Raw genomic sequence first — 55,883 nt, 5'->3', positions numbered from 1 at the left:
CGCGCAAGTTACGCACGCCCAAATGGATCGCCAAAGTGGCCCCCGTTTTGGCAAAATTTTCCAAGGTTTCGCCTGCGGGCATTGATGTGGATTTCATAGAAACACGGGTCAAAACGATGGACTGTGCGATCTCAGGAATGGTGAGTTCTTGTCCCAAAGCAGCCGCAGCCGCAGCATAAGCTGGCACGCCAGGGATGATTTCATAATCAATGCCATCTGCACGCAAACGGCGGATCTGCTCAGCGATAGCACCATACAAAGACGGATCACCGCTGTGTACGCGTGCAACATTTTGGCCCTTGTCATGCGCCAGCTTTATTTGGGCATGGGTGTCGTCCAATGTCATCGGCGCTGTGTCCATTACCAACGCGCCCGTCGGCGCGCCTGCGACCACTTCGGCGGGCACAAGTGAGCCGGCGTATAGACACACAGGGCACTCACCGATCAAACGCTCAGCCTTTTTGGTCAACAATTCAGGATCACCTGGCCCCGCGCCAATAAAGTAAACGGTCATGAGAGGTCTCCATCAATTTTACGGGCATAGCCGCGCGGCGTGTACATACGCGGCCCTTCGCCCAGTTGAGCAAGACGTGAATTGCTTGATCCAACCAAAACAACAGTCAGCATATCGACCTCATCCACCTCCAGCTCATCAAGGCGACGGTAGCGCACCTTTTCGGTTGGACGACCAAGGTTCGAGGCCAACATCACAGGCGTATCCGCAGGGCGATGCTTCAACAAAATGTCACGGGCTTCAGCCAGCAATGTCCGGCGCTTGATCGACACAGGATTGTAGAAGGCGATGACAAAATCGCCCTCAGCGGCAGCATTCAAACGACGCACAATATCAGCGCGCGGTGTCAACAAATCAGACAATGAGATGGCGCAGAAATCATGCCCCAAAGGCGCACCAGCACGCGCAGCAGCGCCTTGCAGCGCGGACACACCGGGGGAACACACAACCTCGACACGGTGCGCTGCGTCTGACACGCCATGCTCATTCGGACCGCGATCAAGCAGTTCAAACACCAAAGCCGCCATGGCATAGATGCCCGCATCGCCAGAGCACACCAGTGCTACGTTTTTGCCCAACGCGGCTTGTTCAAGCGCGTAACGGCATCGGTCTTCTTCACCGCCAAGCGGAAAATCAGACCGTATCTTGCCCGCAGCCAAAGGCCCAAGCAAATCGATGTACAAGCCATAGCCCACAAGTTCTTCGGCTTGTGACACCAATTTCGACACCTCAGGCGTGCGCCATGCGGCTTGCCCTGGCCCAATGCCAACCACAGACAATCGCCCACGGGCACGGCCTGCAAACTCGACAATCGGCGCATCGGCGCGCGTCAAAGCGCAAGTGGTATTGGCCGTCTTTTGCTTTTCAACGCTGAGCGTGCCGCCAGCGGCCAAAGCCGCGCCCTCGGACACGCCGTGACAGCCCACTTCAGCAAAAACCACTTCGGATGGGTTTGCCAAATCTGCGGCTTGTTCTTCCAACTCTGCGGCTGTGAACAAACGCAACGGCACATTCAAACGTGCCGCCAATCGGTTCATCGCGGGTTCGTCCGCTTTCAAATCAATGGTGTTCACAGATGCAATTGCACCGGCAGCAATCCCATTGTCATACAACGTTTTTTGCACCAGATCCCACAACTCTTCAGGGTCTGCATTGCGTGCACATCCAACCCCCAAAGCATAGCGCTGCGGATGATAGACCAGCTTGTCGGCATGCCCCTGAACAGGCGCATCAGTGACACATAGTTCGACTGCGCCATCTACATCTTCGATGCCAAAGATGTTGTCGCCCACCAAACTGACACCTTCGCCTGACAAAAGCGTCGCCATGGCGTTCTTTGCATCCTCAGGGTTTGCCAAACGATAGCCCAAAGGCGGCTCGTCCAAGGCAATACCAAGTCCGATATCACCAGCGGTGGTCACGGCCGCTTGCGCACCGATGCCAATAGCAATCTCGCGCGCCATGCGGTTTGCACCGCGATGACCACCCAAAAGGGGGATCACAACAGCACCATCGTCTGACACAGACAACACCGGTGGCTCGCTACGTTTATCCGACAACAAAGGCGCCACAGCACGGATCAAAATGCCAGAGGCACAGACCCCCACAATCGGCACGCCAGCAGCGAATAAATCGCGCGCGTGGTCCAGTGCGTTGGCAAAGGTCACTTCGCAAGATGTACGGTTTTCACGGCCATGAAGTTCAGCGCCAAGCAATGTGGCGACCTTGCGGGCCACCTCTTCGCCAGAGCGGTTCAGACATAGGACGACGGGTTTTACAGCCACGGATCGGCCCCTTTCACAATCAAAATCATAGAGAAATACGGTGCCACATCAGGCGCGTCTTTCAGTGGTTTCACAACTTCGTCCACGCCAGTGGCGCGTTCGATATAAACGGAATTTGCAGTCAGCCCAGCGGCTTCGATCAGCGCACGCACGCGGGGGAAATGGCGCCCCAGCTTCATCAACACCAAAGTGTCACTGGTCGCCAGTTTCTCAATCAAAGCTGCGTCATCAAGGGGCGCGGGCAAAACCGTCATCACCTCGTTGCGCGCCACCAGCGGCAAGCCAGCCACGGCAGCGCAGGCGGTGACAGAGGTCACACCGGGCACAACCTCGACCTCAAAGGATGATTTGAGCCGTGCGAAAAGATACATGAACGAGCCATAGAAAAACGGATCGCCTTCGCACAAAATAACAACGTTCTGGCCTGCGTTTAGAGCCTCAGAAATCTCAACCGCGCCTTGATCATAGGCAGATTGCGCAGGTCCGCGCGCGACGGTCATCGGCACGTCCATGACGATTTCGCGTGTGCCAGACGTGATGAAATCGGCAGCGATGGCACGTGCAAAAGACGCACCGCCAGCAAGGGTTGGATAGGCAATCACGCGCGCCTCGCGAATAAGCCGCGCCGCTTTCAGCGTCATCAATTCGGGATCACCAGGTCCAAGGCCAATGCCGTAGACTTTGCCCTTTTTTTCGGGGCCACGTTTTACCTTGGTCATAGTTTTACGATGCTCCATTGCGTCAGCGGCATCGCCGCGCGCCAGCCCGTTAGACGCCCAACAGGTTCGGCGCGACTGATGGCGATACGTGTCAGATCACCGCCATGTTTTTGAAACAGATCAAACAGCACAGCTTCGCCTTCAAGCGTCACCGCATTGGCGACCAATCGCCCGTGGGGGTTGAGCGCGGACCACGCCGCCTCAAAACTGTCTTGCGACAATCCTCCACCAATAAAGACCGCATCGGGAGCGTCCAAACCGTGCAAAGCGTCAGGCACTTCGCCGTCCATAATACGCAGATTGGGTGCGCCCAACGTGACGGCATTCTCCAATGCCATCGCACGACGATCTGCGCGACGCTCGATGCCGATAGCACGCGCGTTTTTGGCGGCGCGCATCCATTCGATTGCCACAGAACCTGAACCACAGCCGATGTCCCAAAGCAACGCGCCACGCATTGGCATAAGCTTGGCCAGTGTCACAGCGCGAATGTCGCGTTTGGTCATGGTTCCGTCCGAGACAAAGACCTCATCAGGTAAACCAACGCGGGGCAACGGGGCCACGCCAGCATCCAAAATACAATCAATCGCGAGACTGTGAAAATCAGGCACCTCATGCGTCCAAGTTGCCGCAGTGCCGTCAAAGCGCGCTTCACTTGTGCCACCCATATGGGCCAACACGGTCATCCGCGTGCCGCCGTAACCACGAGCGGTCAAAAGCGCTGCAATCATTGCAGGTGTCTCGGACCCGTTGGTGAGCAAAATGAGTTTTTGGTCAGGGGCGAGAAACGGCAGCATAGTTTCTGCGGGACGCCCATGAACTGTAAGCGTTTCCACGCCAGACAGGCTCCATCCCATGCGCGCAGAGGCGAGTTGAAAGGCTGAAACCTGCGGATGAAAGAGCATGTCAGACGGTGCGAAATGTTTGGCAATCATAGGACCGACGGAATACCAAAGCGGATCGCCCGTGGCCAAGACCGCCACCTGTTTGCCGTGCAAGGTTTTAAGTGTCTCAGTGAGCGCGCTAAACGGTGACGGCCAGCTGATGCGTTCACCACTCAGCGAAACCGTCAGGGCATGATGACGTTCGGCCCCGACAATCACGTCAGCCGCTTGCAACACTGCACGGGTCGCGGGCGTCAGGCTCTCCAGCCCGTTATCACCCATGCCAATGATGTGCAGCCAAGCGCTCATTCGCCGATTTCCGGCAAGCCGACAGCCAATGCATTCACTGCAGCGGAAGCGATGGCAGAGCCCCCCCGACGCCCCCGCAAGGCCACGAAATCGCAACCTCTTGGGTTGCCTGCCAGTTCAGCTTTGGATTCCGCCGCCCCGACAAAACCAACTGGAAAGCCAAGGATCACAGCAGGTTTTGGCGCGCCTTGGTCGATGAGCTCTAGCAGGTGAAACAGCGCCGTTGGCGCATTGCCGATGGCCACAACGGCCCCGTCCAAATGGTCGGCCCAAAAATCCACAGCCGCCGCAGAGCGCGTGTTGCCGATGGCCTTGGCGTGATCGGGCGTGCGGGTGTCGTTCAACGTGACGATGACCTGATTGCCTGCTGGCAGATACCGACGGATGATACCCGCGCCAACCATTTCGCAATCGCACAGGATCGGCGCGCCGTTTGCCAGCGCTTCATGTCCTGCAAGATAGGCGTTCTGTGAATAGGCCAGCCGATCTGCCACTTCGATCATGCCGCAGGCGTGGATCAGGCGAATAGCGAGGCGTTCCATGCCTGCATCGAATCGATCCAGCTTGGCCTCGGCACGTACCGTTGCAAAGGATTGTGCATAGATTGATTGCGGATCTTTAGTGTAAGGGCGCATGAAGGAGTTCGGCTTTTTGATTGGTGTCACGGGGGGATCAGCGGCCTTTTGCAATAACGTCTTGTGACCCAACCCAAGAATGCTTGCCTCGTGATTCACGATATCGGCGCTGTTTTGAGGGGAACTCATAACGGCAGATAGATTTCCATCCAAATCAAGCTTGCGCAAAGCCCGAGCCAGCGTTTCGACCTGAGTTTTATCATGGGCTTGATCGCCGCATTTAGGGATATCAATCAATGACGGAAAAACCTCGGCGGCCACATGGCCACGCCCCTCGCCAAAAGTTTGAAACGGCCAAATGGTCAGATCGTTGCGGGACTGACGCAAATGTTCAAGCTGCGCGATACCTGTCAAAGCCTGCCCGCCGACGGAACCCGCGCCCGACAGTTTCCACACTTCTTGCGCGTTTGTGGCGCAAGTCTCTGCACGGCGTTTGTTTGCAGGCAAAGTATCGCTCCAGCCCGTCGGTTTTTTACGCGGCAAGCCGGCAATGTCGCGGCTCAAACCATTGCCCCAAAACGGGCCATCTGTTTCGAACATCGCGTTGAGCTTGGCAGCCGTATCAAAGCGGTTGTTGGAGTTGTCATCGCCATCGACGACTTCATCCGCAATCAACGCCCAAACATCGCGCCAATCGGCCTGTGGGCCCAGCGCTTTTGAAAACCCTTGAGGGTAACCAAAGGCAAAGTCGAACCCCATAAACACGCGCTGATCTTTCAACGTGGCCGCATCCAGTATCGCGCTCAAAGCTTCTATCGCTGTTGCCCGCGTGGCAGGGTTGATCACCTGCGGCGCAGTATCACTGTAAGCGGCGATCCAAATGCTGTCTTTGCCCGTCTTGGGTTTACCAGCTGAGGACCAATCTACGACCACATGGACGTCAAAAAGGGCGCGCGTCATGATTTGCGCGCACTTTCTGGACCGTGAGGATGCTTGGCATGAGGATATTCAGGATGACTGTGGTCGTGATCATGGTGATGATGATCATGGTCGTGGCCATGCGCATGATCATGTGAATGCGCGTGATCCTCATGATCGTGGTGATGATGGTGCGCGTGATCTTGATCTGTTTGCTGCAAGCGACACAGCCCCGTACAAAAATGATCACAAAGCTTACAATCGGACACGTTTGACCCTGGCGCAGAGGCCCCTTGGCCCTCGACATGGTGGTGGTGGCTTTCTTGCACAGAGCCGACTTCGGTTTCAAAGCCCAAAATTTGCGTGCGGTATTTACACATCACACACGTCGGCGGCGGCACATCACCGAACGCAGGATGACCTTTGCCGCTGACTTTGAGCTCTGCACGTTCTTCGGCGGTGATCGTCTTGGTCTCTTGACCCTCAACAGCCAAAACTTGGGTGCGATAGGCGCAAATGCCGCAATTGGGCACAGGCACGTCGCCTTGCTGTTCCAAAATACGCTCAGCAAAGGTCGCTAGGACTTTCGGATGATCGTTCAGGTAACCCGCTTTGACGAATTGGATGTCTGGGTGCTGAGCAGCCACTTGGTCGGTAAAACCATAAATTCTGTCGATCAAAATGCCTGTGAACAAAAAATACGGAAACACGATGACGCGTTTATATCCAAGTTTCGCCACATGGTTGAGACAAGGTTCCACCAGTGGAAACGTCACGCCAGAATAGCCAACTTCGCACCAGCCAAAACCGATACCTTCCCACAGCATCCGCGCGATTTTTGACACGTTGCCATTGGCGTCAGGGTCAGACGCGCCGCGCCCGATCACGACCAAAGCCGTCTCATGCAAGGGCAATTCGCCGTGTTCAGCATTGGCGGCAGCCACGGCATCTTTGATCCGCGCACCGGCGGCTGCGATCATCTTGGGATCGACCCCAAGTTCGCGACCATATTTTACATCGATGCCGTGCTTTGCGGCATAGGTATTTAACACTGTCGGGATGTCATTTTTAGAATGCATCGCAGCAAACAACATGCCTGGAACAGCCAAAATACGGTCGCACCCTGCTTCACGCAGACGGTCTAGACCATCGCGAATCACAGGGTTTGCGAACTCAAGATAGCCGTAATCGACCATCCAATCGCTTGGCAACAACGCTGGCAATTTTTCGGCCAAGACCGCGAATTCGTCCACGGCAGATTGGCTGCGGGACCCGTGGCCGCAGATCATCACTCCAGTTTTCATGATGCTCAAGCTTCCTGCGGCTCTGCGTCGGGCTCTGATTCTGCCTCGGCTTCACTGCTTGCGTCATCTTCTTTTTTGCCTTTGATCGCGCCCCAAATGGCGATACCAGCGGCTGCGCCCAGCGCGATGGCTGCGCCCACGTGATTATGGCCAGCCATTTCGCCGATATGGCCAACATGCGCCAAAGCCGGCGTTGCGATTAAGCTAAAAAGAACAGTTATTAAGTGCCGCATAGTATTTCCTTGTCTCAAGCGCAGAGCATGCCCTGCGCAGTCACCCCGTTGGGCTGTTTCAATTCAAGGAGGCTGGGAAGATCCCGACGATGCTATTTTGGATCCCCTATTTGGGTCAATCCAGCCTAGCCAACCTCTCTGGCCCTCTTGATAGAAGGCGTCGTCATGGTCTTTCTATAAGTTCGCAAGCCTCGCGGTGCAATTGGTTTAGCGCAACCACACTGTCGCAGGTTACCTATATTGTGCGCCCGCGCACCATAGCTGCGCCCCTAGTCCCATTTCCGCACAGAGCGGCTTGGGCTAACTGTTGTCGAGAAAAGGAGACAGTCATGGGCTTTTTGCAAGACGGAAAATGGAACACTGATTGGTATGACACCAAAACCAGCGGCGGCAGATTTCAACGCTCAACCGCAGGGTTTCGCAATTGGATTACGCCTGATGGCTCTGCAGGCCCTACCGGCAAAGGCGGCTTTAAAGCTGAAGCAGGGCGCTATCATTTGTATGTATCTTATGCTTGCCCTTGGGCGCATCGCACTTTGATTTTTCGCACTCTCAAAGGTCTTGAGGACATAATCACCGTATCTGCGGTACATCCGGACATGTTAGATGACGGTTGGACCTTTGCGACGGATTTCGAGGGTTGCTCTGGCGATGATTTGTTTGGCTCACAGTTTCTGCGCGAAATTTACACCAGCGCCGTACCGGATGTGTCGGGCCGTGTGACTGTGCCAGTTTTGTGGGACAAAAAACTAAATACCATCGTGTCCAACGAATCCTCTGAAATCATTCGCATGTTCAACTCTGCTTTTGACGATTTGAGAGGCAACAGATTGGACTTTTGGCCCGAGACACAACGCAATGACATCGACGTCATAAATGCGCGGATTTATGACACGCTTAACAACGGCGTTTACAAAGCGGGTTTCGCGACCACGCAATCGGCCTATGACGCCGCCGTTGTGCCGCTATTCGACACTTTGGATTGGCTCGAAGATCGTTTGGGGTCCGCACGCTACCTAGTGGGCGATCATATCACCGAAGCCGATTGGCGGTTGTTCACCACTTTGGTGCGGTTTGATTTGGTCTATCATGGGCATTTCAAGTGCAACAAACACATGCTGAAAGACTACCCCAACCTATGGGCTTATACACGAGAGCTTTATCAATGGGATGGCATTGCTGAGACCACGAAGTTCGACCATTTCGTGCGTCATTACCATTACAGCCATGAAACCATAAATCCGAACCGAATTGTGCCAATCACGCCAGAGCTAGATTGGGATGCACCGCACGGACGCGGCTGATCGGGACACAGCCTGAACCGTTACTGCGCAGCGCCCGCTGGGCGTCCATAATGTTCGACCATCGCCGTTAAATCGGCGGGGTCGACTTCGGATGTTATAAATGCCCGCGCATTCGCCATGTGCTGGAAAATGGACCCATCAGAGAAAAACGTCGAATTGGTCACAAAAATTACAGGCGTGTCGGGGTAACGGTAGTTCGCATAATCTGCGACAGCAAAAGCCGACCCATCGTCCAGAACCAAATCAAGCACAATCAAGTCAACGGAGTTAAGTTGCAAATGTTCAATTGCGCTGGTTTGGCCAAGAGTGCACTGAACGCTCACACCGTGACGCTCAAGGTGACGCTGCCAAACGGCACCTAAATCTGGATTACTTTCTACGATTAGAACTTCCATACTCACCCCCGGACCCCATGTCCTACATCTCGCCTCAAAGATATTTCTTTGCAGGATTCGATATTCTAAAGTAACGAATGCTTAAGACTGTGGTCAATGCACCTGAACCTGTCTTAAAGAACAGATTAAGGTAGCATTTTAACTTGCACTCATTCCCACAGGCGGCAAAAGAGACCCATGAAGACATGGATCACAATATGCGAAGGCTGCAAGCGCAGCGACTGGAACGACCGCCAAGCGGACGTCACAGATGGAGATGTGCTGGCACAGGCGATTGAAACATGCGCGCAAACAGCGCAAGTGGAAACCCGCCGCGTGTCATGCACGATGGGCTGCGAGCGCGCCTGCAATGTCATTATTCAGGGCTTGGATGACGCTGGTCAGACCAAAATCGGTTACTCGCTGGGCAGTTTTGATGGCACAGTCGATGACGCGCAGGCGATCACCGACTTTGCTGAACTCCATGCGCAATCGGCCACAGGCCAAGTCCCATTCCGTACATGGCCCGTCGGTGTAAAGGGCCATTTCGTGTCCCGCCACTTGCCGCTGCCTGTTGAGTCAATGCCCCCTAAGGCCGAAAAGACATGAGCAGGCACCGCGATCACGGAGGGGGCATTGACGCCGCCGCTGCGCGGTTCGGCGGCGAACGCGGCGATTGGTTGGACTTATCAACAGGCATCAATCCCGTGCCCTATTCAATCGGTGCTTTCCCCAAAGACGCATGGTCGGCCTTACCCGATGCTGCAGCCTCTGATGCGCTTGTTCAAGCGGCCCGCACATTTTGGAATGTGCCCAAAGAAGCTGCTATCCTGCCTGCGCCCGGCGCATCGAGCCTGATTGCGCGCATGCCGTCTTTGTGGCCAAAGGGACAGGTGTCCATTCAAAAACCTACCTACAATGAACATGCCGGTGCCTTCGATGCGCAAGGATGGCAGGTGACGCGCGATAAGGGCTCTGTTCACGTCGTTGTTCATCCAAACAATCCCACGGGACGGGTTTGGTCTGCGCATGAGCTGACAGCCCCTATTACGGTGATTGACGAAAGCTTTTGCGATATAGCACCTGAGCAAAGTCATATCGCGCGCGCAGCACGGGACGACACCATCGTGCTTAAAAGTTTTGGTAAATTTTGGGGTCTGGCTGGCCTGCGTCTTGGCTTTGCCATCGCGCACCCCGACACCATTCACACTCTTTCAACTATTATGGGCCCTTGGGCCGTGTCAGGACCAGCACTACACATCGGCGCCGCGGCTTTGAACGATCAAGCTTGGGCCAAAATCACACGGCTTCGTTTGACGCAGGACGCCGATCGGCTGGATGCCTTGATGAACTCACAAGGCGCCCAGACTATTGGCGGCACATCGCTGTTTCGTCTTTATGAGGTCGATGATGCACGCGCTTTGCAAGAGAGTTTGGCGCAGAACAAAATCTGGACGCGGATCTTCCCCTATTCCGACAAATGGATTCGCCTTGGTCTGCCCGCTCCTGATGCATGGGGCCAACTTGAGGCTGCGCTTTGAGCACAGCCCTCACACTGTTTTTTGCGCTGACACTAGACGCTATTTTTGGCGAACCCAAATGGCTGTGGTCGCGCCTACCCCACCCTGCCGTGCTGATGGGCCGCTTGATTGGCTGGGCCGATACGCGCTTCAACACAGATGCGCGGCTTAGGGCCAAAGGGGTTATTTTGCTTTGTGTGCTTGTCATCTTAAGCGGCGCAATCGGCGCGCTGATCGCAGCCATACCCTATCTGGACATCATCACAGCGGCGATCCTGATTGCCCATAAATCCCTGATCCAACACGTCAAAGCGGTCGCAACGGGCTTGGAATCGTCCTTGCAAGACGGACGTAACGCGGTGGCCATGATCGTTGGGCGAGACACGGAAGATATGGATGCCTCCGCCGTTGCGCGCGCCGCGATTGAATCCGCCGCTGAAAACTTTTCCGACGGCGTAGTCGCTCCTGTATTTTGGTTCTTGGTCGGCGGGCTGCCCGGAATTATGATCTACAAAATGGTTAATACAGCCGACAGTATGATCGGCTACCTAACACCCAAACATGCGGATTTCGGTTGGGCCTCTGCTCGCTTTGATGACCTGCTCAACTTCATTCCTGCACGTCTTACAATGCTGTTGCTGTTGCCTTTGGGCGGGCATTCTTTTGTCAACCTGCGCAGTATTGCGGCAGATGCATCCAAGCACAGATCACCTAATGCAGGCTGGCCAGAAGCGGCTTTATCACGCGCTCTTGGCATTGCCTTATCTGGTCCACGTACCTACCACGGCGAGATGCAACATTACGATTGGGTCAATGATACTGGACGCAAGCAGGCCCAAACTTATGAAATCCATGCCGCATGTCAGCGTCTGTGGCTTGCTTGGAGCGTGCTGCTTTTGACCAGTTTGATTTTATCGTTTTGGAGCGCTTTCTTGCTTGCTTAACCCATCACATTTGCACCTGTTACATTCCGCAGCTAGGGTGTCCGAATTGGTTAACAACCCAAATTGATAACAGGTGGTTTTATGCGGTTTCTCCCTTTCGTTCTTGCGCTTACATGTGCCTCGCCCGCTTTTGCGAACGTGCCTTGTGGCGGATCATTTTCCAGCTTTGTAAACAATACCAAAGCAGAAGCGATGCGTTTGGGTCACGATAAAAGCACCGTCAACACATTCTTCGCGAACGCCGCCCACAGCCCCGCCGTGATCAAGGCTGACCGTTCACAAGGCGTGTTCAAAAAAGACTTCATCGACTTTTCTCGCGCAGTGATCAGCCAAAACCGGATGAGCAATGGCGCATCTTATGGAGAAAAGTACAAATCCGTCTTCAAAAAGATCGAACAAAACTACGGCGTTTCTCGGGGTGTTTTGTTGGCATTTTGGGCGTTGGAAACGGACTATGGCCAAGTTCAAGGCAATTTCAACACGCTCAATTCATTGCTGACACTGGGTCATGACTGCCGCCGCCCAGAGCTGTTTCAACCGCAAATTTTTGCAGCACTGGAGCTGTACGAACACGGCGATTTCGACCCAGTGCGCACCCAAGGCGCTTGGGCTGGCGAAATTGGCATGGTGCAAATGTTGCCCGAAGACATCTTGCGCAATGGTGTGGATGGCGATGGCGACGGTCATGTGAACCTAAAAACTTCAGCCCCAGACGCGTTAATGTCCGGCGGCAAAATGCTGAAAGGTTTGGGCTGGCGTGCAGGCGAACCATGGCTGCAAGAGATCACAGTGCCAAGCAACCTCGACTGGTCCAAGACCGGCTTGACCCATAAAATCTCTGTCGGTGATTGGGCCAAAATGGGCATCACCGCGCGCTCAGGCAACCTTGGAAAGTCCAATCTCAAGGCCTCCGTCTTGCTGCCCATGGGCCGCAAGGGACCTGCCTTCTTGGCCTATCCGAATTTCGATGTCTATTTTGAGTGGAACAAAAGCTTTGTCTACGTGACCACCGCAGCCTATTTTGCCACCCGTCTGGAAGGGGCCCCTGCCTATCAGGCGGGCAATCCTGACGCGGGACTGTCTGACGCGCAGATGAAAAGCCTACAGACCAAGTTGCAAAAGCGTGGGCATGATGTCGGCAAAGTCGATGGAATTTTGGGCGCGAAAACCCGTGCCGCCGTGCAAGCAGAGCAGCAACGTTTGGGTCTTCCCGCGGATGCCTGGCCAACCACAGCCTTGCTGGGAGCACTGTAATGATCACAATGGATGACCTAGACGCCGCATTGCCACATATTTTGTCCGCCCCCAAAGACGACGTGGCCATCGATATTTTATGCACACGCCCAAGTTTTGGAAAACGCGCCTACCCCGACCACATCGAAGTGTCGCCCGAGGGCGGCATCATGGGTGAACGTTGGCTCAAACATCCTTGGTCACGCCTAGAAGACGGCAGCCCCGATCCGCGCATTCAAGTCTCGATCCTGCCCAAGCGCGTCTTTGATTTGGTGGTCCAAGACAGGCTGCATCCCGGCGATACGATCATCGCGGATATCGACACGTCAACCGACAATCTTGCCGTTGGACAGCAGCTTAAGATTGGCACCGCTGTGGTCGAAGTGACGGATTTGTTTAATGATGGATGCGTCAAATGGAAGGTGCGTTATGGCGCGGACGCCAAAAACTGGATCATAAAGCCAGAGAACATCGATCTGCGCCTGCGCGGCGTTTTGTGCAAGATCACGCAAGCGGGCATCATCACAAAAACGGACCGTATCCAAAAGCTGTAGGGCCGATTAAGTAACCAGCGCTTCAGCCTTTTTCAGATCGACAGACACCAGCTGCGACACGCCCTGTTCTTGCATCGTCACGCCAAACAAACGGTCCATACGCGCCATGGTCACCGCGTGGTGCGTGATGATCAAAAAACGCGTATCAGTTTGACGCGTCATTTCATCGAGCATGTCGCAAAAGCGCGTGACGTTGGCGTCATCAAGCGGCGCATCGACCTCGTCGAGCACACAGATTGGCGCAGGGTTCGCCAAGAACACTGCAAAGATTAACGCCATAGCAGTCAGCGTTTGTTCCCCGCCAGACAGCAAAGACAGAGTAGACAATTTTTTGCCGGGCGGTTGGCACATAATCTCAAGACCTGCATCCAGCGGATCATCGCTTTCCACCAGCATTAGCTTGGCTTCACCGCCGCCAAACAGGTGGCGAAATAGGCTTGAAAAACTGGTATTCACTTCCTCAAATGCGGTCAAAAGACGCTCGCGCCCTTCTTTGTTCAACGACGCAATTCCGCTACGCAAGGTCTTGATCGCCTCTTCCAAATCCAGCTTTTCGGCCTGCAAGCTGTCATGCTCTTCACGCACTTCTTTGGAATCTTCTTCCGCCCGCAGGTTCACCGCGCCCAAGCTGTCGCGCAGACGTTTGAGACGGTTTACATCGACTTCAATCGCCTCGCCCGTGGGCAAGGTGTCGGGATCAATCGCCAGTTCTTCGAGTAGATTTTCAGGTGTGCTTTCAAGCTCCTCGCGGATGCGTTCAACGGCAGCCATTGTGGTTTCACGTGCTGCATCACGCCGCGCCTCAGATGCCGCACGGGCCTCGCGGGCCTCTGACGCCAAGCGCTCTGCTTCGCGCTCTGCCGTCACGGCTGCGCGCAAAGCCTCTTCGCCCTCAGCCAACATATCGGCAGATTTGGCACGGCGCAGCGCGGCCTCGTCCATGTCATCCATCAAGGTCGCGCGTTTTTCGGCGATCTCATCGGGCTTGCCGATGGCATCTTCCAGTTCATGCTCGGATGCATCTTTGCGGCGGTTCAGTTCTGAGACGCGTTTTTCAGCCGTTTCCAAACGGTGACGCCAACCGGACAACTCCTTAGTGACCTCTTGCGACCTGCGGGTGCGTGCCTCGCCTTCACGGCGAATTTCGTCATAGGACGACCGCTTGGACATCATCGTAATACGCGCGGCTTCCACGGCCATTTTCACACTTTCAATCGCATCACGAGCTGCTTGCAAATCCGGCAATTCACGCTGCGACGCCTCAGCCTCACGCAAACGCGTATCGGCACTGAGCGCTTCTTCATCGTGACGCGTCACAGCCAGACCAAGATTTTCAACCTTGCCCTCGGCCAACGTGCGATCATTCTCAGCCCGCGACAAGGCGCGTGCAGCATCTGACAAAGCCCGATCGGCATTGCGGCGCGCTTCGCGGGCGATGCGGTCAACCTCGGACAGTCGTTGCAATTCAGCTTTCAAGTGCTCGTGCGCCTGCAAGGCCCCCGCGGCTTTGGCTTCGCCCGCTGCGGTTTCTTGTTTCAAGTTTTCCAAACGGTTCAGCTGTTGCAATCGCAGGGCTGCGGTTGATGGCGCATCCTCTGCACCTGAGCGAAATCCGTCCCAGCGCCACAGGTCGCCTTCGATGGACACAAGGCGCTGGCCAGATTCTAGATCAGCCTGCAACCGCGCGCCATCCTCGGCTTTCACCAAACCGATCTGGCCGATACGGCGTTCCAAAACCGCCGGCACAGTGACGTATTCTGACAAAAGTTCAGCGCCCATGGGCAAGTCTTGTTCATCAGGATAATCAGGCAAAGTGACCCAACCAGAGGCCTGATAGGCCTCAATCGCAGGTTGGCGCAAATCGTCTGCGAGCGCCGCCCCCAAGGCTTTCTCATACCCTGCCTGAACCTTGACCAAATCCAACACTTGCTTGCCCGCAATCTGATCGCGGTCGAGCATTTTAGACAAGGCTGCAAGCTCAGCTTTCAGCGCGCCAAGTTCGCCTTCGGCTTCTGATCGCGCAGCACGCGCAGACGCCTCACGGGTTTGCGCATCGGCGCGGGCCTCGTCGGTTTCGATCAGCGCCGCGTCGGCCTCTTCGGCCAAGTAGGTCGCCTCTTCTTGCGCTGTGGTCGCGGTCATCAGTGCCTCGGCAGATCCCGCCAAAGTTGCTTCTGCCTCTTTAACCGACACGCGGGCGCGATCCGATTCAGCACGCGCGCGATCAAGCGTTTTGCGGTTGTCATCCACAAGGCGCGTGGCGGATTGATGCCGCGCCGCCAAGCGCGCCACGTCTTCAGTCATCTCGGACAGTTGTGCTTCGCGATCTTGCAGAACTTCGTTGGCCTCAGCCGCACTGAGTGACGCTTCATCCAGTTTTGGCTCATGGCCTTCGGCAGCTTTTGACAGCTCGCGTCTTTCCCACTCCAAGCGCTCGATGGTCTCGCCTGCATCGCGATTGAGTTGCTCTTCGCGGGTCATGTCGGCGACGAGTTGATCAATGCGGCGGGTCAATGTGTCGATAGAGGCGCGCGCGCGTTTTTCCTCGTCAGACAGTTGATCACGTGCCACGGTGAGGCGCTGCAAGACGGCGGCTGCGATAGCTTCTTCTTCGCGCAACGACGGCAGAATTTCTTCCTTTTCAGCGCGTTGCTTGGCGGCTCCTAGTGTAAGCTTTTCAGCCTCGGCAGCTTGCTTCAAACGGCTGCGCAAGATTTCTTCTGCCTCAGCTCGTGCGAGGTCGGCGTCCCGCCAGCGGCGATAAAACAACGTGCCCTCGGCTTGGCGCAGCTCTGTGCCGATTTCGCGATACCGCGCTGCTTGGCGGGCTTGACGCGCGAGCGACGCGATTTGAGATGCAAGCTGTTCCAGCACATCATCAACACGGGCCAAATTGGTCTCAGCCCCTTTGAGTTTCAACTCGGCCTCATGGCGACGTTGATACAGGCCCGAAATGCCAGCCGCCTCTTCCAAAATACGGCGACGCGCTTTGGGTTTGGCGTTGATCAACTCAGAGATTTGCCCCTGCCGCACAAGTGCTGGCGAATGCGCACCGGTGGAGGCATCGGCGAACAACATCGACACATCGCGGGCGCGCACATCCTTAGAGTTCACCTTGTAAGCAGAGCCAGCGTCGCGGGTTATGCGACGTGTGATTTCGACTGTATCGGCCTCGTTAAAGCCGGCGGGCGCAAGGCGTTCAGAGTTATCTATGGTCAGTGCGACTTCGGCAAAGTTGCGCGCAGGTCGCGATGAGGCACCAGCAAAAATCACATCTTCCATGCCGCCGCCACGCATGGCCTTAGGACGGTTTTCGCCCATGACCCAACGCAGCGCTTCCAAAAGGTTCGACTTGCCACAGCCATTCGGTCCGACAACGCCTGTCAAACCCTCAGCGATGATTAAATCGGTGGGGTCCACAAAGCTTTTAAAGCCATTGAGGCGAAGTCGGTTAAAGCGCACTTGGGGCCTTTTTTGAGTCTGTGTTTGATTCTGTTGACAAAAACTGTCCTAGGGCCACCTTAGCCTGTCAACAGGCAGGTGGCAAAATATAGAGTTTAAACGCAACTTATCCACAAGATATTGCGATGCGCGAGGGACACAGCGCGACGTCATCCAAAAGTATCAGGGGAATCGCCTTGACCCAGAGGGCGCGCTTGCGCCAAATAGGGTCGCTATGGTTCCCCTATCGTCACGCCAAGCGTGCAGGGGAGAAATGGGAATGTGGTTAGAGTGACCCAAGTCGGGGCTCGAATCCACAGCCGCCCCCGCGACTGTATGCGGTGAGTGCACGCCAATACTGCCACTGGACCTTAAGGTTTGGGAAGGCGGCGAGCGCACATTGACCCGCAAGCCAGGAGACCAGCCGTGGCCTTATATCAACCAGCCGTCGGGGATGACGGCTTAGGCAAGGACTAAAATATGCATATCGAGCCAGGTCTCGTCACAGGCGCAAAACTCGCGCTTTCTGTTGTAACTGCTGTTGGTGCTGCGGGCTTTACTGCCAAGCACGCCATGGACACGATCCGCGAAACAGGCGTCATGTCATTTGCCGCGCGCACATTGGTCGCCAGCATCGCTGTTTTCATCTTTTTTCAAGTGCTGCCCCATCACGCGATTGGCGTGTCTGAAGTGCACTTTATCTTTGGTTCCACGATTTTCTTGATCTTAGGCGCAGCCCCTGCGGCAATCGGCCTTGCTGTTGGTCTTTTGCTTCAAGGCATTTTCTTTGCCCAATTCGATTTGCCACAATACGGCATGAACGTCACCACCATCATCGTGCCTTTGCTGGCGATCAAAGCGGTTGCAGATCGCATCATCGCGCCGGGCACCGCCTATGCGGATGTGAGCTACAAACAGGCGCTTTTGCTGTCCACAACTTACCAAGCTGGCGTTGTCGCTTGGGTTGGCTTTTGGGTTGTTTACGGTCAGGGCTTTGGCTCTGACGTTTTGGCCTCTATCGGCACATTTGGCGCGGCCTACATGCTTGTTGTCGCCATCGAGCCTTTTGTTGACTTGGCCATTTTGGCCGGCGCAAAATTGATCAAAAAGCAGTTAAGCGCGACAGGTCTTGCCGCCCCACGCCTCTTCAACGCTGCTTAATCTCACATCTTAATCATGCATGCGCCGGGGCTTCATCGCCTCGGCGTTTTCATGAATGGAGGCACATATGCCCGCTAAAATTCCTGCCACTGTTGTCACTGGCTTTCTTGGCGCTGGGAAAACCACGCTGATCCGCCACATGCTTGCCAATGCGAACGGCAAACGCATCGCTTTGATCATCAACGAGTTCGGTGATTTGGGTGTGGACGGCGATATTTTGAAAGGCTGCGGGGACGAGACCTGCACCGAAGACGATATCATGGAGCTGTCGAACGGCTGCATTTGTTGCACCGTGGCTGATGATTTCATCCCGACAATGGAAAAACTTCTGGCCCGTGAAAACGCACCTGATCACATCGTGATTGAGACCTCAGGCTTGGCTTTGCCGCAACCGCTGGTGCGTGCGTTCAACTGGCCCGAAATTTCCACACGCGTCACCGTCGATGGCGTTGTCACCGTTGTGGATGGCAAGGCTGTAAACGAGGGCCTGTTTGCCCATAATGTTGCCGCCGTCGATGCGCAACGCAAGCTTGATGAGAACCTTGATCACGAGACCCCCTTGTCTGAGTTGTTCGAAGATCAGATTGCCTGTGCCGATATGATTGTCGTGAACAAAGCCGATCTTTTGGGGGACGATCAAGCCGATGCTCTGGTGGCGAAACTCAAATCCGAAGCGCGCGCTGGCGTGCAGGTTGTTCGTGCCACCCATGGGGCTTTGCCGATTGATGTCTTGCTCGGTCAGGGCATAGGCGCTGAGACAGATATGTCCAGCCGCCACGAGGTGCATCACCACCACCATGACCACGACGACGATCACCACGACCATGAAGATGATCACGCGGAAGATCATGAGCATGAGCACCACCACGATCACGACCATGACGCTTTTGAAAGTTTCATCGTCTCTCGCAATGAGGTGGCCGATCCGAAAGCTTTTGCAGCGCAAGTGTCGTCCGTGATCGCGGCACATGGCATTTTGCGTCTCAAAGGCTTCGCTGCCGTTTCAGGCAAACCAATGCGCTTGACCATTCAGGCGGTTGGCCCACGCGTGGATCACTACTTTGACCAGCCCTTTGGTGATGCGCAGCGGGACACGCGTCTTGTTGTAATTGGTCACGCTGGCCTTGATCGTGCGGCGATTGAAGCCGCCCTGTGCGCGTAAAGGTGTTCTTATGATCATTGTCGAACTTGGCAATCCGCTTGATCCTCAGCCCTCAGCCCTTTTGGCTGAGGCGCAAGCATTGCAGGCGGAAATCTATGATGAGGAACACAATCACGCACTGCCGACAGATGCCCTGGCAGCCGAAGATGTGCGCTTTTTCACAGCGCGCGAAGAGGGTGTTGTTTTGGGTGTGGGTGCGTTCAAAATTTGTCGCGATGATGCAAGCGGCTACGGCGAAGTGAAGTCTATGTTCACCTCACCCGCTGGCCGCGGCAAAGGTATTGCAGCCGCCATCGTGCGCGCGATCGAGGACATGGCGACAAAAGAAGGCCTCGTATCACTCAAGCTTGAAACCGGTGATGAACTTGAGGCCGCCGTGCGCCTGTACGAACGCTTTGGGTTCGAGCGCTCAGGCGCGTTTGGCGACTACGCGGACAACGGCGTGAGCGTCTTCATGCAAAAAACGCTCACCTAACTCATTGCGCTTTTTTAGCTTCAGCGGCCGCTTTCATTCTGGCCAAAAGTTCAGCCTTTGTTTCTTTAACACTGAAGGGATTTTTAGACGTCCCTTTGGCGTTATGTTCGTTATGTCGCGGTGAATTCTTGCGCACTTTGGCTGCTCCAGTTTTACCGTAATCCATGAAAATACCTCTTTGATTTGACCCGCTGATGCCGCAAAGCGGCGCATGAAACAAGAGAATACGACAAAGGACGCCCAAGATGCACCTTCTTGCTGCCACTGCTGGTTCCGTTGATGACGGCACCGACGCTGTCGATCTCAGCCAAACTCCTGCCGATTTGGTGGTCATTTCGGCTGCCGATACTGAGCTGGCGATGTTGTCTTTGGCGCATAGCAATCTGCCAGACGGGCCCAGTCTGCGACTGGCGTCGATGATGCATTTGCGCCACCCGATGTCGGTCGATTTGCATCTTGATGACTGTGCTACGAGATCCCGCATGGTCATTGCGCGGGTTTTGGGCGGGACTGGCTATTGGAAATACGGTGTCGAACAATACGCCGCGCGATTGCATGAGGCGGGCGTGACCTTTGTTGCCCTACCCGGAGATGACAAACCCGATGCAGAACTCGCGGCCCTGTCGACCATCCCATCCGAGCACTACCACGCGCTATGGTCCTATTTGACCGAAGGCGGTGCGGACAATGCCCGTAACTTTTTGCTCTATGCACACGCGCTTCTGGAGGATGGCGAACGGCCCGAACCCGCCAAACCGTTGCTGCGTTCTGGGCTCTATTGGCCTGCGCATGGCTTGACTGACTTGGATAAAATCAAAAACGATTGGACGCCTGATGCGCCGGTTGTTCCTATTGTGTTTTACCGCGCACTTGTCCAAGGGGCCGGCCTTGCGCCCATCGACGGCTTGGTCAAAAGCTTAACATCGCGCGGGCTCAACCCGCTGCCTGTTTTTGTGGCGTCACTCAAAGACCCGATTTCTGTGGCCACACTCGAATCTCTGTTCACTGACGCCGCCCCCAGCGCTATCCTAAACTGTACCTCTTTTGCTGTTGGCACGCCTGAGGGCACAGGTGCCGCCAATCCGCTGGCCGCAGATTTCGCCAATGGCGCGCCAGTGTTTCAGGTGGTTCTGTCTTCATCTTCGGAACAAGCATGGAGCGAAGGCACAACCGGCCTATCTGCGCGCGACATCGCGATGAATGTGGCCTTGCCCGAAGTCGATGGACGTGTGCTCACCCGCGCGGTGTCGTTCAAAGGCGAAGCATATTTTGACGAGGCCACGCAATGTCCGATTGCGACCTACAAAGCCAACGAGAACCGTATTGATTTTGTTGCAGACTTAACGGCAAATTGGTGTGCTTTGCGTCATACGCCAGCGATCAACCGTAAAGTCGCGCTGATCCTTGCCAACTATCCCAACAAAGATGGACGTCTTGCCAATGGCGTGGGTCTCGATACGCCAGCGGCCACAGTCGGCACTTTGACTGCGCTCAAACAGGCTGGCTATGCGATCAACGACATCCCCGATGATAGCGATGCCTTGATGCAAAGCATTCTTGCGGGACCTACCAATTGGCTGACCGATCGCGCCGAGCGGACCGGCGGCGTGAAACTCGCACTAGCGGATTATTTGAGCGCCTATCATGCTCTACCGCAAACTGTGCGCGACCAAATCGAAACGCGCTGGGGTGCGCCTGAAACCGATCCGTTTTTCGCGGATGGCGCTTTCGCACTGTCCGTCTTGAGCTATGGCAACGCGGTTGTCGGCATCCAGCCTGCGCGGGGCTATAACATCGATCCGACCGAGACCTATCACGCGCCAGACTTGGTGCCGCCGCACAACTACCTCGCGTTCTATTTCTACCTGCGTCACGCCTTTGGCGCACACGCTTTGGTGCATATGGGCAAACACGGCAATCTTGAATGGCTACCCGGCAAGGCCACGTCTTTGTCCGAAGACTGTATGCCTGAAGCCGTGATGGGACCGATGCCGCATCTTTATCCGTTTATCGTCAATGACCCCGGCGAAGGCACTCAGGCCAAACGACGGGCGCAAGCTGTTATCATTGACCACCTAACCCCGCCGTTAACCCGCGCTGAAACCTACGGACCACTGCGTGATCTGGAAGCTTTGGTCGATGAATATTTTGAAGCTGCAGGCGTTGATCCGCGCCGTATCGGCGAGCTGCGTAAAGAGATTTTGTCGATGTCTTCTGTTACAGGGCTGGATCGTGATGTCGGTATGACAGGCGATGAGGACGGTGATTTGGCCAAGCTTGACGCCTATCTATGTGAACTGAAAGAAGCACAAATTCGCGACGGCTTGCACATCTTTGGTCAAGCACCAGAGGGACGCCTTGCGCGTGATTTGGCATTGGCTTTGGTGCGCGTGCCGCGTGGCGATGGTAAAGGCCACGATGCCTCTTTTGTGCGTGCTATTGCTGCGGACTTTGGCTTTGGCTTTGGCTTTGATCCCTTGGATTGCGACATGGCGGCGGCTTGGACTGGGGCCAAACCTGATGTTTTGGCCGGATTAGACCCTGATTTATGGCGCAGCACTGGCGATACGGTTGAGCGGCTTGAGCTTTATGCGGCCCATCTTTTGGACGAAGACTTGGATGCCTTTGGCTCAGCTTCACAGTTGGTTTTAGATCATCTGCGCGGCAGTGTTTTGCCCATGGTGACGGCCTGTGGCCCTGCTGAAATCAACGGACTTTTGACAGGGCTTGAGGGACGATTTGTACAGCCCGGATCAAGTGGTGCGCCGACACGTGGTCGGCTAGATGTACTGCCAACGGGGCGCAATTTCTTTTCTGTCGACGCGCGCGCTGTGCCAACCCAAACCGCATGGAAGCTTGGATGGAAATCCGCGAACATGTTGATTGAACGCCACCTACAAGATCATGGCGATTGGCCGAGCGCGATGTTGGTGACGGCTTGGGGCACAGCCAATATGCGCACCGGTGGCGATGATATTGCGCAGGCATTGGCCTTGATGGGCGTGAAGCCGAAATGGGATATGATGTCTCGACGTGTGACTGGGTTTGAAATCCTGCCTGCGGGTGTTTTGGGTCGACCTCGAGTCGATGTCACCCTACGTGTGTCCGGGTTCTTCCGTGACGCTTTTCCCCAGTTGATTGCGTTGGTCGATAGTGCTGCACGCGCAATACAAGCGCTTGACGAAGGTGCAGATCAAAACCCAGCGGCTGCGCGTGCACGCGATGGCGAGAGCACAGCTCGGGTGTTTGGATCGAAACCAGGGGCTTACGGCGCGGGGCTTCAAGCCATGATCGACGAGCGCCTTTGGGAAGATCGTGATGATCTAGGCGATGCCTATTTGGAATGGGGTGGATATGCCTATGGCGCGGGGCGCGAAGGCGTCAAAGATCGGACAGGGTTTGAGGCACGTTTGAGCCAAGTCGAAGCCATTGTGCACAACCAAGACAACCGTGAACATGATCTTCTGGACAGTGATGATTACTACCAATTCGAAGGTGGTGCAGCGGCAGCTGTGGCGCGTTTGCAGGGGCAAGATCGTCCGATCTATCACAACGACCATTCTCGTCCTGAACGCCCCGTTATTCGAACTTTAGACGAGGAAATCGGACGTGTTGTTCGATCACGTGTGGTGAACCCAAAATGGATCGATGGCGTCAAACGTCACGGCTACAAAGGCGCGTTTGAAATTGCTGCGACTGTGGATTATTTGTTTGCCTTCTCGGCGACGACCCATGCCGTGAAAGACCATCATTTCGATTTGGTTCATGCCGCGTTTATTGAGGACGACGACACGCGAGATTTTATCGAGGAGCACAATGCACCAGCGCTGAAAGAAATTGCAGAACGCATGATTGAAGCAATGGATCGCGGGCTGTGGCGCCCAAGATCGAATTCCGCTCGTGCGCTGTTGGAGACACTTATCTAGGCGGATGGGCAGACCAAAACACCTTTGACCATCGCTTGATCGCCAACAAGCGATCCCTTTTTAACATCGCAAGAGGTCACTTGGACAATGGCTTCATGGGCTTGCTGTAAAATCAACAAGCGCGATGGCGGTGGGAAGACTGCGTTGACACGATGAGCCTCGACACGATCACCATTGATTTCGGTGTAAACTTTGAAGATGTTGCCACCAATCTCAACCATTTGCGCGCTAGCGCGGGCGTAGCCCAAGGCGGGACTGTCCAACGCACAGCCACTCAAGACTGCGAGAACGAAGAGTAAACTTAATGTGCGATGAACAAATCCCATGGGGATACTGTCGCGCGATTTCCTTAAGGCTTAGTTAACATCGACGATCTATATCAAATTTGAGGGCCCACGCTCCAAGATTTCAACCTCATCGCCAAGCTTCATCGTGCCTTCCACTTCAACGATCACGTTTTGCCCAAAAATGATCTTACCATTAGAGGCACGATGCAGTCGGCGCAGCGTGGCTAAAGGTTCATAGGCATCAGTTTGGATGCCCGTGGCCGGATCTTGGGTAACCATAACACAACGTTCACAAGGCTTTACCACACGCAGCACTGTCGATCCTATGCGAATCAAGCGCCATTCATCCTCAGCCCAAGGTTCAAAATCACCGTCGATCACGACATTGGGTCGAAAACGGCGCATTTCGACTGGCGATGCCAGTTCGGCGTTCAACGCCTGTAAAGATGGTTTTGTGGTGATCAATATTGGAAATCCATCCGAGAACCCTGTAAAATTCGGGGTTTTCGCATAAGCCCCAGAAACTGCGCGCGCGCTTTCTTCAGGCATGTACACCAAGCGGACTGCGCACTCGAGTGCAGAGGACAAGAAATGGGAAGCATAGTTCCCTGCATCCTGTACGTTCTTGATCTCTGTCGAAAAAACGAATGCATTTGTTGGCGCGTCTGTTGGCCATGGCACGTCAATACGCTCGCCGTCAAAAGACAGGCTGATACCGACGTCAGTGCACACGGCATGAAGATTGGCCAACGCCGGCAATTCACGGCGCGTTGCACATATCCCTGAACTGTAGATAACGGCCCAGCGACGATCTTCGCTTATTCCAAGCGGCCCCGCTGTCGCCATGGCAAGGTCGTAACCGGTCATGCTTTTGACCGGATATTTCGTAAGGCGCGCGAGTTTCATATTTTTCTCAAATCTTCATATTCTGCATAATTGAGATTCTTATGCGATTCGCTGTGGCATTGGCAGTTGTCGCATTAGACAGGTCGCGAGTTGCAGTGCGCTTAGTTTTTCAGGTTTTTTGCACCCGCAACGTTTGTCGCTCCTGCACAATGGCCGGATCGCGAGATGTTAAAAGGCGCAGCTTGCAAGCCGCGCCTTTTATGATTTCGCCTTATGATATGATTTGGCGTTACAGATTGAGAAATAAGGATAAATCGTTCATATGCGCCAAATGCTCAGCGCCAATAGTTTTCAAATGCGCACCTTCGCCATGTGGATCAAACCCAAGTGTTCGCATACCGGCGCGCAAGCCAGCTGTCGCTCCTGCAACGCTGTCATCGACCACGACACAATCCTTCGGCTCAACCCCCATGACTGCCGCTGCTTTTAGAAACAGTTCAGGATCTGGCTTTCCGGCTTTGCAATCATGCGCAGAAAAAATACGCCCCTTGAGACGCTCAAACAGCGCAGGATGTGCGCCGAGCGTGATATCCATTTTTTCCATTGGCCCATTAGACCCCACGGCATAGGGAATTCCTGCGGCGTCCAATGCATCTAAGGCGCTCTCGATCCCTGCAATCAAGGGCACGCCCTTTTTAAGTTTCTCAAACATCTTGGCATAGATTTCGTCCACCCAACCATCCGGCAAGGCGGCGCCGTTGGCGCGCGCTTTTTTGGCGATATCAGCCATAGCAACGCCCATATAATCTGCGTCCACTTGAGCCATTGTTAGCTTTAAGCCGTGGTGTTCAAGCTCATCGCGGAGCAATTCCAAGGTGGGCGGTTCGCTGTCAACCAACACGCCGTCGCAATCAAAGATAACCAATTTGGGCTGTTTCATTTCGGCTCCAGAAAGTTGATTTTGGTGTCACCATATTTTCGTGTGTCGAGCAAGGTCAAGGCGTCTGGCACGGTGATAGGCGCTGAATCTTCCCACACCACAAGCGCTCTTGCCGTCAGCCAATTGCCCGTCAAAGCGGCTGCAATCGCCTTTTCGCCCATGGCCTTCGCATAAGGCGGATCGAGGAATACCAGATCATAGGGCGCATCGGGATTGCGCGGCAATCGCGTGGCGTCTGCGCGGATGAGCTTGCATTTCGAGCCTGCTTTACAGATTGCGATATTCTGCTCGATCAAGTTTTGCGCCTTGCGGCCATCATCGACAAAGGTCGCGCATTCGCCGTCCCGCGACAGGGCTTCAAGGCCAAGCGCGCCTGTGCCTGCGAACAGATCAAGTGTGCGCGCATCTGTCAAAGCATCGCCGAACTTTCCGCCAGCCAGTACATTGAAAAGGCTTTCGCGCACACGATCCGTCGTGGGCCGCAAATGCGCCCCCGCATCGCCTTTCCCCAAAGCGGCCAAAGCAAGTCCGCGATATGTGCCCGCAACAATCCGCATTACGCTTTGAGCAGTGCTTTAAGATCAGATGCCGGATCAGCAACAACACTTGGGTCTGCGGACTTGCCGCTTTCAATTAAACGTTTGGCCACCATATAGCCGCGCGGATCATTCATCGCGTCAATCGCGATCAAGGCCCCGTCTTTGTAATACCAATGCGAATGCGTGGCACCGCCATCGCGCACGACAACTTGGTCATGCCCAGCAGACAGGCCAGCGATCTGCAATTTCACATCATATTGATCTGACCAAAACCAAGGTTTAGGCGTGTATTCGACATTCTGGCCAAGCATATTTTTAGCGGCAACAGCACCTTGGTCGATGGCATTGCCCACGCTCTCTAAACGCACCTGAATGCCATTTTGTGGATAAGACGCACAATCTCCAGCCGCATAAATCGATGGATCAGAGGTGCGGGCAAACAGATCGGTTTTGATACCATTGTCGATTGCGACCCCTGCGGCCTCAGCCAGCTGCGTGCCCGGAATTATACCGACGCCGACAATGACAAAATCAACGTCCAAGGTGCTGCCATCTGACAATTCTGCGCCGGACACACGCCCCTCGCCCGTCAGGACATTCAAGCCAATGCCCTCAAGAATACGCACCCCATGACTTTCATGCAGCGCGCGAAAATAATCAGAGGTCTCTTTGGAGGCAACGCGTTGCAAAATGCGCTCGGACATTTCCACCAAGGTCACGTTGAGGCCTTTCTTGGACGCGACAGCCGCCGCTTCCAAACCGATATAGCCACCGCCTACGATCAAAACTGACGCGCCCGCGACAAACTCGGGCGCGATTGCATCAGCATCGGCCAAGCTGCGCATTGTGTAGACACCGTCCAAATCGCCACCAATTTTGGCAGGCAAGTAACGCGGGGCAGACCCTGTCGTCAAAGCCAGAGCATCATAGGCCAGCGTTTCACCCCCCCCATCTTTCTCGACTGTGATGGTCTTCGCGCCGGCATCGATACCAGTCACCTGCGTTGATGTGTGCAGCGTTATATTCTCGTCCACGTAATAAGCTTGAGGGCGCAAATACAGTCGATCAAGCTCCATTTCGCCAAGCAAATAAGCTTTGGACAAAGGCGGGCGTTGATAGGGAATGGCGGCCTCGTCACCGATCAGCGTTATTTGGCCATCAAATCCTTGCCCCCGCAGCGTGGTGACTATGGATTGGCCAGCTTGGCCGGCACCAACAACGATATAATGGGACATGTGATTTCTCTTCTGGCCTAAGTTTGTAGGAACACTATATCTTTAGGTGAGAAATGAAAACGCAAAGAGGACATGTCATGACAATCTCAATCGGTGATAAACTGCCCGACGCCACGTTGCTGCAAATGGGCGCGAATGGTCCAGAAGCCGTTGAACTGAGCACAAAAACAAAAGGGCGCAAAGTTGTTATCTTTGGCCTGCCCGGTGCCTATACTGGCGTGTGTTCTACTGCACATGTGCCAAGTTTCATTCGCACCAAAGACGCGCTGACAGCCAAAGGTGTGGATGAAGTAATCTGTGTGTCAGTCAACGACCCCTTCGTGATGGGTGCTTGGGGCGAAGCGACGGGTGCGACTGCGGCTGGTATCGCGATGCTTGGCGACGCAGACTCTGCTTTGACCAAAGCGCTTGGCCTTGATTTCTCGGCGCCCCCTGCGGGCTTGATAGATCGCTCCAAACGCTATGCCCTTGTGGCCGAAGATGGTGTTGTGACTGTACTGCAAGTTGAAGAGAATGCAGGCGAATGTAACATCTCGGCCGGCGAGAGCGTCGTTGACGCTCTGTAAGGTTTTTTGCATCGAGACCACTAGGCGCCCGTAATAAACTGCGGGCGCCTTTTTTGTTATCTCAGATTCTATTTCGAAGTGTTCAATACAGACCGTGTCGGAAATGGAATTTCGATTCCGGTCGCATCTAAGGCTTCTTTAACATTGCGTTTCATATCAGCTTGATACTGAAAGTAATCCGCCGATGACACCCAAACACGAACCAAAAAATCCACCGAAAAATCACCTAGGTTGTTCACCTGAATGAAAGGCTCTGGATCTGCCATAGAGCGCGGGTCTGCCATGATTGTATCGCGAATAGCCTTTTCAGCGACTTTCAGATTAGCGCCATAAGAGACGCCGAAAGTCCATTCTGCACGACGGGTGTTGTTGGTCGAATAATTGGTGATGATATTGCCCCAAGCTTGGGCGTTTGGAACAATAATTTGCACATTTGATAGATTGGCCAGCTCAGTGAAATTAAGCGTGATGTCTTTCACTGTCCCCGCGGTGCCAGCGATATCTACAAAATCGCCGATCTTGAACGGGCGGAAAAAGACAATCATCACGCCGGCTGCGACGTTAGACAGCGTGCCTTGCAACGCCAAACCAATCGCCAAACCACCAGCACCAATCAAGGCCACAATCGAAGTGGTTTGAATGCCAAAAGTGTTGAGTACAAACATCACTGTGAACAGTAAAATCAGATAACGTGCAATGTTGCCCAAAAAGGTGAACAGGGTGTCATCCAAAGCCTGAAACCGCAGGCCGATGGCCCGAATGCGCCGCGATGTCCATCGCGCCACCACGAGACCCGCCAAAAACATAAGCACGGCGCCAACAATTGAGCCGCCCAAACTGATCAACATCTCAAGCGACAATAGATCGCCGATCGTGGTGTCTTGGTAAATCGTATAGGAAAGAATTGTATCAAGCATTGCGCGCTGCCTCGTTCATTTTCTGTGCCAAAGTGATGTCTTTTGCGGTCAGCCCACCGACATCATGGGTCGTCAAAGTGACCTCGACGGTGCGGTAAACATTGCGCCACTCTGGGTGGTGGTTCATTTTTTCTGCGATCATCGCGATCTGCGTCATCCAGCCGAACGCTGATATGAAATTTTCGAACTGGTACGTTTTGGACAACGTATTTCCAGCCTCGCCCAATTTCCAACCAGGTGGTATCTGCGCGAGTATTTCGGTCGGTTCCATCAGCTCAGTCATGGTCGTCCTCTATGTTTGTGCGTTTGAAAGGGCCGTAACTTGTCAGCACTTCTGTATCTTGATCGACGGCCTCACGCTCAGCATCCAAAAAATCTTGAACCGCACGAGCAAATCCCGCATCTGCAATCCAATGCAGTGAATGCGTGGTCTTCGGCAGATACCCGCGTGCCAACTTGTGTTCGCCCTGCGCGCCTGCTTCGACCCGCGTCAACCTATGGATGATCGCATAATCGATGGCTTGGTAATAGCACAGCTCAAAATGCAAACAGGCATGATGCTCGGTGCAGCCCCAGTAGCGCCCAAACAAGGTATCGCCACCAATGAAATTGAGTGCACCTGCGACGGCAACACCGTCTCGCATCGCCAAGACCAACAGCACATCATCGCGCATAGTCTCTTGCACGCAATCGAAAAAGGCACGCGACAAATAGGGTGTGCCCCATTTGCGTGCGCCAGTATTTTGGTAGAATTGCCAAAAGGCATCCCAATGTTCGGGTCTAAGCGCGTCTCCTGTCAACGAAACAATCTCACCACCAAATCCTTGCGCTTGTTTGCGTTCTTTACGGATGGCCTTGCGTTTGCGCGCTGACAAGTCACTTAAAAAAGCGTCAAAATCAGCGTAGTTTTTATTTTCCCAATGAAACTGCTGGCCGATCCGGTGCAACAGCCCCATTTCGCGACCAGCGCGTGCTTCTTCTTCGGTACAAAACGTTATGTGCATCGAGGACAAATTTTGCTCTGATGCCACATGCACAGCACCTTGGACCAAGGCCGCTTGGCCGACTGCATCAAAGCCTTCGCGACACAGTAACCTTCGGCCCGTGGCGGGGGTGAATGGTACAGCGACCTGCAGCTTTGGGTAATAGGCGCCGCCAGCGCCCTCGAAGGCTTGCGCCCACGCATAATCAAACACGTACTCGCCCTGAGAGTGCCCTTTTGCAAAGAGCGGGGCTACGGCGATAAGCTGACCATTCTGGCGTGCACCCAGATAACGCGGTGCCCAACCGGTACTAGGGCCAACAGAGCCCGACTCCTCAAGCGCCACCAAAAAACGATGGGTGGTAAAGGGGTCACGCGGATGCAGTGATCCCCGCAACTGTTGCACAGCACAAGCATCCCAATCGCTTGGGTCAAATTCGGCGATGCTGCCACTGACGAAAATTTCGATTTGATCACTCATAGCGCACTCCTGCGCGTATAACCTGTACCGTGGGAAGCCTGCGTCAAGCGGGAACGTAACTTTCAAAGGTAATATTCTCGGCATAAAGCGTCGCTTCCGCGGCCTCGGCTGCGCTACGAATGGTCCAGCACAAAATGCGGGCACCTGCGCCCTTGAGGTCTTGAATACGTTCCGATGCCAGATCCGTCCATTGATGAGATACAAAGCTAGCGCCAACCCTGTCAAAGTCGGGAATTTTGCGCAAATCGGCGCGCGTCGCCTCGCTCAACAAAGGCCAATCTTGGGGTAGATACCCACATGTTGTCAGCCCGCGTGGAATCTGCGGGGCAGCATCGGCCATGACCGCAATCGCATGAGGGTTAAAAGACATCACTGCGACTGCACCGGAGTAGCTTTGTAGCAACCGCGCCACTTCGCGTTCCAATGGCCCAACATTAGGCCCCATGACTCCATCTTGGTCTTTTATTTCGATCAAAAGCGGCGCACGACCAGCAACATGATCTAAGATAGCTGCCAATGTCGGCACGCCTTTTTCACCGGATCGGAAACGCACTTGACCAAGCTCAGTTGCCGTAAGCTGCGCAAATGGCCCTTTAGCTTCGGTCAAACGATCTAGGTGATAATCGTGAAAAACCATCGCTTGACCGTCTTTGCTTTGTTGAATGTCGATCTCAATTCCAAAACCATGCTCTATCGCAGCCTCAATCGCTGCAAAGTTATTTTCTGCACGCCCAAGAGCCTCATCATGCAAAGCACGATGCGCAATCGGAGACTTTAAAAAAACGTCTTGAAGAGAGACCTTCATTCAAACAACTTCAAAAATAGCTTCGATTTCGACGGCAACACCGAAAGGAAGAGAGCCCGCGGACACAGCAGAGCGCGCGTGACGCCCGGCGTCTCCCATCAGTTCGACCATCAAATCGGACGCACCGTTGATGACCTTAGGCTGATCTGTAAAATCAGGCGTTGAATTGACAAACCCGACCAATTTTACAAGGCGTTTGATCTTGGATAGATCCCCGCCGGTGGCGGCCTTAGCTTGGGCCAGAAGGGACAAAGCACAGGTCTGTGCCGCTGCAGCACCCTGCTCAACGTCAAGATCCGCGCCGAGTTTACCAGTGATCAAACCATCTGGTCCATTTGAAATTTGACCAGAAACATGCACCAAGTTACCGACCCGAACGAAAGGGACATAGTTGGCAGCGGGTGCAGGGGCGTCTGGCAGCGACAAGCCAAGTTCCGTCAGTTTTGCTTCTATAGGGTGTGTCATAATCTCGGTCCTAATTCTGGTGATTTTAATCTTCGCGAAAAGCGCGCACAAAGTAATCAGTGAGCGGTTTTGTTAAATAAGCCAAGGGCGAACGTTCGCCGGTCGACATATATGTTTCTACCGGCATGCCTGGAATAAGCACGGAACCCGCTGGCAGTCGGTTTCTTTGGTCTTCATCGATGTGGATTTCGGCCAAATAATAGCTGGTACGTGTGGCATCATCGATAAAAGCGTCAGCAGATACTTTGGTCACGGACCCATTGATTTCAGGAGTCGTACGGCTGTCAAAGGTGGCGAAGCGCAAACGAACGGGCTGTCCAGGATAGACTTTATCAACATGGATAGGGCTCACGCGGGAAGAAACAACCAAAGGTCGGTCTTGCGGCACGATGAACAGCAGCGGTTCAGCGGAAGTTACCACAGCGCCGGGACCAAAGACTGACAAATCATACACAACCCCGGACAATGGCGCGCGCACGTCAAGCCGCTTAAGGCGTTCTTGCAGGTTCTCGCGCTGCTGACGCAGCTCCAAAGAACGGGCTTGGATATCGCGTAAAGTGGTTATGGCGCTTTCGCGTCGGTCAGAACTCAGTTTAAGAATTTGCAACTCTATCTCAGTGCCTTGGGATTCTGCCTGCGCCATCGACGCGGTCAACGCCCCTATTTGTCCTGCAGCGCCAACCTGTTCGCGACGCAGGGCATTCACACTGCTTTGTTGTGTAAGACCGCGCTTTAACAAAGCATCTTGAGAGACCAAGTCTTCGTCAATCAAGGCCAATTGCTGTTCCAATGCGGAACGCTGCGCCATAAACCCAGCGATTTGTGCTGCGATTTGCGCACTGCGCTTGCCAAGTTGCTCTATCTCTTTTTGGGCCGTTAAACGGCGCGCTGTGAACAAATCAAGCTGACCTGCGATCAGCCGCGCCACGTCTCTATCAGTTTGTGCACGATCCAAAACCTCCGGCGCAAAAGTGATTTCAGCTGCCCCGTCGCGTTCTGCTTGCAACCGCGCAGCGCGTGCCATGACTTCAAACAATTGCCCTTCGGTGATCGCCAATTCACTTGCGATTTCGCGACCACTGATTTGCAGCAAAAGTTGGCCAGCGTTTACCAGATCCCCTTCGGACACCTGAACGGAGGCCACTTCGCCGCCGTCGCGATGCGCAACAACCTGACGATTTTGTTCCACCTGGACTTGACCAGAGGCGACAATGGCTCCGTCAATCCGCGCCAGAACAGCCCAAAGACCAAAGCCACCAAACAGCACGAGGATACAAACAAATCCGACAATCAAAGGTCCGCGTACGGACCATTTTTCAGGCTCAGTCACGGCAACCGGCTGTGCTGCTTTTGCTTTTTGCATGATATCCGCATCAGGTAGATTGCTTTTTTCTATTTGAGCTGGAAGGTTCTGGGTCATTGTACACCCCCCGGGCCCGGCTTGCGCATGATGTCTTTGCTATTTTTCACCATCTCTTTAAGTACAGCATCGCGCGGACCAAATGCCCGCAGCGCCCCATTTTCAAGCACCAGAAGTTTCTCACATTCTTGGATTGCAGAGGGACGATGTGCCATAATCATAACGGCACCTCCCTCTTCTTTGTGACGTCGGATAGCCGCATTGAGCGCCACAGAACCGTCATTATCAAGATTAGAGTTTGGTTCATCCAAAATCACCAAAACGGGATTGCCATAAAAGGCTCTCGCAAGGCCAATCCGTTGCAATTGGCCTCCAGACAGCAGGCCCCCTGCAGAAGACACAGGCGTATCGTATCCTTTTGGCAAGGACAGGATCATGGCATGCGCATCAGCTTTTTGTGCCGCGGCGACCACAGAGGCCCCGTCGGGCTGAGAGGCAAGTTTTGCAATATTCTCAGCAATGGTTCCATCAAATAGCTGAACACGTTGCGGCAAATACCCAATATAGTTGCCCAAAACCTCAGGGTCGTATTGATCGAGTTTAGCCCCATCCAAACGGATCGCCCCGCCAGAGGGCGACCAAACACTTGTCATTGCGCGGGCCAAACTGGACTTCCCTGCCCCTGACGGGCCGATCACACCGACGGCTTCGCCCGGCAAAACTTTGAACGAAACCATTCGCAATGAGGCATGAGCTTGACCTGGCGGGATGACCGTTAGGTTGAGCACATTCAAATTGGCTTTTGGACGTGGCAAGGAAGTGCGCGCAGGCTCTTTGCCAACTGATCCAAGTAGCTCTGACAGGTTAGACCAGCCCAAGGTTGCGCGCTGCACTGCGCTCCACTGACCGACCATCAAATCGATCGGCTGCAAGGCCCGTCCGAGCAAGATAGAACTGGCAATCATCGCGCCCGCCGAAACTTCGTGTTGTAAGACCAACCATGCACCCAGCGCGAGCATTGCCGATTGCAAGAACAAGCGAAGCGCTTTGGACATCGCCGTAAAACTCATGGTTAAATCAGATGCGTGAATGCCATGGCTCATCGCAACTTTGCGTGATTGAAACCAACGCTCATACGCGGCGCGTTCCATACCAAGCGAGCGAACAGCTTCGGCCTCAGACCCAAGACGACTTGCCATCTGCGACGAGACAGCTTCGGCACGGGTGGCTATGCTTTGCGGGTGTTTTGAAGTTGCGCGGTTGATCAAAGTGACCAGCACCAGAATGAAACCACCACCGACGGCAAGATATCCCAAGTAAGGGTGGAACAAAGCGATGCCGAACAAGAACAGCGGCACAAACGGCAAGTCGAATACAGCAGCCATCACAGGAGACGCTAAGAAGCGCTGGATGGCTGTCAGATCATCCATAGGATTGGCGTTGCCAGGCTGCTGTGGCTCAAGTGCAGAGCGGCGCAAAGACGCACTAAAAACGCGTTGCTCAAGATCTGATTGAAACCGCGCGCCGATCCGTGTGAGCACACGTGAGCGTACGCCGTCGAGGAGGCCCATCATCAAATACAGGAAGCCGACGATCATAAAAAGCGCGACCAACGTTGCCTCAGAGCCAGACCCCAAAACGCGGTCGTAAACCTGCAGCATGAACAACGGGCCAGTTAACATCAATGCATTCAAGCAAATCGAAAAAATGCCAGTTGCGACAAAGAGACTACGAGATCGCTTGCGGATCTGAGCAAGCTCCTCTTTGCCTTGGCGAATATTGTCCTGCGTCATCAGGTATTTTAGCCCACTTTTATTACTTTGTGCGGAAACTTGCCGCAAATATTACTTTGTGCGGAAAGTCGCCGCAAAATGAGTACGATCTAGTCGAACACTGTTGATTCTGTGTCACAGGACCTTATCGCACCGCATGTTAATATTGGGCTTCTTGCAAATAAGGACTATCTGGCAACTATACCCAGCAGCTTTTGCGCTGCCAACGCATTAAACTGGATTTTCAATCAGTGAAACAGCTTGCTCTTATTTTTATCACGGCGCTGACGTTGTCTGCCTGTGCGTCTCGCAGCCCTTCGACGGGCATAAATGATCCATATGAGTCGCAAAACCGCGCGACATATGAAGATAATGTTCGACTGGATCGCAACGTAATCAAACCCATCGCGGTCGCATACGGTACAGTCGTGCCTGATCCTTTGCGTAAGGGATTGAGCAACGTATCTAATACCTTGAGTTTGCCAGGAACCGTAGTCAATAACCTGCTTCAGTTCAAACTCGGGGATGCATTGCACAACACGGCACGCTTTGCTTTGAATGCAACACTTGGGGTTGCAGGCCTTTTTGATCCTGCGTCCGAAGTTGGGCTTGATGAACGTGACAGCGGTTTCGGTGAGACCTTGCATGTTTGGGGATTTGGCGAAGGCGAGTACATTGTTCTGCCAGTTTACGGCCCTTCAACCAACCGCGATATGATCGGTCTTATCGTCGATATCGCACTTGATCCACTTGGAACTGCGCTGGATCCTGCCGCATCAAGCGTCAAGACCGGACTTAAAGTGGCCGACATCGTTGATACACGGTATCGTTACTCTGACCTTTATGAGTCTGTCATCTATGACAGTGCTGATGGCTACGCGCAGTTGCGCTTGTCCTATCTGGACAGACGCCGTTTTGAACTTGGCACGCAGGTGCAGCAAGACGACTCTGCGCCTGCAGATAACCCCTCTTACGACCTTTACGAGGATTTTTATGAATAACCTGTTCCCCTTTCACGCATCCATTCTTGGCCGCCGCGGCTTTTTAACCGGTGCTTTATCTGGTTTGACACTGCTTATAGCCATGCCGCGCGCCGTCTTTGCTTTTTCAAGTTCTGAGGCTGAGGCGCTGATCACTAAGACTGTGCGTGACATCAACGCCATTATCAATTCAGGCAAATCTGAGTCAGGCATGTTTACAGACTTCGAACGTGTCTTGGTCAACTACGCTGACACGCCAAACATCGCCCGCTCCGTGCTTGGCCCCCCTGCGCGTTCTGCCTCTGCTGCTCAATTGAGCGCTTTCACGAAGGCCTTCCAAAGCTACATTTCTCGTAAATACGGGTCGCGCTTCCGCGAGTTTATTGGCGGCAAGATTGAAGTGGATAAGACACAAAAGATCAATTCGATCTATGAGGTGTCTTGTACAGCCATTTTGCGCGGTGAATCGCCATTTGCGATTTCATTCATTGTGGCCGACAAAACAGGCAAGTTCATTGACTTGACTATTGAAGGTATCTCACTGTTGAAATCTGAGCGCGCTGAAATCGGCGCGATGCTGGATCAAGCGGGTGGCAGCATCGAAAAGCTGACTGCAGCTCTAAAATAGGCCCGATCAAAGCTTATACCCTTTCCCAAAACGGCGCGCTCCTTATACAGGAACGCGCCGTTTTTTATGTGGGTCTTCTGGCGTGCCTGATGCGTTAATTCTTTTTGCCAAAGATTGACTGCAGGATATCGCCCAAAACGTTCTGAGCTTTGTCATTGTTGGGCCGCGCGCCGCTGTTGGATACGCTTTGGCTTGAGTTCGCGGGGACTTGTGGCGGCACAGACGGGCGCAACATTGGCAAAGGGTTGCCGGGCCGCCCTTGCTGCACGCGTGTCATAGTTTCGTGCCAAATGTCAGCAGGCAAACCGCCCCCCGTGACCCCAGTCAACGGCGAATTGTCATCATACCCCATCCAGACACCCACAACGTAGTCCGCTGTGAACCCCATAAACCAAGCATCACGCGCGGCTTGGGTGGTGCCCGTTTTCCCAGCCGCTTCGACTCCATCAAGGCGCGCGCGCGCGCCGGTGCCGTTTTGCACGACATTATACATCATATATATAAGTTGCTCGGCGGCCATCGGCGTGATGACGCGTTCGCCCAAACCACCATCTTGCCCCATGATCTCATCCGACGTGCCCTTCAAGCGTAATGACCGCAATCCATATGGTGTTACAGACGAGCCGCCATTCAAAATACCAGCATATGCGCCAGTCATTTCCAAGAGTGTCGATTCTGATGCGCCGAGCGCTAAAGCAGGCCCCTGTGCGAGATCGCTTTCAATACCAAACATCTGCGCCACGGTGCGCACGTTCTCAAGCCCCACATCCATCGCCAGTTTCACAGCCGGAATGTTGAAGCTCTTTTGCAGCGCTTCGGTCATCGTCACCATGCCGTGAAATTTTCGATCATAGTTTTGTGGTGACCAAGCGCCAGAACCGGGAATATTCACCGTGATAGGCTCGTCCAAGATTGGACTGTCATATGACCAGCCCATATCCAAAGCTGTGGCAAAAACGAAAGGTTTAAAAGCTGATCCGGGCTGACGCTTGGCCTGAGTGGCGCGATTGAACGCGCCTGAGATGCCACGCAATTTGCGCCCGCCGACCATGCCACGCACAGCGCCGTCGGCACTCATGATCACAATGGCTGCTTGAGCCTCAGAGCCCTCGCGCACCTTGTTTTCAAATACCCATGTTAGTGCCTCTTCGGCTGCCGTTTGAAGTCGGGGGTCAAAAGTCGTCTCGATGATGACATCTTCCGTGGTCTCTCGCGTCAAAAAGTCAGGGCCCGCGCCCATCACCCAATCAGCATAATACCCGCCAGCGCGTTGCTCTGCGGCATCCGAAAGTTCAGCAGGGTGTGCTTTAGCATTGGCGCGCTCCGCGTCCGTGATCAGTCCTTGCTGATTCATCAATAATAAAACGATGCCCGCGCGCTCTTGTGAACGTTTTAAGTCACTTGTCGGCGCGTAACGTGATGGCGCGGTCAAAAGTCCCGCCAGCATAGCACTTTGTGCAATATTCACATCAGCTGACGATATCCCAAAGTAGCGCTCTGAAGCCGCCTCAAACCCATTGGCGCCGGCCCCAAGGTAAGCACGGTTCATATAGATCGACAGAATTTCGTCTTTGGAATAACGCGCCTCCATCGCCATGGCATAAATGGCCTCTTTGGCTTTGCGCGAGATGCTGCCTTGGCGACAATCGGCTTCGTATTCAGATTGGTTCTTCCACTCATTGGGATCATAGGGCACGCCGAGGCACAACAGCTTTGCCACCTGTTGCGTCAGCGTCGAACCGCCGTGGCCAGACAAGGGACCGCGACCTTCGCTTAAGTTGATCTTAACAGCAGACGCTATGCCACGCGGTGAAAGACCAAAGTGCTTATAAAAGCGCCGATCTTCCGTCGCGATGATTGCGTTCTTAAGGTGCGTTGACACTGAATCTGCGGTGACTTGCCCGCCGAACTGTTCGCCGCGCCACGCAAACACCTTGCCGTCGCGATCAGTCAGTGTCACTGACCCGCGCGAACGCCCGTCGAGCAGCTCTGAAAACGGCGGCAACGTGGAATAAACATAGAAAATCGCCAAACCTAAGACCAAAGCACCAGCCAAAGCGCCACGCGTCAAAACCAGCCAAATCAAACGCAGCACCCAACGGATCATGCCGCCGATCACGCGCAAAAAGATATTTGACGACCGTTTTGGTGCCGCTTTTCGTTTGCGTGCGGTTGTTAAGCGTTTAGGTTTTGCCTTAGTTTTTGATTTGGGTTTCGCCTGCGCCGCTGCGGGGTATCGGCGCTCTGCCACCAAGCGTTTCTTGCCGCCACCGCGACCTGTGCCGCCTTGTCCTGCCATGTCACTGCTCAATCGTTTTTGTAAGTTGCTTGCACAGTATAGAGACGTCCCACGAATGTTGAGGGGAATCGCGTTGTGATGTTCTCTTTATTTTTCGATTAATATTTAATCAAGGCGATTAAAATGTATAATTTTTGAGCACAGCTGCCTATTTTCGACTCACAATTGGGCACCTCTTTCCTTGTGTACAACCCCTTAACAGCGTCTTTCTGGTCCAGTGTCTGTCCAAGCTGACAGCACCCGACTAATCGGAAGGGGAATAACGTGAAATTAATTATCGCAGCAATCAAGCCATTTAAGCTTGAAGAAGTCCGCGAAGCGCTCACAAGCATTGGTGTACGCGGAATGATGGTGACTGAAGTTAAGGGCTTTGGCTCTCAATCTGGTCATACGGAAATCTACCGCGGCGCAGAATACGCCGTGAACTTCGTGCCGAAGGTGAAACTTGAAGTTGTTGTGGCAGACGCCATGGCAGAACAAGTTGTCGACACCATCGCGACAACAGCCAAAACCGATAAAATCGGTGACGGTAAAATCTTTGTTCTCGACGTGGAAGGCGCTGTTCGCGTCCGTACCGGCGAAACAAACGACGACGCCATCTAAGCGCGCAAGATTGAGACGAAAAGGGTCACCATATATGAAACTCACCAAACTCATCCCAGCCTCACTGGTAGCCTCTGCGCTTCCCGTTGTGGCTTTTGCTCAGGACGCCGCGGAAGCTGCACCTGACATCACCCCCTATATCCTTACCACGTTGCTCTTCCTTATTGGTGGCTTCTTGGTGTTCTGGATGGCCGCTGGCTTTGCAATGCTCGAAGCAGGCCTCGTACGTTCTAAGAACGTGACAACACAGCTTACTAAAAACATCGCTCTCTTCGCTATCGCGTCCATCATGTACTGGCTCATCGGCTTTGGTATCATGTACCCAGGTGAATGGGTTATTGAAGGCGTCATGGGCCCATGGTTTGCCGTCACGTCTCTTGAGCCAGTTGGCCTAGACGCGGCAGACGCAGCACTTGATTACGCATCTGTTGGGTCTGACTTCTTCTTCCAGTTGATGTTCTGTGCGACAACTGCATCCATCGTTTCTGGTACACTTGCTGAGCGTATCAAACTGTGGCCATTCCTTATCTTCACCACGATCTTGACCGGCGTTATTTACCCGATCGAAGCATCTTGGCAGTGGGGCGGCGGCTTCTTGTCTGAAATGGGCTTCTCTGACTTTGCTGGTTCCACTTTGGTTCACGCAGCAGGCGGTTTCGCAGCACTTGCAGGTGCTCTGGTTCTCGGCCCACGCATCGGCAAATACAAAGATGGCAGAACAGTTCCAATGCCTGGTTCCAACTTGGCACTCGCAACATTGGGTACATTCATCTTGTGGCTCGGTTGGTTCGGCTTTAACGGCGGCTCACAATTGGCTGCCGGTACAGTTGGCGACATCACAGACGTCTCACGTATCTTCGTAAACACCAACATGGCTGCTGCTGCAGGCGCTGTTGTTGCGATGATCCTTACACAAATTATGTACGGCAAAATCGATCTCACCATGCTCCTCAATGGCGCACTTGCTGGTCTCGTGTCCATCACAGCTGAGCCTTTGACACCTTCGATCTTTGCATCTGTCATGATCGGTGGCTTCGGCGCTGTGATTGTTGTCTTCGCAGTCCCAATGCTCGACAAAATGAAAATCGATGACGTTGTTGGCGCGATCCCAGTTCACCTGTTGGCTGGCATCTGGGGTACATTGGCTGTTCCACTCACAAACGACGGCACATCCTTTGTCACACAAGCCATCGGCATCATCGCAATCGGTGTCTTTGTCTTCGTTACATCGATGATCGTTTGGTTGGTCCTCAAAGCATTCGGCGGCATCCGCGTCTCTGAAGAAGCTGAGCTCCTCGGTCTCGACAAAGCAGAGCTCGGCATGGAAGCATACCCAGAGTTCTACAAAGGCTAATCCCCTTTCCATGACATCAAGAAAGGCCCGGGCATCACAGCTCGGGCCTTTTTCTTTTGGGTTAGAAAGATTTCCAAACTCAACCAATTCTAAATAAATTGAACCGATAGTCTCCTTGTTCGCCGCCCCCTTGTGATTGGATGTGCCGGCATTAAAGGAGGTCAGAATGACATTTATCTACCGTGCGCTTGGCGCTCATATCTTACTGTTCGTCGCGTTGGGGTCGGCCATCGCGGAACCCAGTACCGTGATCGGTGGATCTTTGTTTTTCCAAAGTCGCGGCGTTCTTGCGCCAACGGGCAGTGCTCAACCACTCTTTCTTGCATCAACACAAAGCCCAAGTCTTGTCCCTACCAACGCCAATCTGGGGTTCTTTACGCCGCTGCCGCCCCGCCCCGAACCCATCGCCAAGCCCACAACAGTTAGCCTTCCCGTCGCCCTTCCCAAACAGAACCATGTGATGACCGCTGCCATGCGAGCACCATATCGCCAGCCCAAGGGGGTGACATCCGTCGACCAGATCCGATTCATAATCGGCCAGGCCGAATCCCGTCGCGATGGCTATGACGCGGTTCAACATGGCGCCAAGGTGCGCACCCCAAAACGCCCAACAAAAATGACAATTGGCGAAATCTACGCCTGGATCAGTGCAACCCCAGGGCAGCCTCACGCCATCGGTCGCTACCAGTTCATTCCCAAGACCCTAAAGCGAGTGGTTGCGGAACTTAGCTTACCCAAAAGCACCCTGTTTACGGCTGAGGTGCAAGACGCGCTGTCTGATATTCTACTGATCGACGCTGGGCTGCTAGCATTTCAAGCCGGAGACATGAAGCGGCATGACTTCATGAACAACCTCGCGAAAATTTGGGCTGGCTTGCCCAATTCTAGTGGAAAATCACATTATCATGGGTTTGCTGGAAACAAGGCGTCGCTCACTTGGAAAGCCTTTGATGCCCAGATGCAAAAAATTCAATCAGGCTAACATCAGTCTTTCAATAAGCGTTCAAAGGGGCTCCGATACGCGCGCAGTAGCGCCAATCACCCCCCCTCGAATACAAAAAGGCCCCCTGATGAGGGCCTTTTCGTCTCAAATGCAGTGCAAGATCATTTACAAGATTTTGCAATTGCTTCTGCCAAAAATGGCACTGTGCTTGGCTTCAGCCCTGCAATATTCATACGGCTGTCAGATACCATGTAGATCGCGAAATCTTCGCGCATCTTCATCACTTCCTCAGGCGTCGCACCAATGCGCGAGAACATCCCACGGTGCTGGGCGATGAAATCAAACCGATCAGAATTGGTCCGCTGGCGCAGTTCATCTGACAATTGTGTGCGCAGGCCAAGCATGCTCAAACGCACCTCTTCCAGCTCGGTTTTCCACTGCGCCGTCAGTGTCTCATCCGTCAATACGGTCGTCACCAAACGCGCGCCGTGGTCTGGTGGAAATGAAAACGCGACACGGTTCAAGTAGTTCATGTTTGCCTGTGTCTTGGCAGTCATGGACGCGTCTTCCGAGATCGCCATCAAGCAACCAGTGCGTTCGCGGTAAACACCAAAGTTTTTAGAGCATGACGCCGCCACAAGCATCTCCGGCAACTTGGACGCCAACAAACGTGTGGGCGCTGCGTCTTCTTCTAGACCGTCACCAAAGCCTTGGTATGCGATATCAACCAAAGCCAACGCGCCTTTGTCCGCAATCAAGTCAGCCACAAGCCCGAATTGTTCGAGGGTCAAGTTTGCACCCGTTGGATTGTGACAGCAGCCGTGCAACAACACCATGTCGCCGGCCTGAACACCTTTAAGGCTGCCCATCATCGCGTCGAAATCAACGTTGCAAGACACCTCGTCGAAGTAGGCATATTCAGTATTCGGAATGCCCATGAATTTCAAAATAGCCAAATGGTTGGGCCAAGTTGGATTCGATGTCCAAACCGTCAAATCAGGATTCGCCAAACGCGCCAATTCAAAAGCTTGACGGATGGCGCCGGTCCCACCGGGCGTTGCGATAACCCCCACACGTTCGGCATCAACGCTGTCAGCCAAAACCAGCTTACGCATAGCCTGACCAAATTCAGGATCACCAGATAGGCCAGTGTAGACCTTGGTTGTCTCGTTGTCCCAAACCTTTTTGCTGGCAGCACGCACCGCGTGCATCACAGGGGTTTGACCCGCGCCATCTTTGTAGACGCCCACACCAAGATCGATTTTGGTGTCACGTGTATCCTCACGACACAGCGTGATCAGCTGCATAATCGGATCGGGGTATTGTGTGGTCAAGTTATTCAGCATCATGCTTCTCCTGTTGCAACTTTAAGGTCGCCATACATGCCCCATTCCGCCCAGCTTCCATCAAAAAGCGCATGCTTTGCCCCGATTCGCTCAAGTGCAAGGCTTAGGATTGCAGCCGTGACACCTGAGCCACAGGATGTGATTGCGGGCTTGGTCAAATCGACACCTGCAGCTTCAAATATAAGGCGCAACTCGCCGGGATGTTTCATCGTACTATCTGCTTGCAGCAGACTGCCAAACGGCACATTCCGTGCATTCGGAATGTGGCCAACCCGAAGTCCAGCGCGCGGTTCGGGGGCCTCTCCGCGAAAACGTAGGCCAGAACGCGCATCGATTATTGTGTGGTCACCAAGCTTTGACGACGAAGCCACTTGGGTCACATTGCGCAACAAATCGCTTTGTTCAACGACGACCATATGGCGATCGCGAATAACCGGTGGTTCGGTTGTTGTTGGGCGTTTTTCGGCCTTCCACTTAGGCAACCCGCCATCCAAAACGGCAACTTTGTTTTGACCAAAATATTTGAACATCCACCAAAGGCGCGGCGCGGAAAAAAGGCCTGATCCATCGTAAATAACAACTTGATGCCCGTCGCCGACACCAAGAGCGCGCATACGTGACATAAATTTTTCGGCGGGCGGCAGCATATGGGGCAGGCTTGAGCGAGCATCGGAAACATCATCGATGTCAACAAATCGTGCGCCCGCGATGTGCCCGGCCAAATATTCGGCTTTGGCGTCTCGGTTCATGTCTGGAAGATACCAGGACGCATCGATCAGACGCAAATCTGGGTCTTTTAGGTGTTCGGCGAGCCATGTCGTCGAGACGAGCGTTTTCGGATCGCTATGGGGCATTTTTCGGCCTTTAAATTGTTGCACCTTCGCATACCGCCATGTCTCGTTTCATGCAAGACACGAGACCCCCAAAGGTATGTTTTTGGATCAAAATAGCTGAATTTGGACCGATAAACGCAAAAAGACCCGCATTATTTGCGCGTCCCTAAAAGTCATCTAAATCTCTTTTAGGCTTTGCGCATCTGCACTTTAAGCAGGCCAACAACAACCATCAAAACACCACCGCCAACACCACCGCCAGCAAAACTCTGAACGATTGCCTCGACATCCGAACCGCCAGCTCCGGTTGCCGTTTCAGCAACCGCTCCTACGCCGCCGGAACTTAGCTTACTCAAAAGTTGCCCGCCAATGCCTCCGCCAACAAGACCTACAACCGAGTTCCCAAGCGTTCCAAGATCCAGCCTAGTGACAAGTTTGCCAACAGCGTTTCCGCCCACGGCACCAAAAACCAATTGAATGAGCAAATGCTCCATATCGTCTCCCTCAAGGACCAAACACTGAGCTACAAACGGGCCCGTCGCTTTGTTGCTCAATCCTTAAAGGAGAACGAAAGCGTGGAACTAGGGGAGAAATCGCAATCTTTTCCCCAGATTAGGCAATCACAGCTGCCAGTTTAAGAATTGTGGCGCAACAACCGTGACTTTTGGCGATCCCAATCACGCTTCGCATCGGTGGCGCGTTTGTCGTGGTTTTTCTTACCCTTAGCGACGCCAATTTTGATTTTGACACGGCCTTTATGGTTGAAATACATCACCAGAGGCACAAGGGTCATGCCCTCACGCCCAGTGGCCTGCCAGAGTTTAGCAAGCTCGCGTTTAGACACAAGCAACTTGCGTCTGCGCCGTTCTTCATGCGGGAACATCGCTTGTTGGTACGGCGCAATGTAGGAATTAACCAACCACAGCTCGTGCTCTTCAACCGCCGCATAGCTTTCCGCAATGTTCGATCCGCCCGTGCGCAAAGATTTGACCTCAGAACCATGCAGCAAGACGCCACATTCGAGATCACTCTCGATGGCATAGTCGTAGCGTGCGCGCCGATTCTCGGCGATCACTTTGTAGTTCTTTTCTTCTGCGGTCTGTTTCTTTGCCATAATCCTGATCAAATAGGGCATCCGCAGGACAGTGTCCACTGGCCCGCGCAGGCTTGCTCTGTCATATTCGAGCAAAATCAGAGGTTACCTGATCATGTTCATACAAATTTTCGTCGGCACCTGCCTTATTTTGCTGTCCGTTGCCGTGGCCACGCTTGGATTCTTGGTCTTCGAAATCATCCTGAATCGCGCACACAGGTGGTTGATCAAGGAGCCGCATCGCCCGAAGCTAGCCGCAGTTCTGGCCAGCGCGGTGATCGCGGTGTTGTGGATGATCACGGCTGGCGTCTGGATTTGGGCCATTGCTTTTCGCATGCTCGGAATTTTTACAGAGTTCGAAGAAGCGCTTTATTTTGCATTGGTCGCCTTTACCACGCTTGGCTTTGGCGATCTTTTGTTACCAGTCGAATGGCGTTTACTCAGCGGGATGTGCGCCACCAACGGGTTATTGAATATCGGCATGATGACCGCTTTGCTGATGGAAGTGCTGCGCCATGTGCGACGCAACCAGCTGGACACTTTGAAAAAGCGCAGGCCAACCAGCTGATAAAAAAAGGGAGGCCAACGCCCCCCTTTCAAATTTCAATGCGATTTCGCGTTATAGCAATTCAGCGAACTCAAGTGCGGACTTAATTTGCGCCTTGGTTTCGTCTGCCACTGGCAAAAGCGGCAAGCGTACGTCTTCGGAACATAGATTCAAAAGTGACATCGCGTATTTCACGCCACACAGGCCCGGCTCAGTAAAGATCGCTTGGTGCAACGGCATAAGCTTGTCGGTGATTGCCAAAGCAGTTGCAAAATCGCCTTTCAGCGTTGCAGCCTGCATTTCACTGCACAGTTTTGGAGCTACGTTCGCAGTCACAGAGATACAGCCACGTCCACCATGGGCATTGAAGCCCAAGGCCGTCGCGTCCTCCCCAGACATCTGCAAAAAGTCAGTGCCGCAGGTGATCCGTGTGGCAGGCACACGCGCCAAATCCCCAGTTGCATCTTTTACGCCAACAATGCGCGGCAGTTTTGCCAATTCGCCCATGGTCGCAGGTGTCATATCTACGATAGACCGGCCAGGGATGTTGTAGATGATGATCGGGATATCCGCCGCCTCATGAATGGCGGTGAAATGCGCGATCAAACCCGCCTGGGTTGGTTTGTTGTAATATGGCGTGACCACCAAAACAGCATCCGCACCAACAGACGCCGCGTGACGTGCAAGGTGAATGCTTTCAGCTGTATTGTTAGAGCCAGCGCCAGCAATCACAGGAATGCGGCCAGCCACAGTTGCCACAACCGCTTCGACAACTTGTTCGTGCTCAGCGTGAGACAAAGTTGGGCTTTCGCCTGTGGTGCCCACAGGAACAAGACCGTTTGTGCCTTGCTCGATGTGCCACTCAACCAAACGTTTGAGCGCGTCAAAGTCCACTGAGCCGTCCTTCAACGGCGTCACCAGGGCTGGAAATGACCCTTTAAACATTGTGCGCTCCTTTTCGTCTGTAAGTTGGGCGACCATCGCCCGCGCGGGACTGAATCGCCCCTTTAAAGTCACGCGGAAACTAGCCGCCTTCGACGGGAATGCCAAGATTGTGTCTTGCGACTTGAGGCATACGCACTACCTTTGTGACAATACGGACAAAAAGTCCGAGCACGAGAGGCACATACCCACAATGATGCGCGTCATCTACATATCTGTTTTCATGGCATTTTCTTCACCATCACTCGCGCAATCGACTGATGCGCAAGCCCTCAGTGCTGCATATAAATTTCGTGCTTCTGGCGATTGGGGGGCTGCAAAATCGCAAGTAAATGGGCTTGGGCAGGACGTTATTGAGTGGCATCGCTTGCGCGCGGGCATAGGTACCTTTGACGATTACCGCGCATTTTTACGCGAGAACGCAGATTGGCCGGGTCTGCCTTTGTTGGCTCAAAAGGGCGAAACTGCGATTCCTGAGGACGCAGAACCGCGACAAATCATCGACTATCTGACGGCTTATCCCCCACGCACCGCACAAGGCGCTTTGCAGTTGATCGACGCTTATGAGGCCACGGGCGCGACAGGCGATGCCGCCGCGCAAGCCGTGATCACATGGCGCGAATTGTCCTTGTCTGCGACAGAGGCGCAAACCTTGATCGATCGTTACGGCGATACCGTCACGGACCACAGCACCGCGCGCATGCAGCGCGCGCTTTGGGATGGCAACTACGACGAAGCGATGCGCGTCGCAGCGCTTTTACCCGACGGATGGAGTGAATTGGTCACGGCGATCAAAGCCGTTGCCGAGGACGAAACAGGCATGAACACGGCCATCAACGCTGTGCCCAACGCATTGGGCGGGATGCCTGTTCTCAGCTATGAGCGTTTTATTTGGCGAGCAAAAAACAACGGCGCTGACGACGCCGTGACATGGATGCTGCAACATTCCACAAGCCGAGAGGCGCTGGGAGACCCAGAACGCTGGGGTGACCGCAGGCGCGCCTTGGCGCGTCAGATGATGCGCGATGGCAAGGTTCGAATTGCCTATTCTGCGGCTTCACGTCATTACCTGCGACCAGACGAAGACCACTATGCTGATCTTGAATGGCTGTCTGGCTATATTGCACTGCGCTATTTAAATGACCCTGCGCTGGCTTTGGATCACTTCAATCGTTTTCGTATTTCTGTCGCCACACCGATCTCGTTGGGGCGTGCTGGATACTGGGAAGGGCGCGCCTTAGAGGCCATGGGCGCAAAAGATGACGCCGCTGCTGCCTACGCATTTGGGGCGCAGTTTCAGACGTCGTTCTATGGTCTGTTGGCCGCCGAGCGCGCCGGCATAGCAATGGATTCGAACCTTGTGAGCGAGGCTCGATTTACGCCCTACGCGCAGGCCACCTTTATGGGCTCAAACGTGTTGCAAGCCGCACTGCTACTGTATGAGGCAGATGATCTTCCCCTCGCGGCACGGTTTATGCGCCACCTTGGCGAGGCTTTGACACCGCAAGAATTGGGCCAATTGGGCGATCTCGCGCTCGATACAGACCCCTACCTTGCAGTACTGGTGGCCAAGTTTGCCGCCAGTGAGGGCGTCATGTTAGATCGCGCGTATTATCCGTTGCAGGGGCTGGAAAAAAACGCCCTGCCCGTGCCCCCTGAATTGGCCTTATCGATTGCACGACGCGAAAGTGAATTTTACCCCAAAGCGCGATCCTACGTGGGCGCGGCTGGGTTAATGCAACTGATGCCGAACACGGGTAAAGCTATGGCTGAACGCGTCGGCCTGCAAAGTTTTGAGACAAATGATCTGTATGATCCTGCTGTCAACGTGCGCCTTGGGTCCGAATATTTAGCCAAGCTCACAGAGGATTATGGTTATAATATTCCATTGATCGCAGCAGGTTATAATGCCGGGCCATCTCGCGCGAACGCCTGGATCGAACGCTATGGCGATCCGCGTTCAAGTGATACGAATGTCATCGATTGGATCGAGCACATTCCTTTTCGCGAAACTCGGAATTACGTCATGCGCGTCGCCGAAAGCGTGCCTGTATATCGCGCGAGGCTAAGCGGAGGCGTGCAGCCGATCACCTTATCCAAAGACCTAAAAGCGCGATAAGCAAGCATTATCGCTTACTGCGCGAGGCGGCTATCTGTGCGCGCACAAGGGCAAAAACCCCTGCCCCGACCACAAGCGTCGTACCTATCACCACGTTCAATCTGATCACATCACCAAAGACCAAGACGCCCATCACGGATGCAAACGCCAAATGCAGATAGGCAAAGGGCTGAATGGCAGAAGCTTCGGCAAGCTCATAAGCGCGTATCAAAAGGTAATGCCCCAAAGTGGCAGAGGCACAGAGAAGCGCCATCATCGCCCAGTCGGCAGGCGTCATAGGTTCCCAAAACCACGCGCCAATCAGCGTCATCACAACAGCGCCGGACACACCTGTGTAGAAAAACGTCACCGAGGCCGGGTCCTTGCGAGACACGTAGCGATTGAGCAACCCGTAGACGGCAAACATGACCGCTGCGACAAGTGGATATATAGCTTCTGGCGCAAAAACACCCCCGCTCGGTTTCAAAATGATCAAAACACCCACAAAGCCCACGGCCACTGACATCCAGCGCCGCCACCCGATTTTCTCACCCAAAATTGGGCCTGACAAAGCAGTGATCAGCAATGGATAGATGGCAAACATAGCATGACCTTCGACAAGCCCAAGTTTGACAAACCCGATCACCATCACGATCACTTCAAGCGCCAAAACAGCCCCTCGAAACATTTGCAGTTTCGGCTGTGCGGACCGGATCACGGCACGCAGGCCACCATTGGTGCGCGCAGACCACATGATTACGAAACCTGCGAAAAACCAGTAGCGGATCATCATCACCATATAAACGTTGTATTCGCCTGCCAGATGGCGCGACAATCCGTCTTGCATGGCAAAAATGAACATGGTGATGACCATAATCCAAATGCCCATGGTTGAATTTTGTGTGCTCGGTTGAGATGGGGTCATGTGGTCTGTCCTGAGGGTGTGGCTGTAAAAGTTCCGCGGCTCATGTGGCGTTTGTTGCCAAAGCCTGTGACGCGCTCGACGCCAAAGCCCGCCGCACTCAATGAGCGACGCACATGCCCTGCCGCCGTATAGGTCGCAAATGTGCCTCCAAGTGCCGTATGTTCACCAACCTGTGCCATCAATTCAGCGCTCCAAAGCTCAGGATTTTTGGCAGGGGAAAACCCGTCCAAAAACCATGCATCGGCTTTGCCAGACCAAAGCTCAAGCGTCTTGCGCGCATCGCCGACAACCACATCTACCTCAATATTTTTGACCCTAAAGCGGCGCAATCCATCACGCCAAGCGCTTAAGAATGGGTCTGCAATGGCAGCTGCTTCGGGAAACGCACTGAGCGCCGTTTCAATATCGTCCGCAATCATGGGATAGGCTTCAAATGACGTGAACCTAAGTGTTTCATCACCTTGCCACATCAACGCCAAAGCCAACATGTTAAGCCCCGTTCCAAAACCCAATTCGGCCACATGGAATCCGGCGTTCAAGCGTGCAGGCAAATCGTTGCCCGCCAAAAACACGTGACGTGTTTCTTCCAGACCGGAGCCAATGGAAAAATACGGATCATCAAATTGTGTTGATACAGGAATGACCCCGTCCCGCCATTCAATGGCTGCTGTCTGGTGGTTGTTCATGGGATGTCTTAGGTAAGGAGAATATGGGCCGACCATGCGCGCGTGTTCGGCGAAACTCAATGGGCAAAAATCCACTATGTGCAGTGCAGACATCACTATCTATGGCGCCGGTGCCTTTGGGTTAACAGCAGCGTTTGAGGCGCTGACGCGTGGCGCCAAAGTGCGCGTCATTGATCCGAACGGCGTTGGTTTTGGGTCCTCTGGCGGTATTGTGGGCGCATTGGCGCCACACACACCAGAACGGTGGGACCAAGCGAAAGAGTTTCAACTGGACAGTCTTTTGCTATCGCGCATGTATTGGCCGAAGGTTGAGCAGATCGCGGGACTCTCAACTGGCTACGGCAATTTGGGGCGTTTGCAGGCCATTCCCAACGATCATCAGCTTGAGCTCGCTCATCTGCGTTCGACCTCCGCACAAAACTTGTGGCGTGGCCTTGCAGATTGGCGGATCATTTCCGTGAACGAAGCACTAGGTTGGGCGCCACATTCGCCAACCGGTTGGCTTGTCCAAGATACCTTATCGGCGCGCATCAACCCTGCTCTCGCTTGTGCGGCACTGGCTGAGGCTGTGGTCGCACTTGGTGGCGAGATCGTGACGCAAGCCGCGCCTGAGGGCAAGGTGATCCATGCAACAGGCGTCTGGGGATTGACTGAAATGAGCAAACGTTTAGATCACGAGGTCGGCAATGGCGTCAAAGGCCAAGCGATTTTATTGCAATACGATCTACCCAACGCGCCGCAAATTTTCACCGGCGGCGTGCACATCATTCCGCACAGTGACGGGACTTTAGCCATCGGGTCGACATCAGAGCGCTATTTTGACAACCCGCAAAGCACTGATGAATTGGCCGATGATCTTTTGGCACGCGCCATCACGGCGATGCCACAACTGTCAGACGCGCCTGTTCTAAAACGATGGGCTGGCGTGCGCCCGCGTTCAGCCACGCGCGAGCCAATGATGGGCGCAGATCCCGACCGCAAAGGCGAATTTGTCTTCAATGGCGGGTTTAAAATCGGCTTTGGCATCGTGCCGCTCGCAGCACAACGATTGATCGATTTGGTGCTGGATGAGCGTGACACTATTCCAGAGAACTTCAAAGTTGAGGCGTCGCTGGGCGATTAAGTCCTTTTATCAACCACCGCCCGTAAAGCGGCCATCAGCGTATCCAAACTCGCCTGAGATCGCGCATCGATCAGAGCGCCATCTGCATCAAAAGCTTTCCCTGAGTTAGCGATCAAAACTTCGGGTGCTTGCAGCAGTTGCGCGTTGAACGGCGTCATCGCCCAGCGCAATGAATATTGCGCGCGCTCGCCGCCTGCACGCCCTGCAGCCGCGGACATAATCGCAACCGGTTTGTGCGCCCAAGGTGACATGCCAGTGCGACTGACCCAATCCAGTGCATTTTTCAAAACGCCCGAGATCATCTTGTTGTACTCAGGTGTCGCAATGATCACCGCATCGGCATCGCGAATTTGCTCTGCAAGCGTCATGACGCTGGGTGGCATACCGCTATCAGATTCCACGTCGCCATCATAAAGCGGTACATTCAAATCGGCCAACGTGAAATCACACGGCCCAAAGGATTTTGCCGCCGCATGAACCAATTGAGTGTTGGTCGAGGCCATGCGCAATGCGCCCGAAATTCCGAGAAGCTTCAAAGTCATATCCAAGGGCCTCGCTTAATACTCTACGCCTATTTGTGCTTTCACACCGGATCGGAACGGATGTTTGACCAACTCCATCTCAGTCACCAAATCGGCAGCCTCAATAAGTTCTTCTTTGGCGTTGCGCCCCGTCAAAACCACATGCGTCAGCGGCGGTTTTTCGGCCTGCAAGAAGGCAACAACTTCGTTCACATCGACATAGTCATAGCGCATCGCGATGTTGATCTCATCAAGCAGCACCATGCGGTTGCTGTCATCTCGGATCAATTCTTTGGCCTTGGCCCAAGCAGCCTGCGCCATTTCGATGTCGCGGGCTTTGTCTTGGGTTTCCCACGTAAAGCCTTCGCCCATGGTGTGAAATTCGCAAATGTCGCCAAAGCGTTCGGTGATCAGATTGCGCTCGCCGCATTCCATGCCACCTTTTATAAATTGCACAACACCGCATTTCATATCATGCGCGATGCAGCGAAAAATCATGCCAAAGGCCGCAGAGGATTTCCCTTTACCCTTGCCTGTATGCACCATGATCAGACCTTTTTCGCCTGTTTTCGTAGACATGATTTTATCGCGGGCGATTTTTTTCTTCGCCATTTTGATGGCGTGGCGGGCGTGATCTTCGCTCATGGGTCTCTCCTAAATAGGGTGACCACAAATCTGCCTTGCTAGAGCACGAATGGCAATGGGCAAGCGTGTGATGCTATACGTGTTTTCAACGGAAAAAAGGCCGTCCTACGATTGGGACGGCCCTCTTTTCAGTGTGATGTGCAGATCACAATAAGCAATCTGGCTAGCGCATCAGAATTTAGGAAAATACAGATCGCCCGGCGATAAGGTGCAAATCTCACATCCTGTCGCGGTCACAATAATAGAATGTTCAAACTGCGCTGTGAGTTTTTTATCCACAGTGATCGCGGTCCAATCGTCTTTCAAAACTTTTGTTTCTGGACGCCCCATGTTGATCATCGGCTCAATCGTAAAGATCATGCCTTCTTCCAAAACGGGCGCTATTTCGCCTGCACGACGCGCTGGAACATAGTGCAAAACATTGGGCGGAGAGTGAAATACCCGTCCGATACCGTGACCGCAAAAATCACGCACGACAGACATACGGTTTTTATGGGCGTGCGTTTGGATCGCGCTGCCGATGTCATCAAAGGTGTTGCCCGGCTTGACCGCATCGATGCCAAACATCAACGCGTCATGGGTCACAGTGATAAGGCGCTCTGCGAATTTTTTGGTTTTGCCCGCGACATACATCCGGCTTGTATCGCCGAACCAACCGTCTTTGATGACAGTGATGTCGATATTGACGATATCACCTTCAAGCAAGACATCATCTTTGCGTCCAGGAATTTTCGATCCAGGAATGCCGTGACACACCACATGATTGACTGAAATACACGACGCGTGCGCATAGCCTTTGTAGCCGATGGTGGCTGACGTTGTTCCCAGTTCGACAACACGACGTTCCACAAAGGCGTCAATCTCGCCTGTGGTCGCGCCGGGCTGAACCAATGGTCCAACTTCGTCCAAAATCTGGGCGGCCACCTGACCAGAGGCGTGCATGCCTGCATAATCTGATGGCTCATAAATGCGAATGCCGTCTTTGGTGATGCGGCCATGATGCGTGTCGTTCACATCGTTCTCCTGATTGCGATGCGGGTGATATAAGCCCAAAGGCAGCAAAGTGCCAGAGTTTAGGTATCACAGGCAGTCTAAGGGCGTTGGGTCCAGTGTGATCTCTTCGGGCGACACGCGGGTGCGCAACACCATGATCTCGACGCCGGCTTGCTTGGCGGCCGCTTCTGCAATGGCGTAAACCGGATCGATATCAGCGGCAGGCGCAAAACGATCACAATCGTCGCGACTGACGAGGTAGAGCATGACTGCGCGATCACCCGCATGAACGCGCTTGGCCAGTTCACCCAAATGCTTGGCGCCCCGCGCTGTTTTACTATCGGGGAATTCGGCCAAACCAGCTTGACGCGACAGGGTGACAGATTTCACTTCCACCCAAGTGTGCCCGCCATCATTTTCGATCAAAAAATCGACGCGCGACTTGTCCCCATAAGGCACCTCGGATCGCACATCGCCTTCCAAACCAGAGACCAATCCAGCCAAAAGTGATTCTTTAACCACCTTGTTGGCGATCCCTGTGTCGACAACAATTATAGCGCCATTTTGTTCGATTAGTCGCAATCCGTATTTGAGTTTTTTCTTGGGATCATCATTGGGTTCAACCCAAACTTTTAGGCCAGCATCCGACATGCCCATCATCGATCCTGGGTTGGGACAATGGGCAGTAACTTCGGTTCCGTCCGCCAAGCGCACATCTGCGAGAAAGCGTTTGTAGCGTTTTAGCAAAACAGCAGGAACGAGAGGGGTTTGAAAGCGCATGGTCAAGCACTATACCTTAGTCAAACTTCACTCAAGGAACTCCTTATGTCCAATCCCACCGCAGCTATGCTTGTTATCGGCGACGAAATTCTATCTGGGCGGACACGCGATGCAAATATGTATCACCTCGCCAACGAGCTGACCAAAGTTGGCGTCGACCTAAAAGAAGTGCGCGTGGTTTCGGACGACAAAGATGCGATCATCGCGGCGATTCAATCCCTAAAGCAGAGCTTTGATAGCGTGTTCACCTCTGGCGGTATCGGTCCGACCCACGACGATATTACCGCCGATTGTGTCGCCGAAGCCTTTGGTGTGGGCATCGATGTACGTCAGGATGCATATGACATAATGGCGGCGCATTACGTTGCACAAGGGTCTGAGTTCACTGAGACCCGCATGCGCATGGCCCGCATTCCTGACACCGCGACCTTGATCGACAATCCTGTGTCGATCGCCCCTGGGTTCAAGGTTGAAAATGTTTATGTGATGGCAGGCGTGCCCAAGATTTTTGAAGCGATGGTGGCCTCAGTTTTACCCACACTGACCGGTGGTGCGCCTTTGCAATCGCAGACCTACAGAATTGAACGCGGTGAAGGGATCGTCGCCACCCCGCTGCGCGCCTTGGCGGAAAAATACACTGATTTATCCATTGGGTCTTACCCGTTTCAAAAAGACGGCGCTTTTGGCACCAATATCGTTATCCGTGGCGCAAATGAGGCCGAAGTCTCCAAAGCTATGGCAGAGTTGATCACTATGTTCCCAGACAACGGCGCGTGATGACACAGACGGATCTCAGGCAGGCGCTTGAGGCCTCATGGCCTGCTGCATCTCGAACCGCTTTTGGTCCATTCGTTTGGCGTGAGGGCGCGGGAGGCGGCAACCGCGTATCTGCTGCTACGGTTCAGTATCGGCCAGATTTAGACGCGTTGAGCAAAATTGAGCGCCGATTTTCAGCAATCGATCGCGACGCTTTGTTTCAACTGCGCGAGATTGACGATGACTTCGATAGGCTTCTAGAACAACGCGGATACGACATCATGGACCCTACACTGTGCCTCGCTGCGCCTGTCGAAGCCTTTGACGGATTAGACCCAAAAGCCGCCTATTCCAGCTGGCCCCCAATTGCCGCACAACGAGATATCTGGCAAGCTGGCGGCATTAACCCCGCGCGGCTTGACGTGATGAAACGTGTTAAAATCCCAAAGACAACATTGCTGGCCCGCGCCCATGATGCGCCAGCAGGAACGGCCTTTGTTGCCGCTTTTGGCTCTATTGCGGTCCTGCACGCTCTTGAAATTTCGCCAGCGTATCGACGCCGAGGCCTTGCCCGTGCATTGATGTGTCATGCCGCAAAATGGGCTAAGGCGAACAATGCGATCACACTTACGGTTCTGGTCACTCGCGCCAACACGGCTGCGCTTGAATTGTATTCTTCACTTGGAATGCGCGAAGCTGATCATTACCACTATAGGCGAAAGGGGCAGCTTTAACATATGCCTGTGAACCCAACACCAATCGTCGACATAATGCATAAATCGGCTTTCTTGGCCTGTTTGACTGTTGGCTTAAACGCCTCGTCCGCGACAGCTCTAGAATTGAACTTGCCTGTAAATATGGTGCGTACAGCTCAGCGCGAAGAAGTCGCAACGGTTCAACCTTTGCCAAGCGCTGCTTTCGCTGGGGCAGAGACACCGTTTATAGCTGCCGAAGGGCGCGTGGTGCATACGTCCTATTCAATTTCCTTTACCAGCCTGACGCCATTTCAAATGATCGCGCCGCTCAAAGAACAGCTAGAGTCACAAGGCTATCAAAGCGTGTTCGCCTGCGCCGATACGGTTTGTGGCGGATTCGATTTTCGATACCTTCTGGACGTGCTTCCGGAACCACATATGCATGTGGACCTTGGAAATTTTCAGTATCTTTTGGCCCAAAACCCTCAGGGTGCCGTTGCAGCGCTTGTCACCAGTCGTGCACGCGCGACTGGATTTTTACATATCACTGAGGTCACCCCAGAG

General features: G+C 53.8%; 56 protein-coding genes and 1 riboswitch (2 of these 57 running past the window's edge). Of the genes, 22 read left to right on the top strand and 34 right to left on the bottom strand.

The annotated features are described in order from the left end of the window. From cobM to WNY38_RS07605, 7 genes are all read right to left on the bottom strand, one after another. Nucleotides 1-514, bottom strand: the 5' portion of a protein-coding gene (gene cobM, locus WNY38_RS07635) for a precorrin-4 C(11)-methyltransferase (protein WP_342856742.1). Its footprint begins 254 nt before the window's first position; only the first 514 of its 768 coding nucleotides appear in the window; the start codon lies at nucleotides 512-514; its stop codon lies off the left edge, out of view. Continuing rightward, a complete protein-coding gene (gene cobJ / locus WNY38_RS07630; RefSeq protein WP_342856741.1) occupies nucleotides 511-2,298 on the bottom strand; it encodes a precorrin-3B C(17)-methyltransferase in 1,788 nt (595 codons plus the stop codon). The genes cobM and cobJ overlap by 4 nt, the downstream gene beginning before the upstream one ends. Next, on the bottom strand, nucleotides 2,289-3,017 hold the full coding sequence (cobI, locus tag WNY38_RS07625; protein WP_342856740.1) for a precorrin-2 C(20)-methyltransferase: 729 nt from the start codon (nucleotides 3,015-3,017) through the stop codon (nucleotides 2,289-2,291). Before cobI ends, cobJ begins: the two co-directional genes overlap by 10 nt. Continuing rightward, nucleotides 3,014-4,210, bottom strand: coding sequence for a precorrin-6y C5,15-methyltransferase (decarboxylating) subunit CbiE (gene cbiE / locus WNY38_RS07620; RefSeq protein WP_342856739.1), 1,197 nt, complete (start codon nucleotides 4,208-4,210; stop codon nucleotides 3,014-3,016). The genes cobI and cbiE overlap by 4 nt, the downstream gene beginning before the upstream one ends. Next, nucleotides 4,207-4,845 carry a precorrin-8X methylmutase gene (locus WNY38_RS07615; RefSeq protein WP_342856785.1) on the bottom strand — a complete coding sequence of 213 codons (639 nt, stop codon included), beginning with the start codon at nucleotides 4,843-4,845 and terminating at the stop codon, nucleotides 4,207-4,209. Before WNY38_RS07615 ends, cbiE begins: the two co-directional genes overlap by 4 nt. Before the next feature lie 896 nt (nucleotides 4,846-5,741). Next, the gene (locus tag WNY38_RS07610; protein ID WP_342856738.1) at nucleotides 5,742-7,007 is read right to left on the bottom strand and encodes a sirohydrochlorin chelatase; all 1,266 of its coding nucleotides are present in this window, start codon (nucleotides 7,005-7,007) and stop codon (nucleotides 5,742-5,744) included. A 5-nt stretch (nucleotides 7,008-7,012) separates the two neighbouring features. Further along, nucleotides 7,013-7,240, bottom strand: a complete 228-nt coding sequence (locus WNY38_RS07605) for a DUF6732 family protein (protein ID WP_342856737.1) — start codon at nucleotides 7,238-7,240, stop codon at nucleotides 7,013-7,015. 329 nt (nucleotides 7,241-7,569) lie between these two features. On the opposite strand from WNY38_RS07605, the gene WNY38_RS07600 reads away from it, so the two are divergent. After that, nucleotides 7,570-8,544: a glutathione S-transferase family protein gene (locus WNY38_RS07600; RefSeq protein WP_342856736.1), complete on the top strand. Its 975-nt coding sequence runs from the start codon at nucleotides 7,570-7,572 to the stop codon at nucleotides 8,542-8,544. Nucleotides 8,545-8,564: 20 nt separating this feature from the next. Here the strand turns inward: WNY38_RS07600 and WNY38_RS07595 are convergent, their stop codons facing one another. Beyond that, nucleotides 8,565-8,939, bottom strand: coding sequence for a response regulator (locus tag WNY38_RS07595; protein ID WP_342856735.1), 375 nt, complete (start codon nucleotides 8,937-8,939; stop codon nucleotides 8,565-8,567). A 177-nt stretch (nucleotides 8,940-9,116) separates the two neighbouring features. Between WNY38_RS07595 and WNY38_RS07590 the strand changes: the two genes are divergently transcribed. From WNY38_RS07590 to WNY38_RS07570, 5 genes are all read left to right on the top strand, one after another. Beyond that, nucleotides 9,117-9,527 (top strand): DUF1636 domain-containing protein, encoded by a 411-nt coding sequence (locus WNY38_RS07590; RefSeq protein WP_342856734.1) that lies wholly within the window; start codon nucleotides 9,117-9,119, stop codon nucleotides 9,525-9,527. Beyond that, nucleotides 9,524-10,459: a threonine-phosphate decarboxylase gene (locus WNY38_RS07585; protein WP_342856733.1), complete on the top strand. Its 936-nt coding sequence runs from the start codon at nucleotides 9,524-9,526 to the stop codon at nucleotides 10,457-10,459. Before WNY38_RS07590 ends, WNY38_RS07585 begins: the two co-directional genes overlap by 4 nt. Beyond that, the gene (gene cbiB / locus WNY38_RS07580) at nucleotides 10,456-11,382 is read left to right on the top strand and encodes an adenosylcobinamide-phosphate synthase CbiB (RefSeq protein WP_342856732.1); all 927 of its coding nucleotides are present in this window, start codon (nucleotides 10,456-10,458) and stop codon (nucleotides 11,380-11,382) included. Before WNY38_RS07585 ends, cbiB begins: the two co-directional genes overlap by 4 nt. An 81-nt stretch (nucleotides 11,383-11,463) precedes the next feature. Continuing rightward, on the top strand, nucleotides 11,464-12,636 hold the full coding sequence (locus WNY38_RS07575; protein WP_342856731.1) for a lytic murein transglycosylase: 1,173 nt from the start codon (nucleotides 11,464-11,466) through the stop codon (nucleotides 12,634-12,636). After that, nucleotides 12,636-13,169: a hypothetical protein gene (locus tag WNY38_RS07570; protein ID WP_342856730.1), complete on the top strand. Its 534-nt coding sequence runs from the start codon at nucleotides 12,636-12,638 to the stop codon at nucleotides 13,167-13,169. Before WNY38_RS07575 ends, WNY38_RS07570 begins: the two co-directional genes overlap by 1 nt. A gap of 6 nt (nucleotides 13,170-13,175) precedes the next feature. On the opposite strand, the gene smc is transcribed toward WNY38_RS07570, so the two are convergent. Next, on the bottom strand, nucleotides 13,176-16,631 hold the full coding sequence (smc, locus tag WNY38_RS07565) for a chromosome segregation protein SMC (RefSeq protein WP_342856729.1): 3,456 nt from the start codon (nucleotides 16,629-16,631) through the stop codon (nucleotides 13,176-13,178). A 198-nt stretch (nucleotides 16,632-16,829) separates the two neighbouring features. Then, nucleotides 16,830-17,054, top strand: a riboswitch (cobalamin riboswitch). Between the two features lie 36 nt (nucleotides 17,055-17,090). Here smc and WNY38_RS07560 point away from each other — a divergent pair. From WNY38_RS07560 to WNY38_RS07550, 3 genes are all read left to right on the top strand, one after another. Beyond that, nucleotides 17,091-17,771 (top strand): energy-coupling factor ABC transporter permease, encoded by a 681-nt coding sequence (locus WNY38_RS07560; RefSeq protein ID WP_342856728.1) that lies wholly within the window; start codon nucleotides 17,091-17,093, stop codon nucleotides 17,769-17,771. Nucleotides 17,772-17,838: 67 nt separating this feature from the next. Beyond that, complete coding sequence (gene cobW / locus WNY38_RS07555; protein WP_342856727.1) at nucleotides 17,839-18,933, top strand: cobalamin biosynthesis protein CobW; 1,095 nt, start codon at nucleotides 17,839-17,841, stop codon at nucleotides 18,931-18,933. 10 nt (nucleotides 18,934-18,943) lie between these two features. Beyond that, complete coding sequence (locus WNY38_RS07550) at nucleotides 18,944-19,408, top strand: GNAT family N-acetyltransferase (protein ID WP_342856726.1); 465 nt, start codon at nucleotides 18,944-18,946, stop codon at nucleotides 19,406-19,408. Between the two features lies 1 nt (nucleotide 19,409). On the opposite strand, the gene WNY38_RS07545 is transcribed toward WNY38_RS07550, so the two are convergent. Then, nucleotides 19,410-19,574 (bottom strand): hypothetical protein, encoded by a 165-nt coding sequence (locus WNY38_RS07545; RefSeq protein WP_342856725.1) that lies wholly within the window; start codon nucleotides 19,572-19,574, stop codon nucleotides 19,410-19,412. A 79-nt stretch (nucleotides 19,575-19,653) separates the two neighbouring features. Here WNY38_RS07545 and cobN point away from each other — a divergent pair, with 79 nt between their 5' ends. Next, on the top strand, nucleotides 19,654-23,334 hold the full coding sequence (gene cobN, locus WNY38_RS07540; protein WP_342856724.1) for a cobaltochelatase subunit CobN: 3,681 nt from the start codon (nucleotides 19,654-19,656) through the stop codon (nucleotides 23,332-23,334). Here the strand turns inward: cobN and WNY38_RS07535 are convergent. The 5 genes from WNY38_RS07535 to WNY38_RS07515 all read right to left on the bottom strand — a co-directional run bounded on the left by WNY38_RS07535 (nucleotide 23,331) and on the right by WNY38_RS07515 (nucleotide 27,181). After that, nucleotides 23,331-23,660 carry a hypothetical protein gene (locus tag WNY38_RS07535; protein WP_342856723.1) on the bottom strand — a complete coding sequence of 110 codons (330 nt, stop codon included), beginning with the start codon at nucleotides 23,658-23,660 and terminating at the stop codon, nucleotides 23,331-23,333. The two genes, cobN and WNY38_RS07535, sit on opposite strands and share 4 nt — an antisense overlap. Nucleotides 23,661-23,708: 48 nt before the next feature. After that, complete coding sequence (locus WNY38_RS07530) at nucleotides 23,709-24,527, bottom strand: MOSC domain-containing protein (RefSeq protein ID WP_342856722.1); 819 nt, start codon at nucleotides 24,525-24,527, stop codon at nucleotides 23,709-23,711. 229 nt (nucleotides 24,528-24,756) lie between these two features. Further along, nucleotides 24,757-25,407, bottom strand: a complete 651-nt coding sequence (locus WNY38_RS07525) for an HAD family phosphatase (protein WP_342856721.1) — start codon at nucleotides 25,405-25,407, stop codon at nucleotides 24,757-24,759. Next, complete coding sequence (gene rsmD, locus WNY38_RS07520; protein ID WP_342856720.1) at nucleotides 25,404-25,964, bottom strand: 16S rRNA (guanine(966)-N(2))-methyltransferase RsmD; 561 nt, start codon at nucleotides 25,962-25,964, stop codon at nucleotides 25,404-25,406. Before rsmD ends, WNY38_RS07525 begins: the two co-directional genes overlap by 4 nt. Then, nucleotides 25,964-27,181 carry an FAD-dependent oxidoreductase gene (locus WNY38_RS07515; RefSeq protein ID WP_342856719.1) on the bottom strand — a complete coding sequence of 406 codons (1,218 nt, stop codon included), beginning with the start codon at nucleotides 27,179-27,181 and terminating at the stop codon, nucleotides 25,964-25,966. The genes rsmD and WNY38_RS07515 overlap by 1 nt, the downstream gene beginning before the upstream one ends. Before the next feature lie 77 nt (nucleotides 27,182-27,258). Between WNY38_RS07515 and WNY38_RS07510 the strand changes: the two genes are divergently transcribed. Next, the gene (locus WNY38_RS07510; protein WP_342856718.1) at nucleotides 27,259-27,747 is read left to right on the top strand and encodes a peroxiredoxin; all 489 of its coding nucleotides are present in this window, start codon (nucleotides 27,259-27,261) and stop codon (nucleotides 27,745-27,747) included. A gap of 68 nt (nucleotides 27,748-27,815) precedes the next feature. Here the strand turns inward: WNY38_RS07510 and WNY38_RS07505 are convergent, their stop codons facing one another. The 7 genes from WNY38_RS07505 to WNY38_RS07475 are packed head-to-tail and all read right to left on the bottom strand — an operon-like array spanning nucleotide 27,816 to nucleotide 34,550. Continuing rightward, entirely contained in the window at nucleotides 27,816-28,664 is an 849-nt protein-coding gene (locus WNY38_RS07505) for a mechanosensitive ion channel domain-containing protein (protein WP_342856717.1), read from the bottom strand. Beyond that, nucleotides 28,657-28,947 (bottom strand): 4a-hydroxytetrahydrobiopterin dehydratase, encoded by a 291-nt coding sequence (locus tag WNY38_RS07500; RefSeq protein ID WP_342856716.1) that lies wholly within the window; start codon nucleotides 28,945-28,947, stop codon nucleotides 28,657-28,659. The genes WNY38_RS07505 and WNY38_RS07500 overlap by 8 nt, the downstream gene beginning before the upstream one ends. Then, nucleotides 28,940-30,127, bottom strand: a complete 1,188-nt coding sequence (locus WNY38_RS07495) for a GNAT family N-acetyltransferase (RefSeq protein ID WP_342856715.1) — start codon at nucleotides 30,125-30,127, stop codon at nucleotides 28,940-28,942. The genes WNY38_RS07500 and WNY38_RS07495 overlap by 8 nt, the downstream gene beginning before the upstream one ends. Before the next feature lie 43 nt (nucleotides 30,128-30,170). Next, on the bottom strand, nucleotides 30,171-30,932 hold the full coding sequence (locus tag WNY38_RS07490; RefSeq protein WP_342856714.1) for a glycerophosphodiester phosphodiesterase family protein: 762 nt from the start codon (nucleotides 30,930-30,932) through the stop codon (nucleotides 30,171-30,173). Continuing rightward, on the bottom strand, nucleotides 30,933-31,397 hold the full coding sequence (locus WNY38_RS07485) for a RidA family protein (protein WP_342856713.1): 465 nt from the start codon (nucleotides 31,395-31,397) through the stop codon (nucleotides 30,933-30,935). It abuts the gene before it with no gap. A gap of 25 nt (nucleotides 31,398-31,422) precedes the next feature. Beyond that, the gene (locus WNY38_RS07480) at nucleotides 31,423-32,817 is read right to left on the bottom strand and encodes an HlyD family type I secretion periplasmic adaptor subunit (RefSeq protein ID WP_342856712.1); all 1,395 of its coding nucleotides are present in this window, start codon (nucleotides 32,815-32,817) and stop codon (nucleotides 31,423-31,425) included. Then, nucleotides 32,814-34,550 (bottom strand): type I secretion system permease/ATPase, encoded by a 1,737-nt coding sequence (locus WNY38_RS07475; protein WP_342856711.1) that lies wholly within the window; start codon nucleotides 34,548-34,550, stop codon nucleotides 32,814-32,816. The genes WNY38_RS07480 and WNY38_RS07475 overlap by 4 nt, the downstream gene beginning before the upstream one ends. 230 nt (nucleotides 34,551-34,780) lie before the next feature. Between WNY38_RS07475 and WNY38_RS07470 the strand changes: the two genes are divergently transcribed. Both WNY38_RS07470 and WNY38_RS07465 read left to right on the top strand, forming a co-directional pair. Continuing rightward, a complete protein-coding gene (locus WNY38_RS07470; RefSeq protein ID WP_342856710.1) occupies nucleotides 34,781-35,530 on the top strand; it encodes a VacJ family lipoprotein in 750 nt (249 codons plus the stop codon). Continuing rightward, nucleotides 35,523-36,137 (top strand): ABC transporter substrate-binding protein, encoded by a 615-nt coding sequence (locus WNY38_RS07465; protein ID WP_342856709.1) that lies wholly within the window; start codon nucleotides 35,523-35,525, stop codon nucleotides 36,135-36,137. The genes WNY38_RS07470 and WNY38_RS07465 overlap by 8 nt, the downstream gene beginning before the upstream one ends. A gap of 94 nt (nucleotides 36,138-36,231) precedes the next feature. Here the strand turns inward: WNY38_RS07465 and WNY38_RS07460 are convergent, their stop codons facing one another. Beyond that, on the bottom strand, nucleotides 36,232-38,436 hold the full coding sequence (locus WNY38_RS07460; RefSeq protein ID WP_342856708.1) for a transglycosylase domain-containing protein: 2,205 nt from the start codon (nucleotides 38,434-38,436) through the stop codon (nucleotides 36,232-36,234). Nucleotides 38,437-38,700: 264 nt separating this feature from the next. Between WNY38_RS07460 and WNY38_RS07455 the strand changes: the two genes are divergently transcribed. From WNY38_RS07455 to WNY38_RS07445, 3 genes are all read left to right on the top strand, one after another. Beyond that, nucleotides 38,701-39,039 (top strand): P-II family nitrogen regulator, encoded by a 339-nt coding sequence (locus tag WNY38_RS07455; RefSeq protein WP_215942698.1) that lies wholly within the window; start codon nucleotides 38,701-38,703, stop codon nucleotides 39,037-39,039. Nucleotides 39,040-39,073: 34 nt separating this feature from the next. Continuing rightward, nucleotides 39,074-40,393: an ammonium transporter gene (gene amt, locus WNY38_RS07450; protein ID WP_342856707.1), complete on the top strand. Its 1,320-nt coding sequence runs from the start codon at nucleotides 39,074-39,076 to the stop codon at nucleotides 40,391-40,393. 166 nt (nucleotides 40,394-40,559) lie between these two features. Beyond that, the gene (locus WNY38_RS07445; protein WP_342856706.1) at nucleotides 40,560-41,375 is read left to right on the top strand and encodes a hypothetical protein; all 816 of its coding nucleotides are present in this window, start codon (nucleotides 40,560-40,562) and stop codon (nucleotides 41,373-41,375) included. A gap of 122 nt (nucleotides 41,376-41,497) precedes the next feature. Here WNY38_RS07445 and WNY38_RS07440 read toward each other — a convergent pair whose 3' ends face one another. The 4 genes from WNY38_RS07440 to smpB form a co-directional block, all read right to left on the bottom strand. Further along, nucleotides 41,498-42,682, bottom strand: coding sequence for an amino acid aminotransferase (locus tag WNY38_RS07440; protein ID WP_342856784.1), 1,185 nt, complete (start codon nucleotides 42,680-42,682; stop codon nucleotides 41,498-41,500). Then, entirely contained in the window at nucleotides 42,682-43,536 is an 855-nt protein-coding gene (gene sseA, locus WNY38_RS07435) for a 3-mercaptopyruvate sulfurtransferase (RefSeq protein ID WP_342856705.1), read from the bottom strand. Before sseA ends, WNY38_RS07440 begins: the two co-directional genes overlap by 1 nt. Nucleotides 43,537-43,703: 167 nt before the next feature. After that, nucleotides 43,704-44,009, bottom strand: a complete 306-nt coding sequence (locus WNY38_RS07430; protein WP_342856704.1) for a hypothetical protein — start codon at nucleotides 44,007-44,009, stop codon at nucleotides 43,704-43,706. 140 nt (nucleotides 44,010-44,149) lie between these two features. Then, on the bottom strand, nucleotides 44,150-44,629 hold the full coding sequence (gene smpB / locus WNY38_RS07425; protein ID WP_342856703.1) for an SsrA-binding protein SmpB: 480 nt from the start codon (nucleotides 44,627-44,629) through the stop codon (nucleotides 44,150-44,152). Nucleotides 44,630-44,723: 94 nt separating this feature from the next. Here smpB and WNY38_RS07420 point away from each other — a divergent pair, with 94 nt between their 5' ends. Further along, complete coding sequence (locus tag WNY38_RS07420) at nucleotides 44,724-45,176, top strand: ion channel (RefSeq protein WP_342856702.1); 453 nt, start codon at nucleotides 44,724-44,726, stop codon at nucleotides 45,174-45,176. Between the two features lie 51 nt (nucleotides 45,177-45,227). Here the strand turns inward: WNY38_RS07420 and dapA are convergent, their stop codons facing one another. After that, nucleotides 45,228-46,100, bottom strand: coding sequence for a 4-hydroxy-tetrahydrodipicolinate synthase (gene dapA / locus WNY38_RS07415; RefSeq protein WP_342856701.1), 873 nt, complete (start codon nucleotides 46,098-46,100; stop codon nucleotides 45,228-45,230). Between the two features lie 190 nt (nucleotides 46,101-46,290). Here dapA and WNY38_RS07410 point away from each other — a divergent pair, with 190 nt between their 5' ends. Further along, nucleotides 46,291-48,216 carry a lytic transglycosylase domain-containing protein gene (locus tag WNY38_RS07410; RefSeq protein WP_342856700.1) on the top strand — a complete coding sequence of 642 codons (1,926 nt, stop codon included), beginning with the start codon at nucleotides 46,291-46,293 and terminating at the stop codon, nucleotides 48,214-48,216. Between the two features lie 7 nt (nucleotides 48,217-48,223). Here WNY38_RS07410 and WNY38_RS07405 read toward each other — a convergent pair whose 3' ends face one another. Together WNY38_RS07405 and mnmD are read right to left on the bottom strand one after the other, a co-directional pair. Then, nucleotides 48,224-49,120 carry a DMT family transporter gene (locus WNY38_RS07405; protein ID WP_342856699.1) on the bottom strand — a complete coding sequence of 299 codons (897 nt, stop codon included), beginning with the start codon at nucleotides 49,118-49,120 and terminating at the stop codon, nucleotides 48,224-48,226. Then, nucleotides 49,117-49,806 carry a tRNA (5-methylaminomethyl-2-thiouridine)(34)-methyltransferase MnmD gene (gene mnmD, locus WNY38_RS07400; RefSeq protein WP_342856698.1) on the bottom strand — a complete coding sequence of 230 codons (690 nt, stop codon included), beginning with the start codon at nucleotides 49,804-49,806 and terminating at the stop codon, nucleotides 49,117-49,119. The genes WNY38_RS07405 and mnmD overlap by 4 nt, the downstream gene beginning before the upstream one ends. Before the next feature lie 34 nt (nucleotides 49,807-49,840). Between mnmD and WNY38_RS07395 the strand changes: the two genes are divergently transcribed. Continuing rightward, nucleotides 49,841-50,929: an FAD-binding oxidoreductase gene (locus WNY38_RS07395; protein WP_342856697.1), complete on the top strand. Its 1,089-nt coding sequence runs from the start codon at nucleotides 49,841-49,843 to the stop codon at nucleotides 50,927-50,929. Here the strand turns inward: WNY38_RS07395 and WNY38_RS07390 are convergent. The 4 genes from WNY38_RS07390 to sfsA all read right to left on the bottom strand — a co-directional run bounded on the left by WNY38_RS07390 (nucleotide 50,926) and on the right by sfsA (nucleotide 53,868). Beyond that, nucleotides 50,926-51,471, bottom strand: coding sequence for an NAD(P)H-dependent oxidoreductase (locus WNY38_RS07390; protein ID WP_342856696.1), 546 nt, complete (start codon nucleotides 51,469-51,471; stop codon nucleotides 50,926-50,928). The two genes, WNY38_RS07395 and WNY38_RS07390, sit on opposite strands and share 4 nt — an antisense overlap. A gap of 15 nt (nucleotides 51,472-51,486) precedes the next feature. After that, nucleotides 51,487-52,095 carry a cob(I)yrinic acid a,c-diamide adenosyltransferase gene (gene cobO, locus WNY38_RS07385; protein ID WP_342856695.1) on the bottom strand — a complete coding sequence of 203 codons (609 nt, stop codon included), beginning with the start codon at nucleotides 52,093-52,095 and terminating at the stop codon, nucleotides 51,487-51,489. Between the two features lie 171 nt (nucleotides 52,096-52,266). After that, nucleotides 52,267-53,109 (bottom strand): type I methionyl aminopeptidase, encoded by an 843-nt coding sequence (gene map, locus WNY38_RS07380; RefSeq protein ID WP_342856694.1) that lies wholly within the window; start codon nucleotides 53,107-53,109, stop codon nucleotides 52,267-52,269. 66 nt (nucleotides 53,110-53,175) lie between these two features. After that, complete coding sequence (gene sfsA / locus WNY38_RS07375) at nucleotides 53,176-53,868, bottom strand: DNA/RNA nuclease SfsA (RefSeq protein ID WP_342856693.1); 693 nt, start codon at nucleotides 53,866-53,868, stop codon at nucleotides 53,176-53,178. A 45-nt stretch (nucleotides 53,869-53,913) separates the two neighbouring features. On the opposite strand from sfsA, the gene WNY38_RS07370 reads away from it, so the two are divergent. The 3 genes in view from WNY38_RS07370 to WNY38_RS07360 are tightly spaced (at most 3 nt apart) and all read left to right on the top strand, a layout consistent with a single transcriptional unit that may run on beyond the window. Then, nucleotides 53,914-54,645: a molybdopterin-binding protein gene (locus WNY38_RS07370; RefSeq protein ID WP_342856692.1), complete on the top strand. Its 732-nt coding sequence runs from the start codon at nucleotides 53,914-53,916 to the stop codon at nucleotides 54,643-54,645. Further along, the gene (locus WNY38_RS07365; RefSeq protein ID WP_342856691.1) at nucleotides 54,645-55,358 is read left to right on the top strand and encodes a GNAT family N-acetyltransferase; all 714 of its coding nucleotides are present in this window, start codon (nucleotides 54,645-54,647) and stop codon (nucleotides 55,356-55,358) included. Before WNY38_RS07370 ends, WNY38_RS07365 begins: the two co-directional genes overlap by 1 nt. A 3-nt stretch (nucleotides 55,359-55,361) precedes the next feature. Continuing rightward, a protein-coding gene (locus WNY38_RS07360) for an OmpA family protein (RefSeq protein WP_342856690.1) crosses the window boundary here: on the top strand, nucleotides 55,362-55,883 show its 5' portion. The gene runs 456 nt beyond the window's last position; the window shows 522 of its 978 coding nt (coding positions 1-522); the start codon lies at nucleotides 55,362-55,364; the stop codon falls past the right edge of the window.

Source organism: Pacificibacter sp. AS14, from assembly GCF_038899935.1.
Taxonomy (GTDB): Bacteria; Pseudomonadota; Alphaproteobacteria; order Rhodobacterales; family Rhodobacteraceae; genus Celeribacter.
This window is presented reverse-complemented; position numbering and strand designations above follow the sequence as displayed.

What these genes read in the sequence shown, in the direction of transcription:
- WNY38_RS07550 (WP_342856726.1), top strand. Translation starts at nt 18,944, where the DNA reads ATGATCATTGTCGAACTTGGCAATCCGCTTGATCCTCAGCCCTCAGCC.
- WNY38_RS07560 (WP_342856728.1), top strand. Translation starts at nt 17,091, where the DNA reads ATGCATATCGAGCCAGGTCTCGTCACAGGCGCAAAACTCGCGCTTTCT.
- WNY38_RS07405 (WP_342856699.1), bottom strand. Translation starts at nt 49,120, where the DNA reads ATGACCCCATCTCAACCGAGCACACAAAATTCAACCATGGGCATTTGG.
- WNY38_RS07515 (WP_342856719.1), bottom strand. Translation starts at nt 27,181, where the DNA reads ATGTCCCATTATATCGTTGTTGGTGCCGGCCAAGCTGGCCAATCCATA.
- cobO (WP_342856695.1), bottom strand. Translation starts at nt 52,095, where the DNA reads ATGAGCGAAGATCACGCCCGCCACGCCATCAAAATGGCGAAGAAAAAA.
- WNY38_RS07440 (WP_342856784.1), bottom strand. Translation starts at nt 42,682, where the DNA reads ATGCTGAATAACTTGACCACACAATACCCCGATCCGATTATGCAGCTG.
- WNY38_RS07570 (WP_342856730.1), top strand. Translation starts at nt 12,636, where the DNA reads ATGATCACAATGGATGACCTAGACGCCGCATTGCCACATATTTTGTCC.
- WNY38_RS07495 (WP_342856715.1), bottom strand. Translation starts at nt 30,127, where the DNA reads ATGAGTGATCAAATCGAAATTTTCGTCAGTGGCAGCATCGCCGAATTT.
- WNY38_RS07475 (WP_342856711.1), bottom strand. Translation starts at nt 34,550, where the DNA reads ATGACGCAGGACAATATTCGCCAAGGCAAAGAGGAGCTTGCTCAGATC.
- WNY38_RS07575 (WP_342856731.1), top strand. Translation starts at nt 11,464, where the DNA reads ATGCGGTTTCTCCCTTTCGTTCTTGCGCTTACATGTGCCTCGCCCGCT.
- WNY38_RS07595 (WP_342856735.1), bottom strand. Translation starts at nt 8,939, where the DNA reads ATGGAAGTTCTAATCGTAGAAAGTAATCCAGATTTAGGTGCCGTTTGG.
- mnmD (WP_342856698.1), bottom strand. Translation starts at nt 49,806, where the DNA reads ATGAACAACCACCAGACAGCAGCCATTGAATGGCGGGACGGGGTCATT.
- sfsA (WP_342856693.1), bottom strand. Translation starts at nt 53,868, where the DNA reads ATGCGCTTTCAAACCCCTCTCGTTCCTGCTGTTTTGCTAAAACGCTAC.
- WNY38_RS07525 (WP_342856721.1), bottom strand. Translation starts at nt 25,407, where the DNA reads ATGAAACAGCCCAAATTGGTTATCTTTGATTGCGACGGCGTGTTGGTT.
- WNY38_RS07410 (WP_342856700.1), top strand. Translation starts at nt 46,291, where the DNA reads ATGATGCGCGTCATCTACATATCTGTTTTCATGGCATTTTCTTCACCA.
- WNY38_RS07390 (WP_342856696.1), bottom strand. Translation starts at nt 51,471, where the DNA reads ATGACTTTGAAGCTTCTCGGAATTTCGGGCGCATTGCGCATGGCCTCG.
- WNY38_RS07545 (WP_342856725.1), bottom strand. Translation starts at nt 19,574, where the DNA reads ATGGATTACGGTAAAACTGGAGCAGCCAAAGTGCGCAAGAATTCACCG.
- WNY38_RS07510 (WP_342856718.1), top strand. Translation starts at nt 27,259, where the DNA reads ATGACAATCTCAATCGGTGATAAACTGCCCGACGCCACGTTGCTGCAA.
- WNY38_RS07430 (WP_342856704.1), bottom strand. Translation starts at nt 44,009, where the DNA reads ATGGAGCATTTGCTCATTCAATTGGTTTTTGGTGCCGTGGGCGGAAAC.
- rsmD (WP_342856720.1), bottom strand. Translation starts at nt 25,964, where the DNA reads ATGCGGATTGTTGCGGGCACATATCGCGGACTTGCTTTGGCCGCTTTG.
- WNY38_RS07460 (WP_342856708.1), bottom strand. Translation starts at nt 38,436, where the DNA reads ATGGCAGGACAAGGCGGCACAGGTCGCGGTGGCGGCAAGAAACGCTTG.
- WNY38_RS07365 (WP_342856691.1), top strand. Translation starts at nt 54,645, where the DNA reads ATGACACAGACGGATCTCAGGCAGGCGCTTGAGGCCTCATGGCCTGCT.
- WNY38_RS07480 (WP_342856712.1), bottom strand. Translation starts at nt 32,817, where the DNA reads ATGACCCAGAACCTTCCAGCTCAAATAGAAAAAAGCAATCTACCTGAT.
- WNY38_RS07505 (WP_342856717.1), bottom strand. Translation starts at nt 28,664, where the DNA reads ATGCTTGATACAATTCTTTCCTATACGATTTACCAAGACACCACGATC.
- cobW (WP_342856727.1), top strand. Translation starts at nt 17,839, where the DNA reads ATGCCCGCTAAAATTCCTGCCACTGTTGTCACTGGCTTTCTTGGCGCT.
- WNY38_RS07490 (WP_342856714.1), bottom strand. Translation starts at nt 30,932, where the DNA reads ATGAAGGTCTCTCTTCAAGACGTTTTTTTAAAGTCTCCGATTGCGCAT.
- WNY38_RS07600 (WP_342856736.1), top strand. Translation starts at nt 7,570, where the DNA reads ATGGGCTTTTTGCAAGACGGAAAATGGAACACTGATTGGTATGACACC.
- WNY38_RS07500 (WP_342856716.1), bottom strand. Translation starts at nt 28,947, where the DNA reads ATGACTGAGCTGATGGAACCGACCGAAATACTCGCGCAGATACCACCT.
- WNY38_RS07615 (WP_342856785.1), bottom strand. Translation starts at nt 4,845, where the DNA reads ATGCGCCCTTACACTAAAGATCCGCAATCAATCTATGCACAATCCTTT.
- cobI (WP_342856740.1), bottom strand. Translation starts at nt 3,017, where the DNA reads ATGACCAAGGTAAAACGTGGCCCCGAAAAAAAGGGCAAAGTCTACGGC.
- sseA (WP_342856705.1), bottom strand. Translation starts at nt 43,536, where the DNA reads ATGCCCCATAGCGATCCGAAAACGCTCGTCTCGACGACATGGCTCGCC.
- WNY38_RS07605 (WP_342856737.1), bottom strand. Translation starts at nt 7,240, where the DNA reads ATGCGGCACTTAATAACTGTTCTTTTTAGCTTAATCGCAACGCCGGCT.
- dapA (WP_342856701.1), bottom strand. Translation starts at nt 46,100, where the DNA reads ATGTTTAAAGGGTCATTTCCAGCCCTGGTGACGCCGTTGAAGGACGGC.
- cobN (WP_342856724.1), top strand. Translation starts at nt 19,654, where the DNA reads ATGCACCTTCTTGCTGCCACTGCTGGTTCCGTTGATGACGGCACCGAC.
- WNY38_RS07465 (WP_342856709.1), top strand. Translation starts at nt 35,523, where the DNA reads ATGAATAACCTGTTCCCCTTTCACGCATCCATTCTTGGCCGCCGCGGC.
- WNY38_RS07585 (WP_342856733.1), top strand. Translation starts at nt 9,524, where the DNA reads ATGAGCAGGCACCGCGATCACGGAGGGGGCATTGACGCCGCCGCTGCG.
- WNY38_RS07590 (WP_342856734.1), top strand. Translation starts at nt 9,117, where the DNA reads ATGAAGACATGGATCACAATATGCGAAGGCTGCAAGCGCAGCGACTGG.
- amt (WP_342856707.1), top strand. Translation starts at nt 39,074, where the DNA reads ATGAAACTCACCAAACTCATCCCAGCCTCACTGGTAGCCTCTGCGCTT.
- smpB (WP_342856703.1), bottom strand. Translation starts at nt 44,629, where the DNA reads ATGGCAAAGAAACAGACCGCAGAAGAAAAGAACTACAAAGTGATCGCC.
- WNY38_RS07420 (WP_342856702.1), top strand. Translation starts at nt 44,724, where the DNA reads ATGTTCATACAAATTTTCGTCGGCACCTGCCTTATTTTGCTGTCCGTT.
- WNY38_RS07395 (WP_342856697.1), top strand. Translation starts at nt 49,841, where the DNA reads ATGCGCGCGTGTTCGGCGAAACTCAATGGGCAAAAATCCACTATGTGC.
- WNY38_RS07485 (WP_342856713.1), bottom strand. Translation starts at nt 31,397, where the DNA reads ATGACACACCCTATAGAAGCAAAACTGACGGAACTTGGCTTGTCGCTG.
- WNY38_RS07370 (WP_342856692.1), top strand. Translation starts at nt 53,914, where the DNA reads ATGTCCAATCCCACCGCAGCTATGCTTGTTATCGGCGACGAAATTCTA.
- WNY38_RS07610 (WP_342856738.1), bottom strand. Translation starts at nt 7,007, where the DNA reads ATGAAAACTGGAGTGATGATCTGCGGCCACGGGTCCCGCAGCCAATCT.
- WNY38_RS07445 (WP_342856706.1), top strand. Translation starts at nt 40,560, where the DNA reads ATGACATTTATCTACCGTGCGCTTGGCGCTCATATCTTACTGTTCGTC.
- cbiE (WP_342856739.1), bottom strand. Translation starts at nt 4,210, where the DNA reads ATGAGCGCTTGGCTGCACATCATTGGCATGGGTGATAACGGGCTGGAG.
- WNY38_RS07535 (WP_342856723.1), bottom strand. Translation starts at nt 23,660, where the DNA reads ATGGGATTTGTTCATCGCACATTAAGTTTACTCTTCGTTCTCGCAGTC.
- WNY38_RS07530 (WP_342856722.1), bottom strand. Translation starts at nt 24,527, where the DNA reads ATGAAACTCGCGCGCCTTACGAAATATCCGGTCAAAAGCATGACCGGT.